44 protein-coding genes are annotated in these 57,671 nt (G+C 42.6%); 27 read left to right on the top strand and 17 right to left on the bottom strand.

The annotated features are described in order from the left end of the window. Positions 1-258: 258 nt before the first annotated feature. Positions 259-4,086, top strand: a complete 3,828-nt coding sequence (locus L5M11_RS15850) for a response regulator (RefSeq protein ID WP_259567808.1) — start codon at positions 259-261, stop codon at positions 4,084-4,086. Positions 4,087-4,091: 5 nt separating this feature from the next. Further along, entirely contained in the window at positions 4,092-5,021 is a 930-nt protein-coding gene (locus L5M11_RS15845; protein ID WP_107881349.1) for a diguanylate cyclase, read from the top strand. A gap of 262 nt (positions 5,022-5,283) precedes the next feature. On the opposite strand, the gene L5M11_RS15840 is transcribed toward L5M11_RS15845, so the two are convergent. Next, the gene (locus L5M11_RS15840) at positions 5,284-5,862 is read right to left on the bottom strand and encodes a recombinase family protein (protein WP_086903633.1); all 579 of its coding nucleotides are present in this window, start codon (positions 5,860-5,862) and stop codon (positions 5,284-5,286) included. 160 nt (positions 5,863-6,022) lie between these two features. On the opposite strand from L5M11_RS15840, the gene L5M11_RS15835 reads away from it, so the two are divergent. The 3 genes from L5M11_RS15835 (at position 6,023) to L5M11_RS15825 (ending at position 12,801) form a co-directional block, all read left to right on the top strand. Further along, positions 6,023-9,007, top strand: coding sequence for a Tn3 family transposase (locus L5M11_RS15835; protein WP_263192697.1), 2,985 nt, complete (start codon positions 6,023-6,025; stop codon positions 9,005-9,007). Positions 9,008-9,106: 99 nt separating this feature from the next. Next, positions 9,107-9,406, top strand: a complete 300-nt coding sequence (locus L5M11_RS15830) for a hypothetical protein (protein WP_263192695.1) — start codon at positions 9,107-9,109, stop codon at positions 9,404-9,406. A gap of 644 nt (positions 9,407-10,050) precedes the next feature. Then, the gene (locus tag L5M11_RS15825; RefSeq protein ID WP_263192694.1) at positions 10,051-12,801 is read left to right on the top strand and encodes a restriction endonuclease; all 2,751 of its coding nucleotides are present in this window, start codon (positions 10,051-10,053) and stop codon (positions 12,799-12,801) included. 181 nt (positions 12,802-12,982) lie between these two features. On the opposite strand, the gene L5M11_RS15820 is transcribed toward L5M11_RS15825, so the two are convergent. Then, complete coding sequence (locus L5M11_RS15820) at positions 12,983-15,403, bottom strand: Ig-like domain-containing protein (protein ID WP_263192692.1); 2,421 nt, start codon at positions 15,401-15,403, stop codon at positions 12,983-12,985. Positions 15,404-15,412: 9 nt separating this feature from the next. Then, positions 15,413-17,794 carry an Ig-like domain-containing protein gene (locus L5M11_RS15815; protein WP_263192690.1) on the bottom strand — a complete coding sequence of 794 codons (2,382 nt, stop codon included), beginning with the start codon at positions 17,792-17,794 and terminating at the stop codon, positions 15,413-15,415. 83 nt (positions 17,795-17,877) lie between these two features. Here L5M11_RS15815 and L5M11_RS15810 point away from each other — a divergent pair, with 83 nt between their 5' ends. Next, the gene (locus L5M11_RS15810) at positions 17,878-18,189 is read left to right on the top strand and encodes a hypothetical protein (protein ID WP_041409220.1); all 312 of its coding nucleotides are present in this window, start codon (positions 17,878-17,880) and stop codon (positions 18,187-18,189) included. An 8-nt stretch (positions 18,190-18,197) separates the two neighbouring features. Here L5M11_RS15810 and L5M11_RS15805 read toward each other — a convergent pair whose 3' ends face one another. Beyond that, positions 18,198-18,716 carry a hypothetical protein gene (locus L5M11_RS15805; RefSeq protein WP_041409219.1) on the bottom strand — a complete coding sequence of 173 codons (519 nt, stop codon included), beginning with the start codon at positions 18,714-18,716 and terminating at the stop codon, positions 18,198-18,200. A gap of 24 nt (positions 18,717-18,740) precedes the next feature. On the opposite strand from L5M11_RS15805, the gene L5M11_RS15800 reads away from it, so the two are divergent. Continuing rightward, positions 18,741-19,043 carry a hypothetical protein gene (locus tag L5M11_RS15800; RefSeq protein ID WP_148258322.1) on the top strand — a complete coding sequence of 101 codons (303 nt, stop codon included), beginning with the start codon at positions 18,741-18,743 and terminating at the stop codon, positions 19,041-19,043. A 64-nt stretch (positions 19,044-19,107) separates the two neighbouring features. Here L5M11_RS15800 and L5M11_RS15795 read toward each other — a convergent pair whose 3' ends face one another. Both L5M11_RS15795 and L5M11_RS15790 read right to left on the bottom strand, forming a co-directional pair. Next, positions 19,108-19,842, bottom strand: coding sequence for a hypothetical protein (locus tag L5M11_RS15795; RefSeq protein ID WP_014620377.1), 735 nt, complete (start codon positions 19,840-19,842; stop codon positions 19,108-19,110). A 107-nt stretch (positions 19,843-19,949) separates the two neighbouring features. Next, positions 19,950-20,675, bottom strand: a complete 726-nt coding sequence (locus tag L5M11_RS15790) for an OmpA family protein (protein ID WP_014620376.1) — start codon at positions 20,673-20,675, stop codon at positions 19,950-19,952. A gap of 91 nt (positions 20,676-20,766) precedes the next feature. On the opposite strand from L5M11_RS15790, the gene L5M11_RS15785 reads away from it, so the two are divergent. Both L5M11_RS15785 and L5M11_RS15780 read left to right on the top strand, forming a co-directional pair. Continuing rightward, positions 20,767-21,636, top strand: a complete 870-nt coding sequence (locus L5M11_RS15785) for a DNA replication terminus site-binding protein (RefSeq protein ID WP_263180428.1) — start codon at positions 20,767-20,769, stop codon at positions 21,634-21,636. A 140-nt stretch (positions 21,637-21,776) separates the two neighbouring features. After that, entirely contained in the window at positions 21,777-22,682 is a 906-nt protein-coding gene (locus L5M11_RS15780) for a hypothetical protein (RefSeq protein WP_263180429.1), read from the top strand. A gap of 13 nt (positions 22,683-22,695) precedes the next feature. Here L5M11_RS15780 and L5M11_RS15775 read toward each other — a convergent pair whose 3' ends face one another. The 7 genes from L5M11_RS15775 to L5M11_RS15745 all read right to left on the bottom strand — a co-directional run bounded on the left by L5M11_RS15775 (position 22,696) and on the right by L5M11_RS15745 (position 33,797). Beyond that, entirely contained in the window at positions 22,696-23,241 is a 546-nt protein-coding gene (locus tag L5M11_RS15775; RefSeq protein WP_014620373.1) for a hypothetical protein, read from the bottom strand. Between the two features lie 10 nt (positions 23,242-23,251). Beyond that, positions 23,252-24,187, bottom strand: a complete 936-nt coding sequence (locus L5M11_RS15770) for a hypothetical protein (RefSeq protein ID WP_263180431.1) — start codon at positions 24,185-24,187, stop codon at positions 23,252-23,254. A 133-nt stretch (positions 24,188-24,320) separates the two neighbouring features. Further along, the gene (locus tag L5M11_RS15765; protein ID WP_263192688.1) at positions 24,321-29,903 is read right to left on the bottom strand and encodes a conjugal transfer protein TraG N-terminal domain-containing protein; all 5,583 of its coding nucleotides are present in this window, start codon (positions 29,901-29,903) and stop codon (positions 24,321-24,323) included. A 2-nt stretch (positions 29,904-29,905) separates the two neighbouring features. Then, entirely contained in the window at positions 29,906-31,300 is a 1,395-nt protein-coding gene (locus L5M11_RS15760) for a conjugal transfer protein TraH (RefSeq protein ID WP_014620370.1), read from the bottom strand. After that, positions 31,300-32,307 (bottom strand): conjugal transfer protein TraF, encoded by a 1,008-nt coding sequence (gene traF / locus L5M11_RS15755; RefSeq protein WP_014620369.1) that lies wholly within the window; start codon positions 32,305-32,307, stop codon positions 31,300-31,302. The genes L5M11_RS15760 and traF overlap by 1 nt, the downstream gene beginning before the upstream one ends. 85 nt (positions 32,308-32,392) lie before the next feature. Beyond that, positions 32,393-32,710, bottom strand: coding sequence for a hypothetical protein (locus tag L5M11_RS15750; protein WP_148258320.1), 318 nt, complete (start codon positions 32,708-32,710; stop codon positions 32,393-32,395). Between the two features lie 13 nt (positions 32,711-32,723). After that, positions 32,724-33,797, bottom strand: a complete 1,074-nt coding sequence (locus L5M11_RS15745) for a plasmid segregation protein ParM domain-containing protein (RefSeq protein WP_014620367.1) — start codon at positions 33,795-33,797, stop codon at positions 32,724-32,726. Positions 33,798-34,532: 735 nt separating this feature from the next. On the opposite strand from L5M11_RS15745, the gene mobI reads away from it, so the two are divergent. The 6 genes from mobI to L5M11_RS15715 all read left to right on the top strand — a co-directional run bounded on the left by mobI (position 34,533) and on the right by L5M11_RS15715 (position 41,683). Next, complete coding sequence (gene mobI, locus L5M11_RS15740) at positions 34,533-35,021, top strand: conjugative transfer protein MobI(A/C) (RefSeq protein ID WP_014620366.1); 489 nt, start codon at positions 34,533-34,535, stop codon at positions 35,019-35,021. Between the two features lie 30 nt (positions 35,022-35,051). Beyond that, the gene (locus L5M11_RS15735; protein ID WP_263180193.1) at positions 35,052-35,783 is read left to right on the top strand and encodes a hypothetical protein; all 732 of its coding nucleotides are present in this window, start codon (positions 35,052-35,054) and stop codon (positions 35,781-35,783) included. After that, on the top strand, positions 35,783-38,617 hold the full coding sequence (gene mobH, locus L5M11_RS15730; protein ID WP_263180192.1) for a MobH family relaxase: 2,835 nt from the start codon (positions 35,783-35,785) through the stop codon (positions 38,615-38,617). Before L5M11_RS15735 ends, mobH begins: the two co-directional genes overlap by 1 nt. Continuing rightward, a complete protein-coding gene (gene traD, locus L5M11_RS15725) occupies positions 38,610-40,484 on the top strand; it encodes a conjugative transfer system coupling protein TraD (protein ID WP_014620363.1) in 1,875 nt (624 codons plus the stop codon). Before mobH ends, traD begins: the two co-directional genes overlap by 8 nt. Before the next feature lie 11 nt (positions 40,485-40,495). Continuing rightward, positions 40,496-41,131: a DUF4400 domain-containing protein gene (locus tag L5M11_RS15720; protein WP_014620362.1), complete on the top strand. Its 636-nt coding sequence runs from the start codon at positions 40,496-40,498 to the stop codon at positions 41,129-41,131. Positions 41,132-41,287: 156 nt separating this feature from the next. Beyond that, a complete protein-coding gene (locus L5M11_RS15715; RefSeq protein ID WP_014620361.1) occupies positions 41,288-41,683 on the top strand; it encodes a hypothetical protein in 396 nt (131 codons plus the stop codon). A gap of 79 nt (positions 41,684-41,762) precedes the next feature. On the opposite strand, the gene L5M11_RS24005 is transcribed toward L5M11_RS15715, so the two are convergent. Beyond that, a complete protein-coding gene (locus L5M11_RS24005; protein ID WP_411569292.1) occupies positions 41,763-41,927 on the bottom strand; it encodes a hypothetical protein in 165 nt (54 codons plus the stop codon). 137 nt (positions 41,928-42,064) lie between these two features. Here L5M11_RS24005 and L5M11_RS15705 point away from each other — a divergent pair, with 137 nt between their 5' ends. From L5M11_RS15705 to L5M11_RS15665, 9 genes are all read left to right on the top strand, one after another. Continuing rightward, a complete protein-coding gene (locus L5M11_RS15705) occupies positions 42,065-42,721 on the top strand; it encodes a TraE/TraK family type IV conjugative transfer system protein (RefSeq protein WP_014620359.1) in 657 nt (218 codons plus the stop codon). A gap of 2 nt (positions 42,722-42,723) precedes the next feature. Then, entirely contained in the window at positions 42,724-43,926 is a 1,203-nt protein-coding gene (locus L5M11_RS15700) for a hypothetical protein (RefSeq protein WP_014620358.1), read from the top strand. A 1-nt stretch (position 43,927) separates the two neighbouring features. Further along, on the top strand, positions 43,928-45,259 hold the full coding sequence (locus L5M11_RS15695; RefSeq protein ID WP_014620357.1) for a TraB/VirB10 family protein: 1,332 nt from the start codon (positions 43,928-43,930) through the stop codon (positions 45,257-45,259). 4 nt (positions 45,260-45,263) lie between these two features. Then, positions 45,264-45,926: a hypothetical protein gene (locus L5M11_RS15690; protein ID WP_014620356.1), complete on the top strand. Its 663-nt coding sequence runs from the start codon at positions 45,264-45,266 to the stop codon at positions 45,924-45,926. A gap of 533 nt (positions 45,927-46,459) precedes the next feature. Beyond that, positions 46,460-46,684 carry a hypothetical protein gene (locus L5M11_RS15685; protein WP_014620355.1) on the top strand — a complete coding sequence of 75 codons (225 nt, stop codon included), beginning with the start codon at positions 46,460-46,462 and terminating at the stop codon, positions 46,682-46,684. Between the two features lie 270 nt (positions 46,685-46,954). Then, positions 46,955-47,182 carry a hypothetical protein gene (locus L5M11_RS15680; protein WP_263192686.1) on the top strand — a complete coding sequence of 76 codons (228 nt, stop codon included), beginning with the start codon at positions 46,955-46,957 and terminating at the stop codon, positions 47,180-47,182. Continuing rightward, positions 47,175-47,531 carry a hypothetical protein gene (locus L5M11_RS15675; RefSeq protein WP_263180189.1) on the top strand — a complete coding sequence of 119 codons (357 nt, stop codon included), beginning with the start codon at positions 47,175-47,177 and terminating at the stop codon, positions 47,529-47,531. The genes L5M11_RS15680 and L5M11_RS15675 overlap by 8 nt, the downstream gene beginning before the upstream one ends. A gap of 324 nt (positions 47,532-47,855) precedes the next feature. Next, complete coding sequence (locus L5M11_RS15670; RefSeq protein ID WP_263180187.1) at positions 47,856-48,119, top strand: type II toxin-antitoxin system RelE family toxin; 264 nt, start codon at positions 47,856-47,858, stop codon at positions 48,117-48,119. 304 nt (positions 48,120-48,423) lie between these two features. After that, a complete protein-coding gene (locus L5M11_RS15665; protein WP_263180185.1) occupies positions 48,424-48,840 on the top strand; it encodes a helix-turn-helix domain-containing protein in 417 nt (138 codons plus the stop codon). A gap of 305 nt (positions 48,841-49,145) precedes the next feature. On the opposite strand, the gene L5M11_RS15660 is transcribed toward L5M11_RS15665, so the two are convergent. After that, positions 49,146-49,550 carry a hypothetical protein gene (locus tag L5M11_RS15660; protein ID WP_014620349.1) on the bottom strand — a complete coding sequence of 135 codons (405 nt, stop codon included), beginning with the start codon at positions 49,548-49,550 and terminating at the stop codon, positions 49,146-49,148. A gap of 237 nt (positions 49,551-49,787) precedes the next feature. Next, positions 49,788-50,393: a single-stranded DNA-binding protein gene (ssb, locus tag L5M11_RS15655; protein WP_263180182.1), complete on the bottom strand. Its 606-nt coding sequence runs from the start codon at positions 50,391-50,393 to the stop codon at positions 49,788-49,790. A gap of 673 nt (positions 50,394-51,066) precedes the next feature. Here ssb and L5M11_RS15650 point away from each other — a divergent pair. Beyond that, positions 51,067-52,209 (top strand): replication initiation protein, encoded by a 1,143-nt coding sequence (locus L5M11_RS15650; protein WP_014620347.1) that lies wholly within the window; start codon positions 51,067-51,069, stop codon positions 52,207-52,209. A gap of 1,225 nt (positions 52,210-53,434) precedes the next feature. Here the strand turns inward: L5M11_RS15650 and L5M11_RS15645 are convergent. Beyond that, entirely contained in the window at positions 53,435-54,388 is a 954-nt protein-coding gene (locus L5M11_RS15645; RefSeq protein ID WP_014620346.1) for a DNA-binding protein, read from the bottom strand. A gap of 298 nt (positions 54,389-54,686) precedes the next feature. Here L5M11_RS15645 and L5M11_RS15640 point away from each other — a divergent pair, with 298 nt between their 5' ends. Both L5M11_RS15640 and L5M11_RS15635 read left to right on the top strand, forming a co-directional pair. Next, a complete protein-coding gene (locus L5M11_RS15640) occupies positions 54,687-55,895 on the top strand; it encodes an AAA family ATPase (RefSeq protein WP_014620345.1) in 1,209 nt (402 codons plus the stop codon). Between the two features lie 2 nt (positions 55,896-55,897). Beyond that, positions 55,898-56,935, top strand: coding sequence for a ParB/RepB/Spo0J family partition protein (locus tag L5M11_RS15635; RefSeq protein WP_263180179.1), 1,038 nt, complete (start codon positions 55,898-55,900; stop codon positions 56,933-56,935). Positions 56,936-57,671: the final 736 nt, after the last annotated feature.

Raw genomic sequence — 57,671 nt, 5'->3', positions numbered from 1 at the left:
GACTATTCATATCGACATAAGCTCAATGCAACTTGAAAGTTTTGCTTTTTGAGCTTAGATTGATATTTTTAATAAGTTTCTAATTTACTGGTTGGCTCAACTTGTTTTAAAAACACGGCGCGCTGGTGCGACTGTTTCATAATGAGCGAGTCCTACAGGCAAATCAGTTGCTGGATTGTTTCTGAATTTGATTTTGGTTTTCCATCTAAATTATCGGCCCTACCCTTTTTATATCAATCGGAGCCTCCTGAGCATTAAATGAAGTCACTTATCTCTGTTCCCAAATTTTCATTACGCAGTTGGTTAATGTCATTATGGCTACCGTTAGGGTTATTATGGCTACCGTTAGGGTTATTAGTTATTGGCTACTTTGTGGCAACATCCATGGTAGATCAGCAACAACAAACCCAAGCAAAGCGAATTAGTGATGCGGTTACTGTCAGGTTAAATCTAATTGCAGAAGGGGTTCAGGAAAAGGTCACGCTGTATCAATATGGTTTGCGCGGCACCCGTGGTGCAGTAATGTCGGTATCCCCTGAGCATTTTGATTACAACGATATGCAGGTCTATACGCAAGTGCGAGACTATAAAAGGGAGTTTCCAGGGGCTCATGGTTTTGGTTTAATCATCAAAGTTGAACCAAACCAAACTGCGGCATTTCTAGACCGGATGGCTGCCGAGCGACCAAGCTACAACTTCCAAATCAGGCAGCTTACGCCACACCAAGATAGCCTTTTTGTGATCACCTATATTGAACCTGAGCAAAACAACCGAGAGGCCGTGGGGGTTGATATTGGTTCCGAAGCAATGCGCCGCAAGGCAGCATTAGATGCGGCGTTCAATAACGATGTGAGGTTAACAGCGCCCATTACCTTAGTACAAGCAAATGAGCGAGCTCAACAGGGTTTTTTAATGTTAATGCCGGTATATAAAACAACAACCGTGCCACAAGATAGTCGGCAACGGCTTGAACATTTATTTGGCTGGAGTTACGCCCCAATCCTGATTAACTACGTCCTTAATTCAGTTGCTGGTCTGGAAAACGATGTCTTTCTGCAAATCAGTGACATTACCGAACAAACGCCAATCGAGTTCTTCAGCCAAGAAGTGAAAGACACTTACGACGCTGCTCTACAACATAAATTAAATCTCTCTGTATTTGGCCGCCAATGGCAGCTGTCGCTTACGCCAACCAATCGCTTTATTAATGAACTGCAACTGCGCTCTGGCACCAGCTTATTTTTTGAAGTAATGGCAGTCAGTACCATCCTGGCCTTTGGCGTGTATCTACTGCAACTTATGTTAATGCGCAGAAGTCAGTTAATCCGTCATAAGCAGGAGCTGGCAAGTATTGCAGAGCAAACTTTACTAAAAGCGAATGCTGAGCTTGAACAGCAGGTCGCACTGCGAACGGCGGAGATTTCACGTGTTAATATCTTGCAGCGCAGTATTCTTAGCAGCGCGGGCTACGCAATTATCGCTACCGATGAAGAAGGCATTATTACGGCCTTTAATCCAGCAGCAGAAAAACTCTTAGGCTATCGCGCAGAGGAGGTCCTTTTCCAACAAACCCCGTCTATTTTTCATCTGCCCGCAGAAGTGGAGCACCATGCCGCTAAGCTGACCACTGAGCTCGGTAGCAACATCGCGGTCGGTTTTGAAACCCTTGTAGCGAAAGCGCGTCTGGGGCAAACGGATAATGTGCGCTGGACCTACCTGACAAAAACCGGTGAACAGGTGCAAGTAAAACTAAATCGCAGTGCACTAAAAGATGAGCAAGGTCAGCTAGCAGGCTTTCTTGGTATCGCGTTTGATTTAACTAAACAACTTAAATACGAAGCGGAACTGGCACAAGCAAAAGAACAAGCTGAGTCTGCTAATAAAGCAAAATCTGAGTTTTTGGCAAATATGAGCCACGAGATCCGCACGCCGATGAATGGAGTTCTGGGATTATTACAATTGGTAGCCAACAGCACGCTGGATCAACGCCAGGCCGACTATATAGAAAAAGCCTATAGTGCAGCTAAGTCTTTGCTTACCTTGTTAAATGATATTCTGGATTTCTCAAAAATTGAAGCCGGTAAGTTGGAGCTAGACCCGCATCCATTTAGTTTGACGGATTTGCTGCAGGATATCGGCCTTGTTTTTTCATCTAGTGCAGAGCAAAAAGGATTGGAAGTGCTATACGATGTCACAGCGGATGTGCCTGAGCATTTGTTAGGTGATAGTTTCCGTATTAAACAAGTCCTGATAAATCTGGTCGGCAATGCCATAAAATTTACTGATAAGGGTGAAATACTCATCTCAATTAGGTCTCAATCACTGCCAGAGGGCGAGATTAACTTGTCTTTCAGTATTAAAGATACTGGGATCGGTATCACGCTGGAGCAACAGAACGCTCTTTTTTCCGGTTTTCAACAAGCAGATTCTTCAATAAGTCGTCGCTATGGCGGGACAGGTTTAGGTTTAGCCATCAGTAAGCGCTTGGTGAATTTGATGGGTGGTGAAATCGGCGTAGAGAGTGAATTTGGTTGTGGAAGTACCTTTAGCTTTAACGTCGTCGTACGCAATGCGGAGAAGAGGGCGATCCAAAACTCTCAAACGTTTACTCGTAGTAATGAAAAGTTGAGCGTGTTGATTGTCGATGACAACGACAGTGCGCGAATAATTTTACAAGGTATTGCGGTCTCGTTGGGATGGCAGGCAAAGATTGCGTCCGATGCGCAAGAGGCGTCACTATTAGTCAAGCAAGCCCACCGCGATAGTACTCGCTATGATGTCGTTTTCGTAGACTGGCGTATGCCGGGTAAAGATGGCCTAACCTTCGCTCGCGAGCTACGGGAATTGCATAGTAGCGTGGTTTCACTGATTGTAATGATTACCGCTCATGGAAAAGAACTGCTCGATGAGCAAAATAACGATTATGAGCGCTATCTGGATGGATTTTTAATTAAACCTGTTACAAAAAATATGATGTTACAGGCAGTAAAGAGTGTTGTTTTTGGCGATCTCGACCTGTCGCTCCCGACCTCCCCCCTCCCGCACGAGCTGCCATTGCAGGGAATATCCTTACTGCTGGTAGAAGATAATTTGACGAACCAGCTGGTTGCCAGTGAGTTACTGCAGCAACTAGGGGCGACCATCAAAATTGCTAGCAGCGGTGAGGAAGCGTTAGAGATGCTGGAAAGTACGGCAGAGCACTTTGATATGGTACTGATGGACATACAAATGCCGGGAATGGATGGCTATCAAACCACTCGTGAGATTAGAAAGCTACCTAGACATCAGTTGCTGCCGATTATTGCTATTACAGCGCACGCCATGTCTGATGATATAGCCGCTTGCCTGGCAGCAGGTATGCAAGACCACATCGCAAAACCTTTTGATCTTAACGAGTTGACGACCAAAATTCTCAGCCATCATAAAGCAGAAAAAGCACCTCACGTCAAACAAGTTAATAAATCAAACCTGAATTTTGATCAGGCAGCGTTAGCGTTCTGCCAGCAGCATCATATTGAACTCGAAGCTGCTGTTCAGCGCCTTGGTTATTCCCTGACGATTTATGTCAATGTATTAAAGCAATTTGAGCAGGACCTTAGGCAAGCATTACAACAACTAGAGGATAAAACACTTACCCGTCGTAATGCACGATTGTTGTTTCATAGTTTAAAAGGTGCTGCAGGCACACTTGGCTTTAGCAATCTGGCAAAGCTTACTGCCCGCTTGGAAGATGAGCTGCGTGAGCACAGTGATGACGGTTATCAGGTAGATAACAACGTTCTGGATATACTGAAGTTAACTCTTAACACCGCTACAGACTTGGTGAAATTATTACAAGTGGAACAGCAAATAGCTACCGCACAAGCCCCTGTTAGCCGGACGGAACAGGCAGCTCAGTTAATGACGCTAAAGCAACATCTCAATCTTGCCAACATGGCAGCGTTGCCACTTTATCAGCAATTGGCACCGTCACTGCAGGCTCAAACACCTGAACTAAATAAAGAGCTTGAAGAGGCTCTAGTCAACTTGACTTTTGAGCAAGCAGTCGTGATAGTTGATAAAATGTTAAGTCAATTCAAAGAGTAGTTTATATGTCAGTTGACACTATACCAAATGTAGCTATCAGCCAATTCCCTGCAACCATTTTAGTTGTCGATGATCAACCTATTAATATTCAGATTGTCTTTCAGGTTTTAGGCAACGAGTACAATATTCTGATGGCCACAAGCGGCAAACAGGCAATAAAAGTTTGCCACGACAGTCGGCCTGATCTCATTTTGTTAGATGTAGTAATGCCTGAGCAGGATGGATTAGAAACATGCAGGCAATTAAAAGCCGATAAACAACTGGCAGATATCCCGGTCATATTCGTCACAGGCTTGCAGCATGAAACGGATGAAGATGCCTGCTGGGATGCAGGTGGCGTCGATTTTATTCAAAAGCCATTTAATACAAATACATTACGTAACCGGGTAAAGGCTCACTTAGCCCTGAAAAGACAAGCTGACTTACTGCGTTCTCTCGCTTATCTGGATGGGTTAACCGGTATTTATAACCGCCGCTATTTTGATAACGTTTTATCAATCCAACTTGCCCAACATAGACGTAAACTGAGTCCTCTTGCAGTATTGATGATTGATATCGACTACTTTAAGAAATATAACGATACGTTTGGCCACTTAGCAGGAGATGATGCTTTACGTAAAGTGGCCAGTGCCCTAAAGCATAACGGGCGACAGGCTGACACGGTCGCCCGCTATGGAGGTGAAGAATTTGTAGTGTTGCTAGCCGATACCGATATAAATGGCGCAGTAACCGTGGCAAAAAAGATGCTGCATCATGTATTGGAATTAGATATCGCACACCCCCAAACTCCCGCCACCAAACTGAGCATCAGTGTTGGCATTGCCGTCGCCGATGAAGCGAAAGGCTACGATAGTAATATTATAGAACTGGCAGACCAGCAGCTGTATTTAAGTAAACAACGTGGTCGTAATACCTATTCGGTTGTACTAGCGTGAGGTCTGGCAAACCTATTACCAAAAAATTACTATCTATGAGTGATTAATTTTAAACTCTGTTGTTACCATGATTTTTACAGCATAATATTGAAACCGGCCAAGATAATTTACACAGAATACTGGGACCATAACCCGCTGCGCTGCTCATCGCCCTTACACTAACGTTCTGCTAACGACTAATAGCGGACTTTAATACCTGCACATTGTAATATCCGCTTCTGGCACTGAGCAGACTGTCAACGCTGGAATCTTGGGTCTGGGATTATTGCTTACCTGCCTTTACCCGAAGAATTGTTTGCCGGGTGGTATTAAACTCCCGGGCAATGGCGCTGATACTGACCCCGGTGTTAATGCGTTCAATCACAGAAAGTTGCTGTTCTTCATTCAGTGTGGAAGGACGGCCAAACCGCTTTCCTGCCGCTTTTGCCCTCGCAATACCTGAATGTGTGCGCTCAAGCAACAGATCCCGCTCAAATTCCGCCACCGCTGAAATAACCTGCATAGTCATTCTCCCGGCAGCACTTGTCAGATCAACACCTCCGAGCGCAAGGCAGTGAACTCGAATATCTGACGCAGCCAGTTGCTCAACTGTTTTTCTTATATCCATGGCATTACGCCCAAGACGGTCCAGCTTGGTGACAATCAGCACGTCGCCATTTTCCATGCGATCAAGCAGTCGGGTGAAGCCTGGTCGTTCACCGGCGGCAACCGAACCGCTGATATGTTCTTCAATCAGTCGCTGGGGCCGGACGGTAAAACCGGCAGCCTCGATTTCTCTGCTCTGATTTTCGGTGGTCTGATCCAGGGTAGAGACCCGGCAGTAAGCAAAAACACGTGACATAGTGATATTTTATGTACGAAATGGATGTACGAATCATAACGCATGTACGAAATGAATTTCACTTACTTTCGGACAGATTTGCAGAGTAGTGTACGAAACCGACCGGTTTCGGTCACTGATAACCAATAACATATGGAAACTATACGCGAGGAAAGCATTTATGCCACGGCGACAGATACTGAGCAGTGAAGAGCAGGAGCGCTTGCTGGTTATTCCAGATGATGAAATTATTCTGACCCGAATGTGTTTTCTGAATGAACATGATATTGCACTCATTAATAAACACCGACGGCCAGCAAATCGCCTGGGCTTTGCTGTATTACTCTGTTATCTGCGCGGACCTGGATTTATTCCGGACAAAAGTAATATCCCTCACAGTGGCGTCATATCCAGAATCGCTTCCCGGCTGAAGCTTCAGCCTGGTCTATGGCCGGAATATGCCTCAAGAGAGCAAACTCGCTGGGAACATCTGACTGAACTTTATCGCTACCTGAAATTATCCCCGTTCAGTCGGTCACTGCAAAAAGACTGTATCCGGCATCTTCACCCCTATGCCATGCGTACTGACAAAGGATTTATGCTGGCGGAAGAAATGCTCAGCTGGCTACATAACAATAATGTTATTTTCCCTTTTGTTGATGTGATAGAACGGACGCTTGCCGAAGTCGTCACGCTCGCTGACAGAGCCGTGTTTTCGGCACTTACTGCGCAACTGGAAAAGCAGCATGAATCAGCACTCGACAGCCTGCTCATATCAGAGGGTGAACAACCTTCCCGTCTGGCATGGCTACTTCAGCCTCCCGGTAAAATAAACGGTAAAAACGTGCTGCAACATATCGACCGGCTTAATTCCATCGCTGCGCTGGAATTGCCTGATGGTATTGCGCTTTCCGTTCACCAGAACAGGTTACTTAAACTGGCGCGTGAGGGCCGGAAAATGAGCAGCAGAGATTTAGCAAAATTCACCAATGTCAGACGTTACGCTACGCTGGTTTGTGTCATTCAGGAAGCGCGGGCCACACTGACTGATGAGGTTATCGAACTGCACGAACGTATTCTGGGCAGTCTGTTCAGCAGGGCAAAACGCACTCAGGCCGAGCGGCTCCAGCAAACGGGAAAGCTGATTCAGAGTAAACTGAAGCAATACGTTACCGTCGGGCAGGCCTTACTTAACGCCAGAGAGTCTGGGGAAGATCCCTGGGCCGCAATAGAAGACGTGCTTCCCTGGCAGGAATTCATCAACAGCGTGGAAGAGACGCGGTTCCTGTCACGTAAGGACAACTTCGATCCGTTGCATCTGATCACAGAAAAATACAGTACGCTGCGTAAATACGCGCCCCGGATGCTGTCAGCGTTGCAGTTCAGGGCTGCTCCCGCTGCAATGCAGCTCGGTGACGCGCTGGATACCGTCAAAGAGATGTATCGAAAGCAACTCCGAAAAGTACCACCTTCCGCACCAATCGGTTTCATCCCGGAAAGCTGGAGAAAAGTTGTGATTACCCCCACCGGCATTGACCGAAAATATTACGAATTTTTCGTGCTGAATGAGCTGAAGGGAGCATTACGTTCTGGCGATATCTGGGTAAAGGGATCACGCCGTTACAGGAATTTCGATGATTATCTGATCCCGTCCGGCGATTTTGAAAAATCACTCAAGGATAACCAGTTACCCCTTGCTGTTCCGGGCGATTGCCATGAATACATTGAGAGCCGTTTGACGCTTCTGGCATCGCGCCTGGAGGAAGTTAATGCAATGGCGCTGGCCGGTGATTTACCCGATGTTGATATATCGGATAAAGGCGTGAAAATTACCCCGCTGGATAATAGTGTTCCTTCAACAGCATCCCCTTTTGGCGATCTGGTTTACGGCATGCTACCTCATCCTAAAATTACTGAAATGCTGGATGAAGTGGACGGCTGGACTGGTTTTACCCGCCATTTCACCCATCTCAAGAACAATCACATCAGACCTAAAGACAGAAAGTTGTTACTGACCACCATTCTTGCCGATGGGATCAACCTTGGGCTGACAAAAATGGCCGAATCCTGTCCGGGAACGACAAAATCGTCACTCGAGGGCATTCAGGCCTGGTACATCAGGGATGAAACCTATTCAGCCGCGCTGGCCGAGTTGGTTAATGCGCAGAAAAAGCGGCCTCTGGCAGCATTCTGGGGCGATGGAACAACGTCATCGTCTGACGGACAGAACTTTCGGGTGGGGAGTCACGGGCGTTATGCGGGTCAGGTCAATCTGAAATACGGTCAGGAGCCAGGCGTGCAAATTTATACACATATTTCGGACCAGTACAGCCCGTTTTACACCAAAGTCATCAGCCGTGTTCGGGATTCAACACACGTACTTGATGGTCTGCTGTATCACGAAACCGATCTGGAAATTACAGAGCATTATACTGACACCGCAGGTTTCACTGAGCATGTTTTCGCGCTAATGCATCTGCTCGGATTCGCTTTTGCGCCAAGGATCCGGGATCTTCATGACAAGCGGCTGTTTATTCATGGGAAAGCTGAGTTGTATCCGGGGCTTCAGTCAATCATCTCCTCAACCAGCCTGAATCTGAAGGAAATTGAAACCCACTGGCATGAGGTACTGCGTCTGGCAAGTTCTATAAAGCAGGGAACGGTAACAGCATCACTGATGATGAAAAAGCTGGCCAGCTATCCTAAACAGAATGGTCTGGCAAAGGCTCTGAGGGAGGTTGGCCGCATAGAAAGGTCATTGTTTATGTTGGACTGGTTCCGGGATCCTTCGCTGCGTCGACGAGTACAGGCTGGGTTGAATAAAGGTGAGGCCCGTAATGCCCTTGCGCGAGCAGTCTTTATGCACCGGCTGGGGGAAATCAGAGATCGGGGACTGGAAAACCAGAGTTACCGGGCAAGTGGGTTGACATTGCTGACTGCGGCGATCTCGCTGTGGAATACGGTCTATATAGAAAGAGCGGTAGATTCATTGAGACGGAAAGGGATCGCGATTAATGAGCAACTGATTACCCATCTGTCACCGCTGGGATGGGAACATATCAACCTGAGCGGGGATTACGTCTGGAGAACAAACCTCAAACTGGGACAGGGTAAATACCGCGCATTACGCTCAGTGAATAGTAGTCTGTACAAAAAACAGGCTTAGCGTAGGATATTTTCCGTTTTCCAAGCGGACCCCATATATGGGGCAATTTTTTATTGGTCTGCCTTAAAAGTTGAACATACCGTTCTAGATTCAATTTTCTTGGATAAACCAATTTCTTTAGATGCTCAACATCTTGCCCCGTGTTACATAGCAAAAGGCGCTTTTATCCAAGATACATCAGAATCAGGTTTCTACGCCGTAAGTAATAACAAGCCTGCTACTATTTCTGAGGGAAAATTTTGTGAGCAAGAGATAATGATCGCAAATATTAGTCTTGATGAGATTAGAACGTTAATTGAAAAAGATATTAAGCAATATGAAATAAAACAGAACGAAAAACAGAAATTAAAAATGGCTATATCGTTTACTAAATCATTAACCTCTGTAGATAGTGAATGATTTAGTAAGAAAAGGCTGCGATGGCAGCCTTTTCTTTAGTTAAATGTTTCAACAAAAAAATACCCGCTTACGGTGCCGATCATGAGTTGTCGCCCCAAATTTACGGCCAGAGCGCATAAGATCCGTTAAGTTTCCTCGAACACACTAGCCCTTACTAACTAATCTCCATTTTACTGTAAAATCCAGCACCATAAAAGCTCATCTTGTGTTGGTCTTTGTGCCCCATTCCATGTTTTGGCTCGTTAGCTCAATCGAACACTGACTAGCGAGTTACCCTACAAAATCTCATCTATTTGCCTAATGTTTGGCTCTGCCGTAAAGCGGCTAACAATGTATGGGTATACAGTCGTATTTAAATTTAGATGCTTTTGAGTTTTTTAAACTCATTAGTTTGCGCTTTTCCTGCCTAAATTAAATAAAACAATTTAAAATCAAGTTGATACACTTCCATCGAGTTAGTTAATAGGTTTTGGAAACGCGCATGCGCGTTTTTCAGGTTGGTAAATTTGATGAAAATCTGATAAGTTCTTTGCAATACAACTAGTTAACTATGCGGATTTTAACTGGTCTAATGAGGTATACCCGCATGTGCACTAAAAATCGTTAGCGCCTTTTGCGTACAGTAACAAATACGGAAATATTTAATGAAAATAGAAGTCGCACTAAATAAGTCTGCCTCAACAAAAGAGAGAGGTGACCTTCTTGAATCGCTAACAGAAAAGCTCTTAAAAGCGCAGTCGTATGAAGTTATCAAGGAGATCAGATTTACTGCTGTAGAGTTAGATTTGTTATGTCGTCACAAGTACAGTGGCAAAGAAATATATGTAGAGTGCAAGGCATATAGGGATAAAAATATTGATGCAAACATTCTCAAGAACCTAGCTGGCACACTTTTCTTAAAGGACTATTCAGAAGCATGGCTTATTGGTACTGGCAACTATGGAAAAGAAGCAAAAGGTTTTGTTAAAGAATGGAAAGAGAAACCTAGAGAACAAGCAACTAAGTTAAGTTTTTATGATCCTGAAAAAGTTATTGAATCGCTTGTTAGTGCGGGCGTAATAAAGAATCGTCCAGAGGATAAAGCGGCAGAATATGCTGGTAGTGAAAATCTGATTGGAGAGTGGATTTTATTAGTCACAAACTATGGAATGTTTTGGGCTGCTGCAACATTATCAGGCGGTATACCTTCCGGAGTCATTTGTTATTACGCAAATAACAACGAATTGCTCACCGACCTGAAACTTCTGGAAAATCTTTCTGCAACTGATACCAGTTTAAATAAGCTAGACTTTTCTCTGATTAAAAGCCAAGCCGCTAGAGCTACTGAAATAGACACAACTAGAGTAGTAGATGTTGTTCAGGTACAAACAGGTGAGGCATGGACTGATTATCGTCCCGCTAGACCTGAGGACTTTGTTGGTAGAACGAAAGATATAAATTACATATTTGATTTTTTAAAAAAGATTAAGGAAAGGAAAACCAACACTAGAATATTTGCCATAACAGGTAATTCTGGGATGGGTAAAAGTTCATTTATAGCCAAGCTTAAAAATAAGGCTGAAAACTATCAGAACAAGAACAAATATTTTGTTTTTCCCGTTGATGTTCGTGCAGCTATAGGTCCTGAATATATTTATTCCTCATTGTTGAATGCATTAAAAAGCGCGCAACACTCTGGTTTTGGTAATAAAAATATTAATCTAATTCTGTCTGATGTTGGCAGTCCACTTAATTCTGAAACTATTAAGGCCTTTTTAGAGTCATTAGAACCAAAAAACCAGATTATAATTTTGGTTTTTGATCAATTTGAAGAACTATATTCAAAACCTGAGTTGTTTGAGGTATTTGAAAAGGCAACGGCCTTACTACTAAATGCAGCTTCAATAAAGCTAAATTTTTGCTTAGGATTTGCTTGGAAAACAGATAGTACAACTCATAGTGAACATCCAGCATACTTCTTTTGGCATCAACTTTCAGATTATCGTGTTACTAGGAAGTTGGTGCCTTTTTCTGATGGTGAATCTGGCGCCGCGATAAGTATATTTGAGAGAGAGATTGAGCAAAAGTTACACACTGATCTCAGGCATAACCTAATTGCTAGTAGTCAGGGATATCCATGGCTCTTAAAAAAATTGTGTATACACCTTTATGAAAAAATTGAAAATGGTGTTCAACAAAATGACTTGTTAGAGAATAAACTAGATATTGCAAGTTTATTTAAAGAAGATAGGGATGAGCTTGAGCCGGGCGAGGCTGCTTGTTTAAAGCTAATAGCACAGCGAGCACCTGTTGACTGGTTTGAAATAATAGAAACATCTGGCCCTGATACTTTAAAATCACTTATCAACAAACGAATGGTTATCAGAAGTGGTGACAGGCTTAATATATACTGGGATATTTTTAGAGAGTACATTTTAACTGGCAATGTTCCAGTTATACCTTTGAGGTATCTTCCGTCTACTGATTTCCCCTCTTTATATAAAGTAGTAAAACATCTAGGCCACGACAATAAACTTTCTGTTCAAGATTTAGTAAATAAGGCTAAGTTTTCTGAAGGAACTATTCAAAATATTGGTTCAGATATGATTATGTTTGGCGTTGCAAATAGAGAAGCAGGTCTTTATTGGCTTAGTGATGATATCTTAGATGGTAATGAAACGGGTATTTTAAATGCTATACGAGAAAAATTTAAAAAGCATGCCTTTACTCATGCTTTTAAAGAAAAATCGTCTCATTCTTCTGTGACAGTTGGCGTTCTAGTTGACACCTTGAAGCAATTATTCCCTGATAATAAATATGCCGAAACTACATGGCACAGCTATACAGTTAGGCTTTGTCGCTGGTTAGAGTTATGTGGTTTTATTGAAGTTTCGGGTAATGGGTGGATATACCGAGATCAGGGGCATGTCATTACTGAAAGGGTAAAGTCTGAACGGAGGCGTAGAAAAAGTAACATCTTTACTGCGCCAGCATCACCGGCCTTAGCATTAGAAACATTAAATTGGCTTAAAGAAATGGGAAATGTTCCTAAGGATGGAGATAAGCCGAAAGGCTATCGAAACGCACTTACCGTTTTAAAGCGATTTGAACTTGTTATTATTGATAATAATAATTATACATTAAATATTGATAGACTTAATAAGTTTTCTAATTTTAGTGAAGCCATTTGGATAAGTGCAAATTCTGAAAGTATTCTTCTGGAAGTTGTAAAGTTTATCGAATTAAATAACGATATTTCCGGAAAAGATATTGGAAATGGCTTAGCTGCTAAATATGACCTTTCTTGGACTGATGCCTCTAGGATAAGGAATGGTGGTTCAATTAGGCAGTGGGCCTATTGGCTGCACGAAGGAAAAGCTATTTCTGAGATACCTAAATGTCCCGGTCGAACTTGATATCCCTAACAAAAAACCAGCAAAGGACCTAAAACCATAGATTTTTTAATCCGAATCTCCCCTATTCGAGCTACAACGGCGACTGATTTACTGGCAAAAGGAAGGCGTGGTTAGGTCAGCAGGGCCAAACAAGCGGGAGTAGATTTAGTAAGAAAAGGCTGCGATTGCAGCCTTTTTTTAGTTAAATGTTACTTTTTACTTCTAACAATTCAAACAAGAAATTGGCTTTGCCTTTTTCTCCATTGACTGCTGGATAGACCGAGAATTTAATAACCCCCGAAGTTGCTATCGGGCTAATTGTGACTGTATCCCCGGCATTCACTACGGTCCCGAGTACGTTCACACTAATGGCTGCATCACTACGGAGGGTAAACAACGCCGCTTGTACTCCTTCGGCTAATTGACCTTCTACTGTGCGTAAGTCATTAACAACAATTTCCGCAACTGGCTTATTGCTATCATTTGAAATATTTTTTGCCACAGCTAAAGTTGTCATTGAACCAGCATTAACAAGATTTGGTGGCTGATATGTAAAACTCTTACTCGCCACCCCTTTGTTGCCAAAAACGTCAGTCACCGTTGCTGTCAGTTTATAAATTTCATTAGCCTCTAAGGACGGGAACAGGCGCGGATACTGTAGGTTATATTTATGATTACCCTGATTAACGGTCGCTAAATAGACGGTATCATTAGATGCACCACCCGATATGACCACGCTATCAATGGTATAATCTGAGTCATCCTTAATGCCAAGCACAAGATTATCTAACCCTACGATTTGCGAAAAATCCTGACTTCCATCATTAGTAATGGTAACAAGTGGTGCAGACTTTTCGATATTGAAATCCATTAGTGGCGCTATAGTAGTCGCGCCATGATTTTCAACAATTTTTAGCTCCAAAGCATGATTACCTACTGCGATGGAATTAAGGTCGTATGTAAACTCCCAGTTGGTTAGGTTTCGGACCGTTTTTATCGCTGTTAGCGTATTACCGCCATATTGAATCACCGCCGACTTAATGTTTAGTCGTTCAAACCAACTACCTCCTGCTGGTTGAGTTACAAATGCTGTAAGCACATTCGTTACTGCATTAAATTCAAAGTTATTCAGGATGGGATAATATAGGTCGTTATATGTTGGCTCCCCATAAGTAATGTTAGCGTATAAGGTCCCTGTAGGTAGTCCCGTAGATGTTAAAGTTATAGGATCATGCAAATAGCCAGCCCCCCCAGTTATCATGTCCCATTTAAGACCATCGAAAACACAAGTTGTCTCACCGGCGGGGAAATTACAGACGTAACCACGTAGGGTTGCTGTTTGGGCGTATTCCCTTGGTTGTACTACAAGCTGGAAATTTGTCATTGTCGCAGGCAATATCGTGTTTTGGTGATAGATAGAGCCTCCATAATTATACTGTTGACCATTCAATATATAGGTCATTGAGCTAACTACTGGGGACTCAGGCGCGACAGGATCAAGGGTTAAATTGTATTGAATCGTTCCAGCGATCCATCGGCCAAAATCCACCCATTTTATTTGATTAGCGCCTGTATAGTTATAAGGGGCTGTCATATCAAAATAGCCATATTTACTATCTGTAGTAACGCTAACAGTCCCAACGCTGTTTTGAATAGCAAGCCCTGCAAGCACGCCAGCGTCTCGAACATTATCAATCGGCACTTGATACAAAATACGAATAGGGTTTGTTTTAACTGCCATACCTGCTTTGTAGGGCACAAACCCCACAAACGAAGGTGAAATACTTTGATCGGCGGTAGCATCTGGGTCAAATACAGCAATAGGAGCACTTGGAGCGCCACTATAATTGTCGAGGTAAAACGGCTTTATACTGCTGTAAGATATATTTCCTGCGGCATCGGACAATTCTGCTTGTAATGTATATTGTTGAGTAGCGTTATTGGCAGGGATGTTGCCGCTAATGCTAGAACCTGAATTGATTGATACTTGGTTAGTCACGGAATTTATGATCATATTACTGTTCACTATGACCACGCCAGTGTCTGCATTTTTAACAACAGCCCTTGCCGTTACTACTTCATCCACATCGAGCAGATAAAGCAACGAATTTTCTGGTTGCGTTGCTAAAAACCATACCGGTTCGCTGCCTGTTACCGAACCATACACGCCTTTACTCGCGCCGTACCACTCGCCAAAAGTTGGACCTACAGTGTCAATCGTCAATGGTTGGCTATATGTATCAATTATTTTCCCTAAGCTATTAATCGTTTCGACTTTTAAATTATAAGTGCCATCAGTGATCTTCGGCAATACAAGGATTTTACCGTAAAAGTCACGACCGCTAAAATTGAGCCGGTCTGACACTCGCACGAAATCTGTTGTTTGGGAATGCACAGAAACACCACTTCCGTTAAGCACTGACACAGATAATTTATTATCGAGCCCGGCAGAAAGATAAATGTTGGACTCATTGATGGGGTTGATAAGAGGGGTCGAAACAGATTTTTCTTTAGATGCTGTATCTAAGAATGAATAGCCCTCTATCGCGGCCATTACATTAAACGAACTGGTGTAGCCCAAGCCGAGCAATAAAGCACGTTTGATAAATGATAATTGAGACATGCGTTATCCTTAGTTATTTGACGTTATTTGAGGGATGTCGATCATAAAGCTCGCCGTCCCTTTGATGCCTGCTGACGCGGAGTAAACCGGAATCATCACCTCACCATGAATATCTGGTGTAATGATGACTTCTTTCGTTTCACCCGGCATAAGAGTTGTTTGTAAGAGGTTAACCGCAATGCCCGCATCGCTTCGTAGCGTGATGAACGCTTGTTGCGGCCCGGCTGCAAGCTGCCCTTGAGAAGTGCGCAATACGCCCGTGCTGATGAATGAAATTGGCTTACCATCTGAGCTTTGTAATTGCTTATTCACGGCTAATGTATTGAGATTGCCAACTCGCAATAAATTGGGAGGTAAGTACAAAAAAGAGGACTTGATTGTAGAGGCATTACCCGCTGAATCAGCGGCTTTAACGGTGATAGTGTAAGTCTCATTCGCTTCGAGGCTTGGGAACAGCCTTGGGTAGTTCAGGTCGTACAGCCCCCCACCTAACTCGTTAGTCGAAACAAAGACAGTATCATTGGCTGCACCACCAGACAGAACAACGGTAATAATCGTTGCAGGGCTATCGTCAGTCATCTTAATTCGTAAACTTTCGAGGCCGTTGATCTCGCTTCCATTAATAATTGGTGCGCCAGTGGGGGACTGCAATTTAAGCACTGGTGGAGTTGTGTCATTGAGGTAGTTTGGCACTACCGTTTTCTCTGTACGATTACCGTAAGAATCCTGAGCATAAAATGAGATATTTTGCATACCGCTGGGAAGTTTATTAAGTTTAAAAACTGCTCGATGCTTGCCCGTATCAGTTGTTACCCAAGATTCAGGCTCTAACTCAACACCGAAGCTAGATTTCAATCGAAACACGTTTGTGAACCACATGCCTTTACGCCAATCGCTAGTTGTATTCGTGTCATACACACTGGCAATTACGGTATCCCCCGTAACCTCAATAGATTCGATAGTTGGCGGGATAAAATCCCAATAAGTATACCAATAGGTGAAATGAGCGCTAAATCGACCATCGACCACACCGTTGACGCTAGATTTAACTTCATAAGTATAAGGCGCATACCCAACCCCTGAGCTAAACACATGTGAAATTGACAAGTCACAAAATGTTTGACCAATAGGTATCACGCAAGAGCCAAAACTATGCAATATCGCAAGCTGTTCATATTTCATTGCTTCACTATGCAACCGTATCCGAACAATAGTAGTCCGTGACGCTACACTGATAGAACTACCACCAGTGCTACCATCCTCGGCAAACCACTCCACAGTTTGAGCTTGTTTAATTGGATTGCGATCTACACCATCCGCAAGTGTCACATTAAAACCACTGAAATATGAAACGGTGTAATATCCGCTAGGTGTCTGAGAAACCCAATAACCCTCTGCCATCGGATAAGTTAGCGTGTGATCCAAATAAACATAATCACCTTCTCGATAGTGGTAAGAAAGCCAACCCCAATCTCCATTGGCCGTTTTTGTTTCACGGAAAAGCATGCGGTAACGCACTTTTATAGGATTGTTTCCAACCAACATGCCAGGATTGTAAGGCATCCACGTAGATGTCGTTGGATTCCAGATATCACTCAATACGGGGCTGGTATACCCGCCTTTATCAATAAAAGATCGAGCAGTTACATCGGTATAATTTCCGGCCGCGTCATATACTCGAAAACCGGCTCGATACCAATTTCGCTGTTCAGGAAAAAGTGATGCTGGCAGTGAAGAAGTAAACACTGACGAGTCTAAAATATTCGCTTGGGCTGCTAATGAACTAATATCTATCCCGGTAGAGTCAGATTTAACAATGTACTTAGCTGACGCCAATCCCGAGCCGCCATCTGTTATATTTGAGAGCTTGAGAGAACCAAAATTTGCAGGGGAATAGGAGTAAACAGAACCACCATACGCTGTCATCGAATAACTTATATTTGAGGCGTCAGCATTAGGTCCAACGGTGTCTATCACAATAGACATCGACCAGCCACCTACGATAGTGCCATCTGCCGATAAGAGTTCTGACTTTAGCGTGTAACTGCCATCCAGTGACGGGGCTTTAATGCTGATAGTCTTACCGTAGAAATCTTTACCAAAACTACTAATTCTGTCTGATACGCCGATAATACCTGTAGTGACCTCATTAATCTTTACTCCATTAGAGAGCCAATAGAGCCTGATCTTTCTATCCAAACCCGCCGAAATAAAAACATTCATTGGCTGTGATAACTTGGGGTTTAATGCAGAGCCATTAGCCGCTGTTATTAATGATTGCTCTTGCATTGCTGAGGCAAAGGCAAACCCTTCAATCTCTGCGTATGCTATGTTAGGCACTAACAGTAATACCCCAGTGACCAATGGTAGTTTTGACTTAATCACTTTCATGTAAACCCCTATGTTAATTTAGAGGAATCCTAACACAAATCCATTAACTTGCGTTATATGAAAACCCAAGTAAGATATCGCTAATGCAGTACAATAATAGAGGTGAATTGATGAGAAAAATCGGAGTGTTACGATTGGCGCTGATAATGATCTCGGGGGGCGTGGCGTTTAACTGTGTATCTAATGACACCCCCGCAGCGAGGGCTTCTAACCAAAATATCACCGACAGTTTTACAATGGGGTACTACGAGAATATCTTGAAAAGCGGAAAAGTATCAGATGTTTCTGTTTCATCTTGGGAACAAAAAACGCACGAAATAACGAAAGGTAAAGCGACAGAATCAATGGATATATGGAAAGTAGAAACTGTCATAATCACAAAATCAAAAGAGTAATACAATTGCTAGCAGATGAACTCTTGAATCAGATAAGTTAGCTTAGAGTTGACCTGCTGAGCCAGTTTTAACGAGTTGGTGTATAATATTTTTTTATCATCCAATACAATAAGATAACCAGACTGTATAGTCTTCACCTCTGTTTTCAACGTATTTAAATCATAGATTCGACTCCTCAGTTTCACCCCAAAAAAACTCAAGCAGACCAGACAAGCCGAAGGATCTTTGTAAGACACGAACACACATTTACGCAAACCGACCAATATAGCGGCCACAACGCCCACCACATACATACCAATCCACGGCGTTAGCCCATGAAAATAATTTGAGTACAGTGAAAAAAATGAAAACACGGCCACTGCGACTAATGACCAAAAAACCCAATTAGGATAAGGGGTGAAAGAAGTACCAAACCAGACAACAACAGATTTGTTATTAGGGTAGGTTTTTATTACGTTAATCATTACGCCACTCCACTTTTTAAAACTACGGTTGGCGTGTATTATACCGGCCACTTCAACACTCACCTATAACGATCTTTGGTATGAAAATTGATAGTTACTCTTGATGAAATGGTTCGCGAATGTAGCGACATGTTAGCAAATGAAGAACCCGCGGTGTTAATCATCCAAATTCTTCATGCGCAAAACCAAAGCACTGGCTACAGCTTAAAACTCGCAAAAATAGCAGATACTCAAGATAGTATTATTATCTTGTACGACTTACAAATCATGACAGACAATCCATCAACCGCGCAAATATGGGTGAATAAATTCCGCAACTTGCACCGTCATGTACCGATTTATACAGCAGGAGCTATTAGCACTCACCCGCTACCCATTCCAAACTTGTGAACTTTACTGAATACGTTTTGAAGCTATACACTGAGCTTATCCTATTCAGTGTATAGCTGAATGATTAGGCTTGGGGTGGGCTCAACGACATTCCAGCATAAATCTGAACGCATCTGAGCAATGCCATTGAGTCAACATTAGGATAATTGCGAGCATAAACATCGAGCGCATACATTCCCAACAGATAGGCATCATCAAAACTAACCGGAACTGCTTTAGACTGCTTACCACCTTCATTTAATGAGAAAAAGAAGCCGTTTAATTGGCGCTTAATTACTAAGCTCTTATTTTTCTGAACTCCATGTGATTTAAACTCTAAACTGGACATAAAGCCGAATAAGACGGCTAAAAAATGCCTGTATTCTGCTGCTGTAATTTGAAGGATTGTCTTATCCTTCCACGCAAACTGCTTACTCCCTCCCCCCAATGCGTTAGCACCTTCTATGTTGAGGGTGTGCACCCCTCTTTTAGTGGTTGAGCCAATGATAGTCAACGCCGCTTTAGTGCCGTGGATTTTAACGCCGCGCTCAAACTCAACTGATTTTAGCTCTTGTCCTTGATGTTCTAAGTGCTGTACAGGTTCGGACGAAACAGGCGCTTGAGGGTGATGAGTTGGAGCAACATTGCTCGCATAGTGATCGTAGTCAGCACCTTGATATTGACTAAGGGGGCTAAGGGAATAATCAACATTATTTCGAGCGGGTGGTTGAACCCCATGATTAGCCTGACTTGATCGAGCATAATGAGAAGGGCTTAACTGAGAACGTTCAGACTGTTGGTTATATTGACTTGCCTGCATGACCTACCCCTAACTAAATTTGTTAAGGTATTAGAGCACGACTTATCAACCATGCAAATTTACGCAAAGTCACCACTTAGCCTTTATTAAACAATGGCTAATTACAATCAATAATAAAACACTGTCTTACGCCACAAGGCAAGCTCCGCAACACTATCTAACGCCGGTGTGTAATTACTTCCATAGCTCACTACACTGATTTGATGATCGCTCACTCCATAATTTATCAACTCCTGCTTAACCCTCTCTGCTCGCAATCTACCCAACTCAATGTTGTAACTAGCAGAGCCTACGGAGTCAGTAAAACCAGCAATCATCACTCTTGCGTTTGTGTGTCTTAGATACTTACCATGTATCGCAATCAACGCTAATGCATCGGGGTTAAATTCAAATAAATCTGAATCGAAATTGAAATATAATGTACGGTCAGCGGGTTGGTTGATTATTATCTGTGCTTGCTTGTCAAAATTATTCGGCTCACGAACGGCCAATAAGGGGGCTGCCGGTAAAGACTCCCCATACGCTTGCAAGACAACTTTCCGATAAACATCACGGTAATAGTTTAAAAACTCTATGCGTCCGTCATTAACGGCCGCATCACGCGAGAATTCTAATTTGTAAGCCAAATCCGCTGTTTTCATTGCGCGAGGGGGGTGAGATAATACATCATTGATATTGATAAGATTTGAAGTGCAAACGCTATCTGTATTGCAAGCCGCAACAGCAGCAGACGCACCAGTGTTAACAACATTTATAGGAGCATCGTCAGTATCAAACAAAGTACATGATGAAAGCAGAAACGGCACGATTATAATAACAAGTCGGATTTGCATAAATCTCCTGACTAAATACACACATTTTTAATTAAAATAATTAAGTGCATCGTAACACAATTTCAACCACTGCGGAATGCACGGGGCAATAATGTGGGATTCAAAAAGTAATATAAGCTCATTTGAGAGACTGTACATCCAGTTATCAAATCAATTATTTTCGTTAGCCGAGTACATCTTAAATGTCCAAAGTTTGCAGGCTTATTACTACCACATAAAAACCGCAGGGGATAACCATGAAGTGACTCCTATTGTTTTCAAAAATAAGAAAGCTCGCGGCTGGATTAGTGCTGCGTTAATGGAAACAACAACTCGTGAAAAATCAACAGGTAGGACAGCAATTTTTCCGGGGATTTTAGTATTGAAAATGAGTGACTACCCCAAGTGCATCAAACTTATTTCAGACGTAAACTTAACAAAAGAGCAAATACAATCATTAACAGCGAATGTAGACAAAAGTCAGTTACGTACAATTTTAGATAATCACAATCCACTGTGCTCGCTGGTTATGCTGACGCGAAAAGTACATTCAATTGTGTGCGAAAAAGACTCAACAATTTCAGCATCATGGAACATGCGTAGCGGAATGAGAGTGTTAAGCGAAAAAAACTTCCAGACACGGGTGACGTCAGCGAAGCAAGCCAACATCATTACGGCTGAGTGCGCCGCGAAGTATAAAAAAATCTTTGAGGATAAAAAGGAAATTTGTCAGTTTAAAGTAAAAAGAAATGTCATACCGACAACTGTATACAACATTTGGAGCATAGAGGACAGCAAGGAAAAATTGCAAATCAGCGGCCAAACCCCTCTGCTTATATTCTCGGATAGCAAGATAAATGTTAAGCACTTACAGAGCATTAGTGAACCAAAACAACGAGCTAAGAGATTAGACGCAACCCCTGAAAAAGACTTACTAATTCCTGAGCTCAACATTTACATGTCAAAGATAAACAAAAAATAATTAGTGAGTGAAATATAAAAATTGTGTTTTATTTGCGCAGCCCTATAATTAATATGACAAAACATTCAAATATAATTTTTTTTGAATAATTAACGCGCCAAGCCTAGTGCAAAGCCGTATTAAAAATAGGTCTTAAAATTATGAAAAGTAATGTCTTAAAGTTCCCAGCATCTGACAGCACTCTTTCTGATACTGATACGAATAATGTTAAGTCGCCATCAGTTTTATCTAGCGAACGCATGATCCGCACACGAAAGGGGGAGCAATTTCTATGCTACACCGATTGGGTGGAGTACATGAGAGCACTAGGGATTACAAATAGAGCCTCTTGGCTAAAATACATTAAGCAGCCAAACCGACCAGAATTCATTCCAGCATCACCACCGCTATTTTACGGTAATAGGAAGCAATGGCAGGGATGGGGGGCGCTTGATCCATTTGCTAAAGTTGTTAAGCAAAGCTCAGCATTGGACATTAAAAGTAGAGGCGGCGTTTGGGCTAGTTACGAAACGGCATCCAACTTTGCTCAAAATGCTGGAATAAAAACGATGGCTGAATGGGTCACTTACCTAGAAAACAATGAAAAGCCTCGAAACATCCCAACTGATCCACGCTCATTTTACTCGCGAAAAAAAATGTGGCAGTCTTGGAACCACTTTTTAGGCACTCCAGAACCTTATGACTACAAACAAAAAGGTGGTCTAGATAAAGTTAAACTCTGGTTTTTAGAGAACAATATCACCACATCAACACAGTTTTTTGAGCTGGCAAATAGTAAGCAATTACCAGATTTTGTGCCAAGCTCACCTACTTTGATGTACAACCTTAAATTTAAAGACTTTCTCGTCAAGCACAATAAATACATGACCTTTGCCAAGGCAAGGCGGACTGTTAAATCCTGGGGCTGCGCGAATATGCTTGAGTTCAGAGCTAAACACCGCGACCTTAAAGCTAATGGTGATAGCGATGCAGCTCAAATACCTTCTGCACCAGAACGCGTTTACAAGGACAAATGGGAAGGTTGGTCCAACTTTTTACGTAAGTAAAAGTAAGTAAAAGCTATTGGGGGTATAACGTGTAAGTTATATTCCCGATAGCCTCAACGACCTTTAACGACTCCACCAACTCACCAACACCTCCCGAGCCTTTAGTGTTCATTGCAACTGAATATCTGTTAAATGCGTTTTTGAACTCTTGATTATTCTTTAACTCATTTACTTTAATCCACGCTTTATCAATATCCCCCCCCCTCAAAGTTAATACGCTAGATGCCACCATTCTTAATACGGGTTCATGTTCAGTTTGACCTTCAATCACACCCAACTCATAAACCAAATCGCTATCTTGCACTTCAAAAGGATATAAATTTAAAACCATCACAACGGCCCACAAATCACTTATGTTACGCTCTGACCTAGATAAAGCGTCATAAAGTGCATATTGAACAGCATTTATACTAGCTCTGTGCGCCAGTGAATCCGCGTAATCACTCCCACTCAAAACTATTCGAGACATTCCATATCCACGATAATCGTTATCACCTGCGATAACGGGTAGCGTAAACATCGAGAAAACTAGGCTTGCAGTACAAAGTAATTTATTCATGTCCATTCCCTTATAACTTATCTTTTATGTTAACAGTAACGCCATTAGCATCCTGACTATCCACCCTAAAATCTGCCAGTTCAGAATAGTCATACCAACGTTTTCTTGCGCTAAAGACGAACACAAACTGGTTCAAATGTTTTTTAAAGTAATCATAAGGATAGATAATTTTCTGACCTCGATTGTGAGATAGGACATCACTAAAGCTACGCTCAATCCCCACAACAGCAGTGTCTAGTTGAGCCAACATATAACCGTCCCATTTAGGATCATACACCAAGCCTTTTTCTGCATACGCAGAGAGCAGCATCACCTTAAACCTCAATTGCCAGTAACTGACAAACTCGTCAATATAAGAGCTGTTATAGTCATAAGGCTCGCTAGCTAAATTATTCCCATCTAGCACAAATAAGCTATTAGGAGTCCCCAATATATGATCACTTCTTTCAGCTTGAATACGGCCATTAATCGGTGTCCATTGTCGCTTGTTTTGCGCGGCTAAGTGAACATCTGACTCCAACTGCTTTAAGGATTTGGTTTCATCTATCCCTTTGATACTAACCGTGACGTTGACTGAAACAGCTAGATTAGATCCGCTTGGTTTATAAGTGAAATCGGCCTTATTAACAGAGAACATGAACGAACTAGCGCCGATTACATCAACGGTGACAGAACCATCGTTAACCGAAGATTTAACCAATAATGCCTGTTGGTTTTGTGGCATAAATTGGTTATAAATTGCTTTTTTTACAGCAGATTGGATTAATTGATTTTTAAACTCACTAAAGGTTTTTTGTGGGAACTCAATCGCAGTTTCTCTTAGGTAACTGACACCCCAAACGCCATGTTCTGTCGCAGAGTAAGTATCCATACTTACGCCAAACACAGGTAACGCGATGGCATTCAAAACAATAGGCAAAATTACTAATATGCTTACTTTACTCATTTGTTCCATCCTTTATCTGCACCATATTGAATAGGTTAAACCACTTTCTCCGGGTGGCAAATTTACCAAGTTAGACTTGCACAAATGAAAAATGGCACTCGTATTAGGAGTGCCATTTAAGTTGAATCACTAACTAGCTTCTAACGGGTGGGTTAGATGAACTGCCCGTATTATTCTTGCCGTCCGGTGGGCTACCAGCCCCATCATCATTTACGCCGCCATCAACCAGAACGCCACCAAAGCTCACGTTTGTATTAGCTACATTACTACCGAAACCGCCTATAGCTGAAAAATTATGGCCGGGAGTCATTGCATCAAACGAATACGGATTATTCTGTACTACGCTTTCTGACTGTGAACTAGCACTCCCAACATCGTTTGCGGTTGTAGAACTGCTGCCAATCTCTACATAACGTATCTCTGGATCTGGACTCGTGAGTGGCACACCTCCATGACTCCCCGCCTCGACCATTGGTGCTGGTGCTAGACCATTGGTAGCCGGTGCTGAATTACCCGCCTCGGCCATTGGTGCTGGTGCCAGACCATTGGTAGCCGGTGCTGAATTACCCGCTTCGGCCATTGGCGCCGGTGCCAGACCATTGGTAGCCGGTGCTGAATTACCCGACTCGGCCATTGGCGCCGGTGCCAGACCATTGGTAGCCGGTGCTGAATTACCCGACTCGGCCATTGGCGCCGCTGCAGGGACACTTGCAGCCAGTGCTGAGTTACCCGCCTCGGCCATTAGTGCCACTGCAGGACCATTTGCAGCCAGTGCTGAATTACCCGACTCGGCCATTGGCGCCGCTGCAGGGACACTTGCAGCCAGTGCTGAGTTACCCGCCTCGGCCATTAGTGCCACTGCAGGACCATTTGCAGCCAGTGCTGAATTACCTGCCTCGGCCATTGGTGCCACTGCAGGACCATTTGCAGCCAGTGCTGAATTACCCGACTCGGCCATTGGCGCCGCTGCAGGGACACTTGCAGCCAGTGCTGAGTTACCCGCCTCGGCCATTAGTGCCACTGCAGGACCATTTGCAGCCAGTGCTGAATTACCTGCCTCGGCCATTGGTGCCGGTGACAGACCATTTGTCGCCGGTGCTGAATTGCCCGACTCGGCCATTGGCGCCGCTGCAGGGACACTTGCCGCCGGTGCTGAATTACCCGACTCGGCCATTGGCGTCGAAGCCGAACCACTTGGCGCCGCTGCAGGACCATTTGCAGCCAGTGCTGAATTACCTGCCTCGGCCATTGGCGTCGAAGCCGAACCACTTGGCGCCGCTGCAGGACCATTTGCAGCCAGTGCTGAATTACCTGCCTCGGCCATTGGTGCCGCTGCAGGGACACTTGCAGCCAGTGCTGAGTTACCCGCCTCGGCCATTGGCGCCGCTGCAGGGACACTTGCCGCCGGTGCTGAATTACCCGACTCGGCCATTGGCGCCGAAGCCGAACCACTTGGCGCCACTGCAGGACCATTGGTAGCCGGTGCTGAATTACCCGCTTCGGCCATTGGCGGACTTTTGGCGATCTCAATACCTCGGGATATATTGTCAACGATAGAAGTAGGCACACCTGAACTGGCTAAGTTATCTAACAAGTTAGCTTTCTCTCCATCCGTTAGTTTATTAGCGACCTGTTCTAAGCGAGCATTACTACCCTCTCCGTTAGCGCTTTCGTTACGCCCCCGAGCGGCACTTAAATCAGGGGTAGCCCCAAAGCCATTAAAGCCATCGAGAACTTCGGATTTAGAGGCAGGAGTCAAGCTAGATAGCGAGGCTATATTCTCAGTTGCACTACTGTACTCTTGTGCATATTTAACTGCGGTTGCATGTGCGCCATGACTACCAGCCGACATAGTAGAATCTAATTTCTCATTCACCTGTTCGAGCCATTGTTTAGCTGAATCAAGGCGATTTTGGACGGCTGGCGAATTAGATTCCTGAGCCATCGCCTTATCAACCAAGCCCATAGCTGCACCTGAAAGTATTTTCATATCAAGCGCGGAATTTCTATCTGGCGACTCTGGATTGCTATTACTGTACAGCTCATTAAATTTAGCTTCTGGCAACATATTTGTACTGAACTTATCAGATAAATATTGCCCCACAATAGCCGCTGACCGCTGTTCATCATTGCTACCGCCTGCTGCTGCTATAGAAATTGCTTGAGCAGCTTTATTACGTTCTCCCTGCCAAGAATTTTCAGAAATATCGATACCTTTTTGGATGTCACTTATACCAGAAAATACTTGTTTAGCTTGTTCAATTGATGGCCTTTCATTATTAGTAAGGCTATTACCTGATAGTGATTGACCTAATAAGTTACTAGCCATCCCTGCCATTGCTGCAATCACAGGGGCATACTGGTTAGCATCAGGACCAGCATTCTTGTAAGCAGGTGAGTTGACATCTGAATAATCAGATAACATCCGACCAAGTTCAGCGGGGGAATTTTCGGCATTTTTCATGGTAGAAGCTACCCGATCAATGACTTGATTTGATAGGCTTCCATAGTTTTTATTTTTTAACTCATCAGCTATCGTATTAACGGTATCGCCTAGTGTATTACCACGATTTTCCGCTGACATATTTTGGATTCTCTCCATTAAAGCAAGGCCATTATTATCTAACTGACTAAGCCTTGCTTTATCTTCCTCTGACCATTTAGTTGGTGCTGCTAACTGGGTGTTGTCGTAATCACTCTTTGTAGGTCGATTGTTTACTGCATCATCATACCCGCTACGAATTGCATTAGTACCCTGCTCAACTCTAGCGTTTGCGGCATTAAAGGCATTGGTGTTGTCATTTTTAAATTGCTGTTCACCTGACGTTAGCTTAGGTGGCGCATAATCGACAATTTGAGCCTGTCCAATCTCGGTAAGCCCTTGTGAAACATTAAGCCCCGTTTGATTAGGGGTGGATGAGCCATATTGTGCTGCATAACCTACAGCGGCACCCTCTGCCAATTTAGTCACCGCAGACGCTTTCATCGGCTCGTCTTGTGTCGCGGCCATTACTTTAGCCAGTGCGCTTGTACCGCGATCCGCAATAGTACCAATATCCTGTATCTGTACAGGTGTACCATCACCACGCATCATTGTTTGCGCCTGATCAGAAATAGCTTTCATAGCATTAGCATCGTTAGCTTTATTGTATAGAGCCTGATTTTCTCCAAAAAATTCTTTCATAGCTCCAAATTTGGCCTTATCTTCCGCAGAAGCATTTGGGGCGGCCATAGCCTTATTTAAAGCCTGATTTGTTTCATCAAACTTGAGAGTATCAGCGCCTTTAGTGGCACTATCCCACGCCTCACCGAACTTACCACGCATGGCATCATCAGCGGTTTGTTTAGCTATTTGTTTGTAAGTTTCAGGGCTAGTAAATAGACCACTATTAGCAGAAGTTATGAGCTCACCCATTTTTATACTGCTATTTCTTCCAGCGTTTTCATTAGCAGTAATGCCTTCGCGAATTTCTGTTGCCCTAGCTTTTGATTCGGCTAATTGTTCATTAGAACTATTCTGTTTTGCAACTGCGTCCTCTTTTGCTGCGTTCTGCTGGAAAGCATTCGAGTTAGTATCAACTTTAGATTCGTCGTACACTTTTTTATTTGCTTCGGTGTCGCTTTCTTCTGCGACCTTTGCAAACTTTCTAGCATCTTGCTCACTCAACATTGATGTATTACTTGAACCTTCCGTATTGGACAGCGATTTCAATTGTGTTTGAACATCTCTCCAGCTCACTCCTGCTTCCGCATTTACACCAAGCGTTTTTAATAAACCTTGTAGACCGCCAGATGGACCGACAGACAGTCCGGCAGACATTTCAAAACTTTGGGCCTGTGATTCTGTCATTCCAGCAATTGTCTGTCTCATTTGATTAAGAGTGTCATTAGATGAGACTCCGTTCTCAGTGCCTACGGATTGGGCCGCTTTCCACCCAAGAGCTTGATCATAAGATATCCCGGCTTTCTTAGCATTGGAGATCACATTGCCGTCAGTGATAGCTTCACCTAAACGGTTCGATGCCGCCGCAGTCGCTTGGCTTGCTTCTGTATTACTCCTAGTAATATTAGCGACCTCAGAGTTAGATGCACCGATAGCAGATGCACCGGCAGATGTTGCGTTATAAGTGCTGCCGCCCGTCCCAACATTCGAATTACCAGCACCTACACGACTTTCCATCCACTCCCCACCTGCTGTGCGGTGCATTGCAAAACCAGCCGTTGAAACGGTATTTCCGTCACTGTTGACGGTTTGTGGTGAAGAAATTTTAGGATCAACATTCGCGCCCATTTGTGATTTTTGGCTCGCAGCCATCATAGTATGTACACCGCCAAAAACGATCATCATTGCCAGTGACGGCACCATTGTTTGAATAATCGCGGCTTGAGATACAAAAGTTTCTAGCGTTGTATAGGCACTATTCATACCGCCGAGTGAATCCAGCGACCAGTCCCGCATTTCAGGGTTTATGAGACAATTTGATATTTGAGTGGTATCGTTTCCGGGGAGGGAACACATCAGCTTACTAAAATAATGCTCTGTGTACAGATTTACTCCGACTTGAATTATCGGCCAGAAATTCACCGCTAACAAGAATGAAAATAACTTTCCGGCCATTGCCAACCCTTTAGAGCCAAGGGTTAAGAAAAGTGGCATCAAAGGGGCAACAAGGAAGATGAAACACTCAAACCAAGTGATCAGCGCGGGTGCCGATTCAAGAAAAAACGATGATTGTGCCGCTTGGGTCATGCGCCGCTGTTGAATACCATCAAATTCTTGCTGGAACGCTATGCGCTCCCAAGGTTCTAAATCACTCATCGTTGCACCAACTTTCGATATGAGTGCATTAACAAAATTTGCGCGGTACAAATCCATTAAACTAGAGTTATCTCTAGTCAACGACTCCAAGGTTTTTTGAACATCCGGGGCACTTGCCATATCAAACTCAACCGCTGCCCTGCGCTCCATTTCTTTACCCCAAACACTACCATCCTTGATCTCATCACCAATCAATTTATGGACATCAGTACACAGCAATTTCCCATACGTTCTGTTGTTGACGTTGTGGTAAGGCGTATACCAACTTCCAGAGGTAACTTTTAATTCGTTCCAATCAAATTTACCCTCATTAATTGAATCAGGGTAAATTTCTCTCTTTGACTGCCCTTCGGTGGTTTTACTGTTTTTAATATCTTCGAAATAACAGTTTTTTAGATAAGCCGATACATTTTCCCCAACCATTAAATAGCTTGTGTCAGCCTCCGATGTACCGACAAATCGCGCTTTTAGTAACGCTTTTAATGGATCAATGTTAGCTCCAGGTTTGGTGTCAAAATTAGGCGAAATACTGGAATAAGCCTCGGCCATCCCTTTAGATATGCCACCACCAATACTGGTGGCTAGAGCTGCTGGCGCAACAATCCCGAACGGCAAAGTGAAGGATTGAGATACTTCACCTGTACGCACTGACTCAATATAGAAATCGACTTTCGGGGTCATTAAAAATAAGTAGGTAAATAACGCAATAAAAAATTCTTTTACATGAAACTTTTGTGGGTCAAAGGCTTGTTTAAAAACCGAGACCAATAAGGTAATACCAAACCCTATTGCGATTAGTTTGCTGTTAGCAATCCCCCCGCTACTAAAAGCTAGTTCGGCCCCTTGAGCCATCTTTATCATTAAATCAATATCACCAAGGGAATAGAGTGTTAACATGCTTACTGCCCCGTTTTCATAGCGGATATATAACCAAATTGAGTTACCATCGCAGCATTAAGTGTTGTTATTTTGGACTCGATGTCTGCTTTTTCTTGAGACATGTCCTTTATTTTGTCTAATATGTTGGCTAAGTATGCACTTCGTTGAGTTGTATTGCTGTCCTTCATATTGCTGGCTGCAATACGGAGATCTTCGATAAGTTGCAGGGTAGCGGTTAACGCAAGGTATTCAGAAATAAATTTACAGTTGCTATTATTGAGCATGTTCGCGTTTGAGGCATTTTCCAAAATGTTGGAAAACGTATCATTCATCCCTCTCATAATTATGTCCTGTTGAGCCGAGTAAGTGCCTTTACGTGCATAGATGGCAACAATGCTTGAGTCCCGCTTGCTGCTATCCATCAACCCACAAATAGCATCCCCATAGAGCCGATAAAACGAATCTAAATAACGCGGGTCATTCGGGCTAACATCCTTAACCGCTGCTGATAAACAATTGGGATCGGTACTTGCGGCGGTCACACAGACCACCATTTTCTTCGCAACAGGAACATCGGGTGCTTCTGCTATATATAGATCCCGGAGGCGTATCTGAGGAGCTATTGAGGTATTGATGGCATCACTACCGTCAGTCTCAGATGCAGTCAATGATGAGTCAAATTTATAGATATTGGTGCCGAAAACGCTCATTATCATTTGAGCAACAACGGTTTTATCAGAAGATAACAAGGGCATCGTTACCCCACCGTCCATAAACGCCTGATAAACAGAGTTATACTGCGACTTACTTGTGGTATTTGTCATGTTCGCGGCTTTAGAGTGACTGTTAATCGCGCTCACCTCGGCTCTAGCTGAGGCTTTTGAATCAAACCAACTGGACGATGATTCAGAGTAGTTTTGCCACATTTTACGATCAGATTTAACTTGTAAAGATGGAGCTTCTTTTTCTGCTAAATCCACCCATTCTTCACAATCCTTACTAATGTATTCATTGAGTGAATTAAGGCGCTTAGCTAAATCAGCAAGGATCGCATTGCAATCTGGGCAGAGCATCCCCATAGCCAATTGAAACGCATACATAGGAGCGGCGGCCGCAATTGACCGCGCCATTTGTACCAATTCTTCTCTTTTAATCAATGATAATGAGCCGCCAAAAAAATCTATTCCTTTGCAAGATGCTTGTAGATACGGCGCTCTTGCTGCGAGCACTTGCTCATTAACTGTTTTAATTCTGACAGATGCGCTACCGAGCGAAATACCATTGCGCCTTGCGCCTGAATATTGATTGATACCAGAACTAGCTGATAGCATTTCATCCCAAATGGAGCTAAGGCCCCCCGCTTCAACTGTACTCAGTGGCAAAGTTAGCAGTGTAATCAATGCTATTCTTCTCATTATTTGACATCCTCTGTAGCAGTGTCAGCGTCAGGTTTACCCAACATAAAATTACGCATTTTGTTAATGAGGTAATCGGGGTCGTCATACACACGTTCTGTATTTACCTTGGCCTCTGCGTCAGTCATGTAAACAGCGCGTACCTGTTTGACATTGTTAAGCTCGGACTCCGATATGATTTTCTCTTTGCTTGCTAAAGCAATGATCCTTTCTCCTAACGAATCCATACCAACCAACCCGGAACTCAACAAGAAATAATCACCTGTGTTGTTAGTTACATATAAAGTAGGCGTGGCTAATACATCGAATCTCTGAGCCATTTCGGAATTGGCTACACGGTAATCACCAAAAACATGAAAATCATCATTTGGTACTTTCCCTCCATCAATGGACACGGGCATGATTGTCCAGCCATATTCTTTCGCGAGGCGAATTAGGTAAGGAGTCTGTTTCGCACAGTAAGGACAGTTAGAGCTAAAAAAATAAATGAGCGTGGCTTTCTTGCCGATACTCTCAATGAGTTTCCATTGGTTTTCACTTTGAGTGCCTTTGAACGCCTGAAGTGATACATCGTTTTCGGGACGGCGCAACGACTCATCCAAATAAGGATCGAACATTTGCTCAGAAATATATGTCGCTGCGAACTGGTTAGCACGGTCGATGGCGGCACGTTGAATATACAGATAACGCTTTACGTCCTCTGGCCTACCGGTGTTAAGTGCTAACTCTTTAGCCTTGGGTAAATTCTCTTGGAACCATTTAACGCTCATGGCCTCAACGGAATTTTGTGGCTCATCTGTTTGTGCTTCGGCTTGCACAGGTGATGGCTTAGGCGGCTCAACTTTTTCAGGTATATCCTCTTTCGGAGGAAGCTCGTGCCAGTACCAACCGCGCTCACGTTGTTTGTAGAAGTTGTCGCTCGATTGAGTTGACGCCTGCTCAGCCACAACAGCCGTAGATGCCATTGCCGCGGCAATAAATATTGCACACCTTTTTAAATCAGCCATAACACACCTTTTTAATATAGTTACCTAACTATATCATAAAAAAATAGTAGAAAAACGCCGCATTAATAGCGGCGAAAATCCTATTTCAATCCATCAGAAAATCTCTGTCTGATCCAATATCAAAATCATCATCCATACTGTTAATAGGCACTTCGTGAGGTTCTTTATTGGATTCGCTAGACAGTTCAGCTACAGATTTTAAATCTGCATGTTGCTCATTAAGTGGGTTCAACTGAATGCTATTCATCGCTGAGAAGTTTTGTTGTCTTATGAGTAATCCAAACTCCATTAGTAACAAGATTTCTCGTGTTAGTGCTTTTGGGTTAAAGCTGGACAAATAATCGCAAAGGCGGGGGCTACTATCACTACTAATGCGAATGTGTCGCTCTATAAGTCTTGCCATAAAATGACGCCCCTTAATTCACTCGCCGCTGATTAAACTCGCCGCGAGCCAGAGCACCCTTAATGTACTGCTCACCAGCCGTTTGCAAACCGCGAGCAACGGAAGTTAAAGGATCAATGACGACCTCAATTTTATGGTGTGGAAAAGCCTTTTTAATGGCACCTAAATAAACTGATGCCGCGCCGCCAGAGACAAGAATCAGGTCTATATCTTGACCGTCACCTACCACGTTAACGACTGACGTTATCGCTTCATCACAAGTGGCAGTGATGGCACTTGTCACATCAAATTGATGCTCACACACAGGAAATGCCATCGTAGTGCCGTACAGCTTCAACGAACCAGTTATAAACGCTTGGTCTATTAATTCAGAACTAATACTTTTGAGGTTAAACTTTTCGGAAAGCTGAGTTTTTAGAGATAATTCAACTGCTGAAATTACTTTGGACATGCCAGTTTCTGAGTCGCCGGAGCGATTTTTGTTCACCTTAATGCCGGTTGAAGTAATGAAATCTAGGGTTAGATATCCCGGATCTATAACCAGTATGTTGAGGTTTTTACATGCCATATAACGCTCTGTACCACCCTCTCTTAAATAGCTCATTAATGCGCCTAGCGGCTGTTCAAAAACCAAGACACTTTTAATGCTAATTTTGCGCTTACCTGAACCGGAAATATCGTGAGTGCCGGTGTAAATTTTTATGAGTTCATTTTTGCGAGATAAAACGCTAACAGGCAGACCAAGAACCAGTACATCGATAACTAAATCGCCGGAACCTATAAACGAAAGCGAGCCGAGAAGGAGGGCCTTATATCGGTCACTGGTAAGAAAAGATTCAGTATTTAGCACTCTTACATTACGGGCACTTGAAGCTGTAACGTCAGCGCCAATTTCATACGTGATGCCATTTACATCGACTGTAACTACATCCCTTTCTTCACCCGAAATGCCAAGATTGATATCCGATTTAACGGGAATTGGCACCGATGGAAATGTTTTAATCTCATATTCGCCCGTAGCATTCTTGTGAACACTCGTTGTTGTACCGTAACCCACATCTACAGTTACTATCACTTGACTACTCATATTGCACTCCAACCCCAAACAAACCCCAAAATGGGGTTATTAATTAATTCTTTGCCTGCGCATAACAAGACTTTTTGCAGATAACGACAGGCCCGTCATATTCCAGTTAAAACAAACCCCAAATTGGTATTCAAATTTAAGGCTGAGCTATTAATGTTGGAATACCAAAACGATCCCAAATTGGGCCATATAATACACAATTATTTATTCGCACGCGATTTAATAATTGTGTATTATATTGGTGACATTTCCGACTACGTAACTAGATGATTTGCAGCATTATGACAAGGAATCACTCAACATCGGGGACGAACTGTAGTGATACGCGAGTTTGCGTATACAACAATAAGATGAAAGCAATTTTCAAAAAATATGCAGAAGTTGTCGTTTTTTTCAGGTTTCTAGTCTGTGAGTGATGACGATATTTAACAATGCAAAATTACACGCACAAAAAACACAATTTCGGGGACGAACTACAGACTGACAGCGTATCGCTTACAGAGGGATAGTGGTGTGTAGAGAAGTTATCACTGCTTTGCTCATGAGAATACAAGAGTTCGGTGACGAACTGAGGGCTTACAACTTCTCGCTTACAGAGGGCGGGCGGTGTGGAGGTTAGGTGTCTCAACTCTTTATGCAAAAACAAGAGTTCGGGGACGAACTGAAAACAAACTCGTTTTAGTTACGTAGCCGACATGCTGCATTGCGGTGACGAACAAACAGTAGGAAAACGATATGCAAGATTACGGCAAGCCCGGCGTCAAGAATCCGCAGGCTGATTTAGAACAGAAGTTGGGATATCAGATTTCCGACACGCTCAGAGTGGTCAGTTCTCAGATCGAGGCGGCACACTTTCAAGCCAAAGTGCTTGTAGATGATTACTGGCTGAAATGGCGATCATCTAATCGCGCCTTACGCACGGAGGGAGGAACATTTACTGGGGGGGAAATAGCACCAAGAGCATGTATCAAGAGCGATAAGATTTATCTTATATGGACACGATACAGGCCGGGGCGGGTTGGCAATGTAGGAAAGTCTTGGGGGGATGACATTAAGCCAACAGGGAGGGGCTACACAGTTGAACAGCTAACCCGAAAATCCCCGGATTGGGAGCGCAGAATGATTGAGCAAACAGAGACAAGGTTAGCGCCTCTGCGTGAAGTTTTAGACTGCTTGCATGATGCAAAAGTCAAGTTGAAAAGAATTGAACGTAAACAATCTTAATCTACTTAACAGCAAAAAACGGAGCTATACATGACTGACGAAAAAACGGTTAAAACACCAAAACCAACACAGATACGCGTCCCGCGCACCCAAACTGTTAGAGCACAACAACCACGTAAATTTATCTCAAAAAATGTGCAACTCAAAAGCAATACGGTACAGCAATTGTTTAGCAATGAGGTTCGGCAGAACAATATAAAAATGAGTATATCCCGCATTGCAGGGTTATTCGTACTGACCTCCAACAACAAAGAGGTTCGCGATCGTCTTGATACTTGGTTTGGAGCCGAACAAGAAGAAGTGGCTCGCCGCTGCACTTTGATTGAACAGGTCTATTCAAACGAAACCGAGGGCAATTACGGAGCTAACGATGATATGACCGTTATTACCCCTGACACATTTAGTGTCACCTTCCAAGTTGAACACCCTATCTACTGGCGCGTTATAGATGCGATCACTAAAACAGATGCGGCGATATCTCAAATTGAAAACCTATGGCTCTCTGGTGAGCTTTCAGAATCAATGAGCAATAGCACTCGTGGAATCGCAATTAACACAATGCAGAGGTTTTTTGGCAGACTTAGAACGGTCGCCACTGACTCTGCTAACCGAAAGGGCGGGATTTACTCGCTAGAAGATTACAACAAAATTATGCAAGCATTACGGGTAGTCTCTGAATCCAATGCGGAGGATGAGTTTTCCGATACAGATGGAGGTATAACACCTGACGCAGAAGCCACTAAGATCGCGGTGGGTGAATAATGGGAAAAATAGCCAAGCTGTTGAGTTTGGCTGTTCGCTCTTTTTTGCTGGATGGTAAATACCCTAGCAGAGACTCGGTGCGAATGGTTACGGGTGAGTCAAAGAAACCTGCACCAAATGTGGATGTTTTAGTGGATACATTTTACCCGCCAATAGCTGACGGGGTTGTCATTGTTAGTGCCGAACGAATCATTAAGGCCAATGACGACCTCATAGATATGACAGTTCGTGAGTTAGGGTTAACCGATATTCATAGAGCTAATTTCAATCCTGCGAACTTGTCAGACTACAACAAAATCTATAATTCGCAGACGTTGGTAATAAATGTAATAGCTAACTTCCTTAGCTATGTTCATCTTTTACCTGCTTCTGAAAACCATCACCACGCCGCTGTTGGCGGTCTCGCTCGTCACAGTCTTGAAGTCGCCCTTTTTTCATTAAGACACATGGCGTCAGTGGATATAAAAGAAACGAAATTTACTGATGAGTTACATAGTAAGAAAATACGTTGGTACTACGCCTCTTGGGTTGTCGGGTTAGTGCATGACATAGGTAAGTCCCTGCACGATATGTCGGTACGTTGTGGTGATTCAGTTTGGAACCCGCAGATAGAAAACATCTTTGAGTGGGCCACTCGCTGCAAAGCTCAGCGGTACGAAGTGACTTGGAATTATGCTGACCGGCACGGTAAGCATATTGGTTTAGCGTCCTCAATGCTTAATCAAATATTAACCAAAGAAGCTAAGCAATATCTGTTTAACACGCAAGACGACCTACAGGTGATTATTTACGAAACACTATCAGGCAGCATGGAAATAAACAATCCAATTAAGGCAGGTCTGAAAAAAGCCGAAGCTAGGTCTGTACATAAAGATATGCTGTGGCAGTGGGATAGACTCACCGGCGCTCGTAAGATGCCCCTTGAGGCTGCGTTTATTAAGCGGCTGCAAATGCTGCGGCGCATGTGGAAAACCAATGAGGAAAAAGCCGATATTTGGTGCCTAGGCGCCGAAGATGTGTACGTGTCTTACCCCTCAAGTTTTAACAAAGTAATGGCCTCACTTCAAGCCGATGGTTATAGCGTTCCAATGCAGGTCGGGAAAATGCTTGAAATGTTAGTGGATAGGCAGCTATTTGAACCGCTATTCGAGGACTACACAACAGGTCATTTATGGCCTGAATCTATTGGGAATGCTCAAGTAGGACCAATAAAAGTAGCCAAGCCTAAATGGGCCGGCATTGTGTATGGTGAGGACATATCACCACGGGGAGGCCACGGTAGAATCTCGCTGACTCGCGATGACTCGTTGATGATTCACTACGCGCCCACTGGATTAATTTCATTAACTGACACAAGAAAAACTAAGGAAGATGAGAAGTTAGACGCTAACGAAGAAGTGGCTATAGAAACCAATACAAACAACTCGGCCAGCTCTATTCATCACGAGCCTGAGCAGCAAGCAGAAAAAGATAAACCTGCTGATACAGAGCAAGGCAATGATGGTGTCAAGGCTAAGGCTAAGACTAAGCCATCAACAGCACCCAAGGGCAAAGCCAAGTCCGTTAATTCAGAGCAAAACAATACCGACACCCAAGCTGAAACTAGCCCGGAAACTAAGAAACAAGCAACTAGCAATAACGATGTCAGCACCAAACAAAGCAACGAAGTTCCAACGCCAAGTTGTGAAGATGATTTGATTCCGCCTGCGGAGGCTTTGCCTAAAAAACCGGATCACAAAGGAGTCGTATTTAAGAATTTTTCTGCCCATAACGAAAATGAAGCCGCTATAAAATCCCCCGTGGCTAAAGCTGAAATATATTCAGAAATAAAGCCTGAGACTGCCCTCTTACCCCCGAGTGTTGAATCGGCGCTACCGCACACAAAAACCACAATGGACATACTTGTAGATACATTGCTGTCGCACACTAACATCGAACGTCACCGCATGAAAGTGGCTAAAGACATTCTTGATTTAGATGTAACTGTCTTACCCGAGATTGAATCATCACTAGATATCGCCGGGCTAAAAGTGCCAGATATGATTAAGGCTTTAATGGATGAAAAGCTATTCATCACTGACGCGGAAACTCCACGAAAAATTATTAACGTGGTGAAAAAGGTCAAAGTTTACCAAATCAAATTAACCCTAGAGCAAAGTTTGAGGCTTACAGAAGAATCAACATCTAAGGAGGGGGATCTAGCCATCCATCCAAGCAATACATTAATGCCAGGGGAAAACATATCTTTGATAATGCCTGACATATATCCCCCCCACTCTGCCGCCGATAATGGGTCACTCGAAATTGAGGAAGAAACAGGAAATACACATTATCAATCAGAAAGTGAATACGGAAATTGGGACGAATATAGTTCTCAGTCAGTAACTAACAACGATGAACACTGTAGCGAAATCCGAACTCAGGATGACTTAGTTTCTCAGTCAGTAACTAACAACGATGAACACTATGGCGAAATTCGAACTCAGGATGACTTAGATACCACCCCTGCGTTTGCGGGAGGCTCTACTTCGTTACAGGGGTTAAAGAACGCGACAGGTAATACATCCCCTAAAGCCGAAAGCAAATATGACCGCGCATTACAGTCTTTCATTGGATGGGCTATGAGCTCATCTGGCAAAGCAGGTATTGACCATCGTCAAGGTCAATTACGAGTGCAAAGTTTTGTGTTAACCGCTTACGCGCAAGAAATAGAATTAACCAATAAGGATGCTAATTACCTCAAGCGACAAGCTGGTGATAGCGCAACGATTGACACTGACGCTAAACAAACAGTTTGGATGGTTTTTGATACAGCAGGAATAACTTATGAGTAGCAAAGGACAAACTAACGGCCTGTATATGGAAAACATGTACAGGCCAATATACGAGTTAAATTCCGCTTATGCTTGGTCGGGTGCTTCAACATTCACGATAGGCGCATGGGCTTTTCAGGGTGCATCAGGGCATAGCGTGTCAATTGTCGCCTTATCGGTTATTGCTGCTACGGCTGGCATGTCTGTTAAACGCTTACGGGATGCGCTGCCTCAAATCCGGCGACAAATAAAGTTAGTGTACAACTATCACTACCACATTAAAGCCGAGGCTTTATGGGAACTAGCTAAGACTCGCCTTGATAAAGCGTTTTTTGGTCGAGGTTTTGAGTGGACAATCACTGAGGCGAACCGAGCATACCAACTCAACGGTACTCGCCCTGAACATGCTAAGGGCTTCTTGCCTTGGGCCGTGCGTAGAGCGCTTAAAAAAACAGAGGAAGAAACCAAACGATTAGAAGGTAGACCTTGGATACAAGGTTGTGGTGATGAAAAAGACCTTTGGCTTGATTCATCACTGTTCTGGTCCCACAGTTTTTATACTGGCTTGCCCGGTTCGGGCAAGACAACGATGTTAACACTTAACAGCGTTGGAGCGTTATATCGCGGGAACTCGGTTTTAGTTTTAGATCCAAAGAATGACCACTTTTGGAAAACGCGACTGCAAGCCGAAGCCAAGAGAATAGGTGTGCCATTCTATTACTTCAATATTGCGGAACCGAGCAAGTCGGTAAGAATAGATCCACTGGTGAATTTCTCGGTGACAACTGAAATAGCGTCACGCTTAGCTAACGTGCTTGAGAAAGGGACCGGTAGCTCTGAGGGGTTCCGTTCTTATGCGTGGGATTCATTCTATGTCACTGCTGAGGCGTTGAGATTTACTGGTAGACGCCCGTCTATCAAGTTAGTCGCTGACTACATGCTGAACCGGAAAAGTGAACTAGCAACTGAGGCACTAAGCATCATCATGGCTAAGCACTATGGTAATGAGTGGCATACGAAAATGGCGAGTCAAATTATCGAAGAAGGTAGAGGCAGTTTGTTAGCTGGCTTGATTATGCGGTATCAACAGGTGTTAATACCTGACGACAAAGGCGAGGACGCAGTATCGAGTTTCATAGGTTTCGTGACGCACGATCAAAGCCATCAAAGCAAAATGCTCGCGACCACAAAGCCAATGCTCACAAAGCTAACAGCCTCACCACTGGATAAGATGTTAAGCCCCGATCCTAATGATACCGAAGATGAACGCCCAATCATTGATATAAAGAAATTTATAGATACGGGCGGCGTTCTCTATATTGCCACCGACTCATCAGGTAATGCCGATATTTCATCGGCGGTATCAAAACTCATAATGGAAGATACCTGTGCTTCTGCCGCGTCCCGCTACAACTATGAACAAGGCAAAGGTACTCGTGTTTCGGTGTTTGGCGATGAAATCCATTCTGCTCTATCTGAGGGTTTAATCAATTTGGCGGCAATGGGTCGTGGTGCAGGGTTTGAGCTACACCTATCAACTCAAGGTGTGCCCGATTTAATCGACAAAGCTGGCGAGGCAGTCGCTAACCGAATATTGTCGTTAACCGCTAACTGGTTTTGTTTGCGAGCCCGTGACGATATTACCCGAGAGAAATTCGCGGCCCTACTTCCTGAGTACCCAATTAAGACAAAACAATGGCAGTTATCCTCCAACACTGACTCTACAAGCAATCTTCATGAGTTTTCTGGCTCTGTGGGCGAGCGAATTATGGAAGCAGATAAGCCTGCATTCCCTCTGTCGCTGATGTCCGAACTACCAAAGTTGCAGTACGTGGCCCGACTAGCTAACGGGAAAACATATCAATGTCGCATACCAATTCTTATGTAAGGCTTTAACTTATGAGCGATACAACGAAAAACAAGTCTTTGCACCGCAGGCTTATTGCTGCTGTTGGGATATTAATCACTATCTATGTATTGATATTCATGGATACAGCAGAGCATAGCGTCATGCTCAAAAGAGAAATTGGCAACATTGAGAATGTTATTAGTTTAGATGCCACGAAGATAGTCGTGCTAAGAGCTAAAAATTGGTACGACATAACAATGATGAAGTCAGGTGTGAGCGGATTCATTGACCAGTTCAATCAAGATACCGGGCTCAACGGAGAATCACTTTGGCGTAATCCTCTTACAAGAATAATTAACAATATTAAAAGCCTCTGGTATCAGACGCTCATACGAATATCACTGATGCTGTTTTGGTTTTGGATGGCAATAGGCATGATTGGCGCGGCTGTTGTGGATGGATTAATGCAACGAAAAATCAGACAACATGAGTTTACTTCACCATCAACGGGTTATTTCAGAGTAGCAATGTGGTCGTCAACTTTAGTGATATTGATGTTAGAGGTTTACTGCATAGTTCCGGCATATTTCGCCTCTCAAATTTTCCCGCTATTTCCACTGTTATCTGCAGTAATTATTGCGTGGTTAGTGAAGGTTACACTCTCGAACAGCGCTAAGAATATGTGATTCCCTCACGTATGCGAGCTTTTAGACTTTAATACCGAAAAACACAATAAACATAGAGCAAATCAAAAAAATATTGTGTTGACAGTGTGTGTTAAACATCTAAAATTCAATAGTGAAAAATTCAATCAGTAATACTGAAATTATGGAGCGGTACCGATGACAAATATTCAAAAAGAGAAAAAAAATATCTTCCAGCTTTTTAAGGAATCCTCATTCACTGTTCGCGCAGTATTCACGGTAATAATCGTTTTCATCGCGGTACTGATGCTATACGGCGGTGATGCTAATGCTGTCTCTGCCTCTGGTGCTACGCTGCATACCTTTTTCGATACTATGTGGGATGAAGTGAAAGGTCTTATGACCGGAGCACCAGCTAAGGCAATCATGGGCCTATCTATTTTAGGCACGATAGCTTTCTCCATGATCAAGCCTAACCTTATCGGCTTCCTATCATCTGTTGTCGTGATCCTTGTATTAGCAAACGCCCCTGCAACAATTGACGGTAGTTTGACAGTGACAGTGGAAGCGTTAAAGGCTGGTCTAGCTAAGTAAGGCATAGACCAACTGATTGCGCGAGTATTAAAGGGTGCAACTTTGGTTTGCGCCCTTTTTTTTAAAATAAAGAAGGAGTTTAACGCATGAACCAAGCGCGGTTCCCCAAGCGTTGTAATGGCGCTATCAAAATCGGCAAGGTGCATTTTGACTCAATAAAGTTGGCAGTAATTGTGATGGTGTTCGCCTTAGCGTCAAGCAACATCAACATAGGTGTAATACTCGCAGTAATCAGTGTGTCCATTGTCGAATCCATGTACAAGAAGTTTGGCCGTGGAGTTCTAAAGCACATGTTATGGATCAACGGATTTTGGATTACCAGTGGTAAACAAGCGATCTTAACGCCAGCCATCAGACGGCTAATTAAGTAAGGTAGAAACTATGTTTTGGAAATCAAAAATCAAAGAGAGTTATGACAACCTCAATGTGTCCAATAAAAATATTGGCCGCTCCAATCTAGGGTTAACCGTTGCAGTCGTATTCCTAACCCTGATGGTAATGAACAAAGAAACAGAAATCATAGTGATGCCGAATGATTTTAAAGAGCCAATCATAATGAATGGCAATCAAATCACGCAGGAATACAAAATCCAGTGGGGGCTAATGATTGCAACCATTCTTGGTAACGTCACGCCTAAAAACTCTAAATTCGTAATTGACCGGATTACTAAGATGGTGCCGCTAGAGCTTAACCCTGACGAAGCCGAAGCTCTTATGGTTTCGACTATCGAAGAAATGACACTACGCGGTGTGAGTGAGAAGTTTGTGCCAAGCGATGCTATCTATTCATCAATCACGGATTACGTGTGGGTTGTTGGCGAAAAAACTACAACATCACTAAAAACAGGTGCAGCAGATAGCGGGTCATATACCTACGAATTGAAAATTGGGGTTAGGAACGGAAGTCCGATGATTTTAGATATCCAACAATACCCTCATGCCGTTAACCCCGCATTGAGAGAGCGTGAGTTGCTACAAAGTAAAAATAGCAAAGCATCCATAGACAATGACACCGTAGTTAAATTTAAGGCCGGCTGAGCATGAATAAACCAACACTAATAACCACATCAATATTGCTATCGTTCTGTGCAGCTCAAGCTGTGGCCGAAACAGAAACCGATATATATGCACTTCCAACTGATTTATTGCCGACAGAACAAGTTACCCCTCAAAGGGTGCCTGTTGCTGGCACTGACTTTAATACACTTGAACAACAAGTAATTGCAGAACAGGGGAAAAACCATGTAAGTGATCCACAAATGAATCAAATTATTGATGATGCAACAAAGGTGGCTACGATACCAAAAGCCGAAAATGCAGAGTATGGCGGTGCAAGCCCCGTCAATCCTGTCGCTATATCTCCACAGAACGCTGGCGCGGTAGTTAGTCGCCGCGATGATTCAATGGACTATCTACGCAAACAGTACAAAAGCCATCAGGTTATTTCACTGAAAGCCGGAGGCACAACAACCCTGCCTATTTCATTGTCAACGACCAACCGAATAGCGACTTCTTTTAAACATGCCAAATTCACAAGTTCTGTTCCAAGTGATGCCGCATTGATCTACTCCGAGGGTGGATTTGTGTACGTTACGCCAGGAATAAACGCCGGCGCGGTTGATGTAATTATCGAAGAAGATGGCGCACCTGAAACCGCGGTATCAATGTACCTAGTTCCACTTAACGTACCACCAGTGCTGGTAGAAATGTCCGTTACGTACAACACAGCCCAACGGCAATCTGCCGAGCGAGCCATAGCAACATATAACGAAAATGAAACACAAGAAATTGAATTAGCAAAACAAGATGAGAGGGAGCGTATAGCGACCAACCAGCCAACAGCGAATAGTCACATAGACGAGGTGATGAACCTCCTTGAAATTGTCGCTAAGGCAGAGGTGCCAGCAGGTTATGAGTTATTAGAGGGTGACAATATTCCCGCTGAAATTCGCTTCCCTTGCGATATAAGGCAAATGCTGCCTCTATACCACGAAGTTAAACAGAGACTCATTGGGGCGAGGTTAGTTATTGATATAATGGAAGTTAGGAACGATGTGAATGGCCTAAGATCATTCCGTGATGAAGCCTGCATGGGGTTAGGTCGTGAGGATGTGATGGCTGTTGGCGTACTGGATAAAGCTACTTTAGCTCCAACTGAAAGCGCCGAAGTCTACATACTGAGAGACAGAACTTATTGGGAACGTCAACTTAAGGTGCCGCGCCGCGCGCGCGTTGGAGGTTAGTATGGAACAACTTGACAAACTAAGAGCCCAATGGCTTGCCCTTCCAGCAAATTACCGCACTATCGGTATTGTTGTTCTCCTAGCTGCCCCTGCATTTTTTATAGCAGAAGCAGTATTCCCCTCTGCGCCAGTAAATAAGCCAGAGGCTACACCGGTTAGATCTAAACCAATATTCATGTCCTCAATGGGTAGCGAACGCTTAGAATTGACTCAAACGTCAGGACAGCTCATTGCCATGAGGAAAAAGATCCAAGAGCGAGAAAAAGCCATTGACGCTCAATACACGGAGCAAAAAGCCGGAGAGAAACGCATTCAATCGCAAGTTGATACCTTACAAATGTCACAAATGGACATGACTAAGCGTCTTGAAACAATATCGCACCAAATGCAAATGCTCGTAGACAGCGAAGTAAAGGCTCCAAGGAATCAAGTGGGCGGCGCAGTGCAACAAGCGCAGCCATCAAACATTGCAGCCGCTACTGATAATAATTTCACATTAGATCCAATGGCGAGCCTAAAAAGCAGTGATGTTTCAATCGGACCTCCACCAAGCAAGCGGCTTACAATGAATCGAGGTGAATTGTCGATTGGAAAGCCGGCGATAGAAAGTGCTGAGCCTGTAATAGCCCAACAAACTAATGCGCAAGTAGTGGCTAAAAAGTCCATTTCACAATCAGATTCAGGTAGTAACTCTAAAGCTGAACAGGTGCAAGATACATGGCTGTCGGCGGGTACTGTATTGCCTATGACCTTGTTAACAGGTCAGCATGTCCCGACCAGTACATCAGCTCAAACAAACCCTGCACCAGTCCTTCTAAAAATTGTAGATGTTGGCATGATGCCTAACGGCTTCACGATTGATTTAGTAGGGTGCATGGTTGTTGGCTCAGCAAGAGGTAGCGCTAGTACCAGCAGAGTAGAAATTAGAGCTGAGAGCATCAGTTGTATCGATCAACAAGGCAGAGCAATTGAACAACCATTTGTGGCCTCTGCACAAGGGCAAGATGGACACGCTGGCATCCCTGCTAAATTAGTTACTCGATATGGTGAGTCGATTAAACAATCGTTTTGGGCGGGTATTTACGGCACTGGGGCGGATACGTTAACCAACATGACGAACAATAAGTCAAACGGTGGCGTTTATGATAGCAACTATTACAAGGATTCAACTGGGTCCGCTATGGCCGGCGGCGCGAGTTCCGCATTCGATAAAATAGCTGATTTCTATTTAGAGCTGGCCGATGAAGCTCGCCCCTATTTAGAAATGAATGGCGGTATTGAAGGTGTCGATTTTATTGTTCAGCGCGGTATGGGCCTTAAATTTAAAGGGTAAGACAATGACAACAAAAAACTCAGAAGATATTGATCACAACGCCGATGTTGCCAGTCAAACAGAGCCACATTTTAAATCGGATGTAACCAGTTCGGAGGGCACCGAGGCGCCTGTGATAAATGAGCAGTCAGTTAATGACATAGCAACTCGCGATGCTAAAACAAAAACTGAACCTGTAGACTCTGATAGCACCATAGCAAAGAGAGTGAATGAACAAGGATTGTCGGCCCCTAAACTTATCGCCACGATGGTCGGGATGGTATTTTTATTCGGACTGCTTAAAGTGGGTATGGGTATCATGGGATCTCCTGAAACTACCATTGATGTCAGCAATAAATATGTGTCAAACCCTGACACTCAAAAAATTGCGGTTGTCGATGTGAAAGAAATGTTCGCAGAATGGTCGAAAGAAGCTGTGCTAGAGGGTGAAATGAGCACTGCGGCTCAGGAGCTTGGGCAATTGTATTTCGATATGGGTTATCTGGTCTTGGATGCAAACATGGTTGTACGCACCCCTGCTGCGTTTAAAATGAATATCCCGCCAGTTAGTGTACTCATTTCAACAAAGGCTATTAGAGAGCAATACGTATCCGAAGGTAAAGCCCCACCGAAAGCAGAAAAGCTAATAGAAATGGCGCTTGCTATGCAGAATCAAGAAAATCCGTAAGTATCAATAAAAGTTCTCACAAAAACGTACCGGAGTGGTTATTTTCGTTAGCCCTTAACACATATAACCACCCCGGCATAAATTAAGCGCCCCGGAGCGATGACTTCCGTCAGCCCCTAACACATACAACCACCCCGGCATAAATTAAGCGCCCCGGAGCGATGACTTCCGTCAGCCCCTAACACATACAACCACCCCGGCATAAATTAAGCGCCCGGAGCGATGACTTCCGTCAGCCCCTAACACATACAACCACCCCGGCATAAATTAAGCGCCCGGAGCGATGACTTCCGTCAGCCCCTAACACATACAACTACCCCGCCCCGGATGTGGTTATGTCAGGCCCCTTCTTTCTCTGCCCTTTATCCGCAAGGCCGATGAATACTCTCCTACGAATGCGAGAGTCTTTAAATTTTTGCCTAAATAAATCCTGCCTGTAGCCTAGTGAAAATCAAATCAAAGATGATGCTGATAGCAAGCAACAAGTTTAGGATTTACGGTTTGGGCGTGGCTAAATAAAAAGGAAAATAGGTATGGAAATTTTAAGAAACCCAGAATATGACGAGCAATTTAGAGCGGAAGAAATAGCCGCAGAGTCTCGCGATTTTAGCCGGATGATTAAGGAACTACTGTCCGATACTGACAGTGACTACCCTACTAACAAAGTATGGCTAGGCACTGTCCTAATAAATGGGGTTGAAACACAGATCCAGATAGTCGCCACCCAAGAACGTTCGTTCTTCATAGACGAAAACTAACCAACAAAACAAGCCGCCATTGCGCGGAATTTTTGCATTGTAGGCGGACATAATAGTTTTCAAAATGGACAAGGTTAAGGGGTGAGCTCCCCAAGGATAATAACTATTTTGACAGTTAACATGCATCTTATTATTGCGTGATAATAATAAGTGCGTAAAATTCTTATTATTATCACATAACAATAAGGACGAATCGCTATGAGAATTTCACGACTGCAAAGTGACGTGCTAGTTGCACTGGCCGCTCTCGAAAGCAGGAACATTACAAGCGTGTCTCGTACCGACTTGCTCAATATCATTAACTCTGTTCGTGAAACCCCCGTTTTCGCCGTGGCGCTACGCGCATCAATGGAAACATTGCGCAGACACGGGCTCACGCGAACAACTAAGAACATGAAAACAAACAAGCTATCTTACTCAATCACAGGCGAGGGCCGAGCGCTTGGGATAGATATCACAGTACAGCGCGAAAGAGAAAAGGCCGTAGAAAATGAGTAAGAAAATGCAAGCTCTCGATATAGTTAATCGCATGAAGCAAAGCTATGACTGCCTCCTATTCCTTGGCGGCGAAGAAAAGCTTGTTGAGTCAGTAAGAGGCTGGCGCGGTCACTTTGTCACGATCATGAAAGAGGAAGGCAAGACACTTATAGAAAGCCTAATTGTCCTACTTGAACGTGCAAAGGGGCATAAAGACGAAGGAATGCTAATGCTGATACTGTTAGCCGTGGCGTTTGAATTAGCAGAAGAGACTCTTATACAAGGAACCGAACTATGCCTACCAAAACAACTCAGCACGGACAAGATTGGGCAATTGGCTCAATTATTGAAATGTATGAAGAACAGCTAGAAATTATCAGTAACTATGGTTCTAGCGGCACAGTTCGCACGATGGGCGAAAAGGCCGTGTTGATATCGACACCGGAATAATGGACGGGTGAAGTAACAGTGAAAAAGTAAAGGCGTCCCATGTGGACGCCTTTTTGATATTGGAACACCCCGCACACCCCAGTAAACGCTAGCTTATATCATTACCATTCATTCATTATGCTTTTTTTATGCCTTATTTATTGCTTTCTTCTTTTTTCATGCTACATTGAACTTACTTGGTCGCAAGACTTGCTCTTTAAAAATATAGCCTGTTAAAACTAAGACCAATTATGAGAGGTGAACCTTGGCGCTATCTGTCAACTGGTCAAGCTCCGCAAGAAGACAACTTAAAGCTATTGCTCCAAAGTTTAAGTCAGCAATTCTTGCGGATATTGATTTATTGTCAAATAAACAAACCACTGGTTTAGACATTTGCAGAATGATGAAAGCAAAAGACACTTACAGAATAAGAGTCGGCGATTATCGCATTGTATTTGTCTACACCCGCACCGAACCAAAAGCGATATACATTGAAGCAGTTGGCTCGCGTGGTGATGTTTACAAGTAAAGCTAGGGCGCAAGCGCGCCCTAGCTTTTTACCTACACATAAGACGGTACTTACTAATAAAAGGAATACCACAATAATCTACTAAGTAATTGAAACCACATGCATAAGTGCAAAGTATATTCAATATGTGAACAATACTAAGCAGAAATGCCAGATATAATAATCTATCAAAGTAGCCCTAAATGCGGCTAGAACTTTGACAACGACACGCCAAGCTTAGCCACATGACTAGGCAGAGCTTTGGCAACTAAAGTTATGCCACTTAATTAGCAATTAAGTGGCAACAATAACTACAGAGGTCATTATGATTCAATTCATCCGTGACAATAATAATCACGCTCAATTTGCTATCGTACCGATACATATATATGAGCGACTAAAAGATTTAATAAACGAAGAAGACTCCCCGCTTGACGATTTCTTAATGAACGTCAAAGAGGAAGATGCCGACGAACTAGATGCAGACATGCTATCTGGCATCCAACCGAGTGGCGGCGAATATACCCCCCACGCAGTCGTCAAGCTGATTGAGCTTGATAACATGACGCCAGCAGCCGCATGGCGAACGTATCGCGGCTTTAGCCAATCTGAGGCAGCTATAGCACTTAACATTGGACAGCCAACGTTAAGCCGCATGGAATCCAGAGGCGCTAACACAAGACCAGCGAGCAAACGAAAAATGGCTCAGCTATATCAATGTAGCATTGAGCAATTAGCATAAAAAAAGGGCGTCCCATGTGGACGCCCTTTTTGTTTGCACTGCTGACCGACAATCCCCCTTATGCGCAATCATGCCCTATTAACCATTTGTTGAACTTCGTGGGCTTCACTTGCCGGGTGATTATAATTATGGATAAAAAGAAAATAGTTTGGCGCTTACATATTTGATTAAACCTACCACCTGTTTGATTCGAAAACTCAAGTGCATGAATAATGTAAAAGCATTATTTTCGATGTCCGGTCCTAACAAGTGTAATCCTATTAAGCCAAACCACTGCCGAAGTGCTATTCCACGAATTCGGGATGCTAGCCAGCGGGTAGTTTAGGAAACTCATACAGGCGTGTAACATCTACACAATAGAGTTTCACGCTACCACTACCCTTTTTTGTATCGAACTTAGCAATAGCCTCATAGTAACGAGCCTTAGACTTACCCTTTTGCACATAAAAATACTCAGCAACTTGCATTCGACTACTGTTAAAGTTACTGACCAAACCAAACTCGCGATGAATCCCGCCAAAGGGAAAGTACGTTTCAAATCTGATGCGATCATCTTCTTTGAGATCACTCAGCAACACATCAACAGACGCAGGCTTGTTCTCTGAGCATTGACGCTCTGTGTAGCTTTTCGTTTGCTCTATTCCTCTCGTGCCAGCTAAACAACAGAAAGGGACGATGAACGCTACTAACATTGTAATATTTAAATTCATGGATCTCTCGCTAGGATTTAAAATTAACAGTGGTCTAACTGCTTAGACTTGCAATCTTTCTTAAGAAATTTTGGCTAAAAAATGAATGACTCTTAACGAAGGTAAGGCTATACATTTTTTAGCCAATAAAAAACCTAATAAAACATCAATGGGTTATCAACTTGCTTTAACAAAATTTTAGCTCGCGCCGCAGGACAAAAGCCCTGTGGCGCTGAACATAAATAATTACCATGTGAGCTACTTCCTATAGGTATAGGTCTTTTGTGGGGCGCTAACTACAGGCTGCGGGGCGACATAAACATTAGGAGAATGATGACTTTGTGGGTGTCCCTGACTTTGTGGGTGTCCCTGACTTTGTGGATGTCCCTGACTTTGTGGATGTCCCTGACTTTGTGGATGTCCCTGACTTTGTGGATGTCCCTGACTTTGTGGGTGTCCCTGACTTTGTGGGTGTCCCTGACTTTGTGGGTGTCCCTGACTTTGTGGGTATCCCTGACTTTGTGGGGCCTTATCCAGCAATTGCACTTGACCATCAAAATCTACGACAACCTCAGTAATTTGGCGCTTTTGATTATTTTCATCAGTCCATTTACGAGTTTTTTGCTTACCCTCGACATAAACCTGACGGCCTTTACCTGCGTAAGTATTAATAATTTCTGCTAACTTGCCCCAAACAACAATACGATGCCAATCCGTCACTTCCTGCTCAACGCCACTAGAGTCTTTCCAAGAGTCGCTAGTCGCTAAGCTAAATTTAGCCACTGACGAACCATTAGCCAGAGTCTTAAACTCAATTTCTTGACCTATATTACCTATTAAAATTACCTTGTTAACCGATGCCATTTTGTTACACCAAAGTTTACGATGAATTATCAATAGACTCATTTGAACACAAAAAAATTATCTCGCAAGAAATAAAAATCAAAATGCCAAGCCCATTTAAAATGGGCCGCCCCGTATAGTTTTTAAGTGTACACACGACAGTTTTTAAGTGTTGAAGTACACAAAAGGAGTGCTACAAACGGCAAGTTGAGTTATTTATGTTAGAGCCCAACACTTCTATATAAACAATGATTTAAGTGTATTGATGAAATTTTTTTTCAATACAACTACTTATAGTGTTAACTATAGAAATTGGCAAAACACGGACAATCAGATCAGCTTGTGATATAAGTAAAAAATCAACTTGAGTATATAAATTAGCCAGACAAAGTGCGCCCATTCAGCTTTATTTTATTTAAACAATAAAATCAATACATTAACACTCAACCCTAGTATTGCTAACGTTAAGTTATTTTAGTGATAGCAGCTAAAACACTTAAAAACAGTACGTCAAAACACTTAGATAAGGTGGTCAAAACACTTAATTAAGGTTGCGAAACACTTAAGAAAGGTTGGCAAACACTTAAATAAGGTTGTCTTAGGTCTGGATTGGATTTTCCCAGTATGTATAATGAAATTAGGTTGCGCCCCCATGTGGGATATCGCTAAATACACTAAATAACAGGTTTACATTGTGACTAAAAATCCAAAAGGCTCACAAGAAAAGTTAGAACATGAGGATTTCATCGTTCACCCCGAATACAAGCTACCATCAACATACAAAAAAAATCATAAATTGATTTTTAGTAGAGTCTCGTTGACAACTCACGAACAGAATTTATTCGCCCTATTCCTAATTCAACTTCAAAATATTGATTGGCGACCGGATGCGCGGCTTGAGATCAAGATACCTGCTCATAAATTAAGTGAGTGGCTAAATATTGAATCTAAAAATATCAGTACCACAATCAAAGTCATCGCTAAACGGCTACAGTCCAGAGTAATTGCTATCGAAAATGCAGCAGATAGCACTGAGTTTGAATCGCATACACTGTTTCCATCAGTTAAGTATGCTGATCGACAACTATCTATTATCCCAAATTATGAATTACGCGAGTTTTTTGTTGATACATCAAAGGGATATGCTTCTATTAACGTGATGAAACTACTTCGCTTTAACGGGCGTTATACAAAGACAATGTATGATATTTTATCTCGATTCAAAAACCCTGAGAATCGAATGTTTAAAATCGACATGGAAACATTAAAGGGCATTTTTGGCATCATTGATGGTAACGGGGAGCCAGTTTCAGGTAAATCAACGCTAATGGATAACACCAAATTCATAGAAAAAGTCCTCGTTAGTTCTATCGCTGAAATTGAACAGCTATGTAGTGAGGAACTAATCTTCTTCGCAGGTAAAGACCAAACATCAAGAGCCCCACGTCAGGGCATCACCATAAACAGAGTTGGTAAACTGATTACGAGTGTAACATTTGAGTATTTGTGGATAGACCAGTTTATCAAACAGCACCCGATGGACGAGAACACAGCTACAGATTATGCGTTGCATACAGAAAACAGAGAACGGACCAAAAAGGAACAGATTACCCAGGAGGAATTGGAGAAATTAGCTGTTGCATATTATGTGATTGTGACCGAGAACCCGGAGGACGCAAATAGCGAAAAATTACGGGCTCAATGCGTTAAAATATTTGAAAGAGTATTTGCGTTCTATCGTCAAAAAGCCGGTGCAAGATCACTCGATGTAGATGTAGAACCTGAAAAAGCCAATCTCGCTAAACTATCAAAGCTAACGCAATTGCTTGACCTCTAAACACTTAAAAACTGTCGTGTATCGACACTTAAAAACTGTCGTGTATTGACACTTAAAAACTGTCGTGTATTGACGCTTAAAAACTGTCGTGTATCGACACTTAAAAACTGTCGTGTATTGACGCTTAAAAACTGTCGTGTATCGACACTTAAAAACTGTCGCGTATTGACGCTTAAAAACTGTCGTGTATCGACACTTAAAAACTGTCGTGTATCGACACTTAAAAACTGTCGTGTATTGACGCTTAAAAACTGTCGGGTATTAACGCTTAAAAAAGGTGGTTAAACTAGAATTATACGGTATCGGTTTATGTGTAACTTCTTCTAAAAATAGCTTTAATACAATCAACACTTAAAAACTGTCGTATATATACACTTAAAAAAGGGAGTAAAACACTTAAAGAAGGGAGCGAAATCGGTATTTATGCAAAAGATCAGTGACTCCACTACTCTCCATTGGTTACTTTTTAAGCTGGTAAGCGGAACACTTAAAAACTGTCGTGTATTTACACTTAAAAAAGGTGGTCAAATACGAATGCAACAAAAGATAACCATGTATAATTTTCTTAAAAATAGTCATTAATTCAATCAACACTTAAAAACTGTCGTGTATTGGCACTTAAAAAAGGGAGTGAAACACTTAAAAAAGGTTGTCAAATGAGCAAAAACGTAAGGAATTAATGTTTTTCCCATTTCTTGTTGATTGTTTTTTAAGCTGACAAATTGTTACACTTAAAAACAGTCATGTGTACACTTAAAAACAGTCATGTGTACACTTAAAAACAGTCGTGTGTACACTTAAAAACTATCCTGTATACACTTAAAAACTATCCTGTATACACTTAAAAAGTGTAAAAAATAGTGGTTTAACTAACTGATTTAAAATGTAAAAATCAATCTCTATAGTCTTTTATATTTATCTATATTCTTTATAAAGATCATTATAAAGATCTTTTATAGGGGAAAGATCCTTTTTTGATCTCTTTTTAGATCGAAAGCAGAGCATTAAGATCCTTCTCACTTAGTTAACCAGTAGTTACTTGAAATAGTAATCATGAAGTATGCTTAGATAGAATCTAAAGTAAGTTGTATCAACACTCCTAGATCGCGCTAGATTCGATTTTGATCGCAATTAATTGCCAATGCCATAATATTGTTCTTAAAATGCAATACAGAGTGATACAGGTCCACATGTGTACACCTACCCCCTATGTTTATCAGTAAAACTACTTACTTCTCAATGCTACGCTCAATGATTCACGTTCACGTTCGGACTGAGATAAAGAATGTTGTGATTGAGTAAATTGTTTTTGCAATTCAATGTACTGCCCTTGAAGCGATGCAAGATTTTTAGAGTCTGAACGAAAATCTTGATTCTCACTTGTAAGCCGCTGGATATTTGTTACTTGATTTTCAAGCTGTATTTGCAACCTTGTATTTTTAGTACGTTCATCTGCGAGCTCTGCGACAGCCTTTTGATGAGACTCTAGTGTCTGCTGATGCAGGGCTTGCTCAATCTGACGCTTAGCTTGATCTACGCTTAATAACCCAATCTGCTCACGTAAAATAATTGTTTCTTGCTCAGCTTTGTCTGCACGAATGTTTGCGGCATTAACCAGCGACTCAGCTTCAGATTTAGCATTCTCAATTAAAAGTTGAGATTTAGTTTCAGCCATCCTTACTAGCCCTTCGGCATCCAACTTAGCTAACTCAGCAATTTTAGCGTATTCAGCAACTTTGACCTCGGCCTTTCTAGCATCCTCTACGGCAGATCCTATTTTGTTATTTGCGTCATTAATGGCATGAGTAGCTTTGGCTTCAGCTATTTCTATGCGATGTGATGCGTTCTGTTCCAACTCCGATATTAATTCAACAAGTTCATCGCGTTGGTCCTTCATTTCAGCCAGTAGAGTGCTTAATTTATCAGTTTTGCGATCAACAACAGTCTGCACTTCACTAGCTAGGAGTTTCGCAATAGCAGAACTACCTAGCTCGTCAGCCATCTTTAGCACTTCGGCACTTCGTTTATCATTATAGTCCCTCAAGTGCTGGCTCACAGTTTCGGTTCGACCACCAGTAACTCCTAGTAAGTTACGCACTGACGGCGTAATACCATTATTTAACATGTTAGTTGCGGCTTTAGACACTTGTTCAAAAGAAACGCTACTTTGTTCTTTCATAATAAAACCCTTTGAAACGATGATTGAATAATAATACAGCAATGGAAACGGGAAACAATTGTTTCCATAGTTAAACAGTTTCCGGTTAAACCATCAGTCATATTAAATTTCTATTTTTCACTGAGATTAAGAAACAACAAGTATTGTATGAGTACGCGATTAGTAGCGGCTAATGAGCTTGTTAAAATCTGTAAACAGGTTTTTTGTATAGTGGTGCGCTTTAACCACACATGACTGTTGAATACCGCACCTTTTAAGTGTATGGTATTTAAAAATTGATTAAATAGAGACACAAAGAATGAGCGAAAAACAGTTTACGAAAAAAATGATAGCCATAGCTGATAGGGCTAGAAAAGTTTTAACGAGCATGTCTGAATCCGTTTCAAATCAAAAAGTTGAGTTTGAAACAGACACGTTTCATCAGCGTTACTCAAAAGGTGCTGTTGGCAATTTACCGTTGTTAACGCGTAAAATCGTTGAGAAATCGATGCATGAAATGGAAGCTGAAGGTTATCAGTTTTCCAAAAAAATGAATGGTTCAGTCGAGGTTTATGATCTGCCAATTAGTCAGGTAATAGATATATACAAGCATCGTAAAATAACTCCGTTATGTAAAAGATTTGAACGTGGGTTAGTGCTGTTTATATGTAATTTGAAAGGCGGAGTGTCTAAAACTGTTTCAACCGTAAACATTGCTCATTCGCTGCGCTGCCACCCTAACCTACTCCAACATGACCTGAGAATATTAATTCTTGATGGTGATCCACAGAGTTCGGCATCTATGTTTTTAAATCACAAACATGCGATTGGGACCATTGATAATACGACCATCCAAGCAATTTTAGCTGACCTAACCCGAGAAGAACTTCTAGAGCATTTCGTGTTGCCTACGCAAATACAGGGCGTTGACATGATCCCTGCATCAATTGCTGATGGTTTCATTGCCGAACAATGGGTACAGCTATGCAAAGAGCAATTTGGTGACAATGTAAATCCGTGGGAATTGTTTAAAAAGAATGTAACTGAAAGATTAATAAATGACTATGACCTCATTATGATTGATTGTGGACCACATTTAGATTCAATTTTGAAATCTACACTGTGCGCCACAGACATACTTATTACCCCATTACCACCAACAACGGTAGATTTGCACTCAACATTCCAGTACATCGAACGCCTGCCACAGATAATTGATGATCTTGAACGTTCTGGTGCAGAAATTAATATACTCGGGCATTTAGCTTATATGACTCGTTTTTCTCAAACCGAGCAGGACAACGATAGCTCTATGATAGCAAATGCTGTTTTTGGGGAAGATTTGATGTTGACGAATATCCCTGAACTATCGGCATTTAAACGATGCGCTGAGACATTTGATACAGTAATTTCTGTTCACCCTGATAATTATACTGGTGACTCGCGTTCACTAAAAAAAGCTAGAACAGCTATAGATGCGTTTTCACTGACGCTTTTCCAGCATATTTCAAGGTTACGGGGGATATAAATATGGCTGGTAAAGGCTTATTTAAAACTGTTGGCCGTGTCAATTCGATGATTGAACGGATGGACCTAAATAGTGATGAAAGCGCAAAGCTGAATACAAATGTACAAGATTCTATGGTTATTCATTTGTCGTCTGGCCGCGTTGTCACATTTTTTAGAGATCAGGTAGCGGCTGAAAATGTGCAAACAAAAACGCATGTTCATCAGCACAACCCTCGTCCAAACGTGGATATTACCCCATTATCGTTACAAAAAATTGTTGCTTCTATTGCTCAAATGCAATTTGCAAACGTTTTAGCTACAAAGGACAAAAATGGATATGCGATTTTTGACGGCCAGCGGCGCAGGGAAGCGGCTATTATAGCTGGTGCCAATTTAAATGTTTCATACACTAACGAAGTTTTAAGTAAGTCCGAAATATTAGAAATCATTCAGTATGTTAAAACAGATGCACAACAGAGCTTGCGTGATGCTGGCTTGCTGTTTGATAAACTGATTTTAGAGTCTGAGATAGCTGCAAAAAATGATGGAACTGGGCAAACTAAACCATTGTCATTCCGCATGTTAGCGCGTCAATTTGATGTTTCATATTCATACGTTCAGCGAGCATTGAAATCTATAAAAATTCCTACAGAGGTAATTGCGCTATTGCCTAGCCCATCGGCAATAAACTCTACACAAGTGGACACATTATTTAAAATAACAAATATGCAAATGGATCTTAGTGAATTGCTAACCCCGTCTGTGATGGCTGATATTAATGAGATCATTGCTTATGTGCCACCACACAAAGATTCAGCGGGTATTTATGATATTAATGTCAATCGTAATGAACTTATCATCAACGTATTAAAAGCGGCTAGTAAGAGTGAACCTAAAAATGCACCCAAGGCGCGACTAGCTGAAAACGCAGAGCGTGATAGTTGGGTGACAATGCGTACTCATAAAAACAAAACAAATGTGGAGATAGTAAAACTTAATGAAGATGAAATTCAGCAGCTCAAGGATTTTTTGATTAACTTAGTTAGTAACAAACATTAGAAAAAGTAGACAGGTCGAACCGCCAAGCCTGACCTGTCAAACCAACACTGCTAAACCCTTAATCGGAGATTTATTCATGTCAGCAGAAAGAATGTTAGCACTCGCAATAGCGATTAACAATGCGCTAAGCAATAAAATACCTTTCACATTGCCAGCAATGAAAATGCGTGAGTTATGTGAAATACAAAGGATCTGTGTTGAGCTGAATGCTACAAAGAAATAAGATAGAAAATATAGAAAACAAGAGGCCATAGCGGTCTCTTTTTTTTTGATTAATTTCCAATAAATTTTTCAAGCTATAAGCCTAAATTGTAAGGGTGATTCTCAGGAATCAGTTGGCAAGGTGTGTTAGTGGGTGATTCTCAGGAATCAGTTCTAAATGGGCTTTGCTACTATCGTCATAACGTTAGGCCCAGTTTTCACCAAGGTTAAGTATCATACTTAAAAGGCAACGATTATCGGTACGCTGCATTTTCTAAAACGTTTATGCCCCATTTCGTGTTTCGGCTCGTTAGCTCAACCGAAAATTCCCACTCCTGCTGCCATACAAATTCTTATCTATTTGCCTATGCTTGGCCTTACCAGAAATCGACTAACAATGTATGGGTATACAGTCGTATTTAAATTTAGGTGTTTTGGTATGATTTTCAGACAAAATCAGTGCGCACTAATTCCATTCGAAATAAATAAAACTCTTTAAAATCAGGTAAATATAGTAACTGAATTTTAGTTAATA

The organism is Shewanella sp. SM87 (assembly GCF_025653705.1).
Lineage (GTDB): Bacteria > Pseudomonadota > Gammaproteobacteria > Enterobacterales > Shewanellaceae > Shewanella > Shewanella oncorhynchi.
This window is presented reverse-complemented; position numbering and strand designations above follow the sequence as displayed.

Coding starts and splice junctions, on each gene's coding strand:
- L5M11_RS15850 (WP_259567808.1), top strand. CDS start 259: ATGAAGTCACTTATCTCTGTTCCCAAATTTTCATTACGCAGTTGGTTA.
- L5M11_RS15845 (WP_107881349.1), top strand. CDS start 4,092: ATGTCAGTTGACACTATACCAAATGTAGCTATCAGCCAATTCCCTGCA.
- L5M11_RS15840 (WP_086903633.1), bottom strand. CDS start 5,862: ATGTCACGTGTTTTTGCTTACTGCCGGGTCTCTACCCTGGATCAGACC.
- L5M11_RS15835 (WP_263192697.1), top strand. CDS start 6,023: ATGCCACGGCGACAGATACTGAGCAGTGAAGAGCAGGAGCGCTTGCTG.
- L5M11_RS15825 (WP_263192694.1), top strand. CDS start 10,051: ATGAAAATAGAAGTCGCACTAAATAAGTCTGCCTCAACAAAAGAGAGA.
- L5M11_RS15820 (WP_263192692.1), bottom strand. CDS start 15,403: ATGTCTCAATTATCATTTATCAAACGTGCTTTATTGCTCGGCTTGGGC.
- L5M11_RS15815 (WP_263192690.1), bottom strand. CDS start 17,794: ATGAAAGTGATTAAGTCAAAACTACCATTGGTCACTGGGGTATTACTG.
- L5M11_RS15810 (WP_041409220.1), top strand. CDS start 17,878: ATGCAGTACAATAATAGAGGTGAATTGATGAGAAAAATCGGAGTGTTA.
- L5M11_RS15795 (WP_014620377.1), bottom strand. CDS start 19,842: ATGCAGGCAAGTCAATATAACCAACAGTCTGAACGTTCTCAGTTAAGC.
- L5M11_RS15790 (WP_014620376.1), bottom strand. CDS start 20,675: ATGCAAATCCGACTTGTTATTATAATCGTGCCGTTTCTGCTTTCATCA.
- L5M11_RS15785 (WP_263180428.1), top strand. CDS start 20,767: ATGTGGGATTCAAAAAGTAATATAAGCTCATTTGAGAGACTGTACATC.
- L5M11_RS15780 (WP_263180429.1), top strand. CDS start 21,777: ATGAAAAGTAATGTCTTAAAGTTCCCAGCATCTGACAGCACTCTTTCT.
- L5M11_RS15775 (WP_014620373.1), bottom strand. CDS start 23,241: ATGAATAAATTACTTTGTACTGCAAGCCTAGTTTTCTCGATGTTTACG.
- L5M11_RS15770 (WP_263180431.1), bottom strand. CDS start 24,187: ATGAGTAAAGTAAGCATATTAGTAATTTTGCCTATTGTTTTGAATGCC.
- L5M11_RS15765 (WP_263192688.1), bottom strand. CDS start 29,903: ATGTTAACACTCTATTCCCTTGGTGATATTGATTTAATGATAAAGATG.
- L5M11_RS15760 (WP_014620370.1), bottom strand. CDS start 31,300: ATGAGAAGAATAGCATTGATTACACTGCTAACTTTGCCACTGAGTACA.
- traF (WP_014620369.1), bottom strand. CDS start 32,307: ATGGCTGATTTAAAAAGGTGTGCAATATTTATTGCCGCGGCAATGGCA.
- L5M11_RS15750 (WP_148258320.1), bottom strand. CDS start 32,710: ATGGCAAGACTTATAGAGCGACACATTCGCATTAGTAGTGATAGTAGC.
- L5M11_RS15745 (WP_014620367.1), bottom strand. CDS start 33,797: ATGAGTAGTCAAGTGATAGTAACTGTAGATGTGGGTTACGGTACAACA.
- mobI (WP_014620366.1), top strand. CDS start 34,533: ATGCAAGATTACGGCAAGCCCGGCGTCAAGAATCCGCAGGCTGATTTA.
- L5M11_RS15735 (WP_263180193.1), top strand. CDS start 35,052: ATGACTGACGAAAAAACGGTTAAAACACCAAAACCAACACAGATACGC.
- mobH (WP_263180192.1), top strand. CDS start 35,783: ATGGGAAAAATAGCCAAGCTGTTGAGTTTGGCTGTTCGCTCTTTTTTG.
- traD (WP_014620363.1), top strand. CDS start 38,610: ATGAGTAGCAAAGGACAAACTAACGGCCTGTATATGGAAAACATGTAC.
- L5M11_RS15720 (WP_014620362.1), top strand. CDS start 40,496: ATGAGCGATACAACGAAAAACAAGTCTTTGCACCGCAGGCTTATTGCT.
- L5M11_RS15715 (WP_014620361.1), top strand. CDS start 41,288: ATGACAAATATTCAAAAAGAGAAAAAAAATATCTTCCAGCTTTTTAAG.
- L5M11_RS24005 (WP_411569292.1), bottom strand. CDS start 41,927: ATGGACACACTGATTACTGCGAGTATTACACCTATGTTGATGTTGCTT.
- L5M11_RS15705 (WP_014620359.1), top strand. CDS start 42,065: ATGTTTTGGAAATCAAAAATCAAAGAGAGTTATGACAACCTCAATGTG.
- L5M11_RS15700 (WP_014620358.1), top strand. CDS start 42,724: ATGAATAAACCAACACTAATAACCACATCAATATTGCTATCGTTCTGT.
- L5M11_RS15695 (WP_014620357.1), top strand. CDS start 43,928: ATGGAACAACTTGACAAACTAAGAGCCCAATGGCTTGCCCTTCCAGCA.
- L5M11_RS15690 (WP_014620356.1), top strand. CDS start 45,264: ATGACAACAAAAAACTCAGAAGATATTGATCACAACGCCGATGTTGCC.
- L5M11_RS15685 (WP_014620355.1), top strand. CDS start 46,460: ATGGAAATTTTAAGAAACCCAGAATATGACGAGCAATTTAGAGCGGAA.
- L5M11_RS15675 (WP_263180189.1), top strand. CDS start 47,175: ATGAGTAAGAAAATGCAAGCTCTCGATATAGTTAATCGCATGAAGCAA.
- L5M11_RS15665 (WP_263180185.1), top strand. CDS start 48,424: ATGATTCAATTCATCCGTGACAATAATAATCACGCTCAATTTGCTATC.
- L5M11_RS15660 (WP_014620349.1), bottom strand. CDS start 49,550: ATGAATTTAAATATTACAATGTTAGTAGCGTTCATCGTCCCTTTCTGT.
- ssb (WP_263180182.1), bottom strand. CDS start 50,393: ATGGCATCGGTTAACAAGGTAATTTTAATAGGTAATATAGGTCAAGAA.
- L5M11_RS15645 (WP_014620346.1), bottom strand. CDS start 54,388: ATGAAAGAACAAAGTAGCGTTTCTTTTGAACAAGTGTCTAAAGCCGCA.
- L5M11_RS15640 (WP_014620345.1), top strand. CDS start 54,687: ATGAGCGAAAAACAGTTTACGAAAAAAATGATAGCCATAGCTGATAGG.
- L5M11_RS15635 (WP_263180179.1), top strand. CDS start 55,898: ATGGCTGGTAAAGGCTTATTTAAAACTGTTGGCCGTGTCAATTCGATG.